Origin of the sequence: Salegentibacter sp. BLCTC (genome assembly GCF_015143665.1) — a bacterium.
In the GTDB taxonomy this organism is placed as follows: domain Bacteria; phylum Bacteroidota; class Bacteroidia; order Flavobacteriales; family Flavobacteriaceae; genus Salegentibacter; species Salegentibacter maritimus.
Map to the genome: position 1 here is coordinate 57,672 of NZ_WYEW01000010.1, position 43,054 is coordinate 100,725.

Here is a 43,054-nt window from a genome sequence, read left to right on the forward strand (position 1 = left end):
TGGGTGAAATGATGACCAACGATAAACGAGTGCCGTTAATTTCGGCTACCGGTTCTATTAGAATGGGAAAAATAGTTGCCCAGGCCGTGGCCGCAAGGTTAGGAAAATCGCTTCTTGAATTAGGTGGAAATAACGCCATAATCGTAACGCCAGATGCCGATATTAAAAATACGGTAATCGGTGCTGTTTTTGGAGCTGTGGGAACTTGTGGGCAGCGTTGTACTTCTACCAGAAGATTAATTATTCACGAATCTATCTATGATAAGGTAAAAGATGCTATTGTAAAAGCTTATAAGCAACTGCGTATTGGAAACCCGCTAGATGAAAATAATCACGTAGGGCCGCTTATTGATAAAGATGCTGTGAAAAATTACCAGAACGCATTGGATAAAGTAGTGGAAGAAGGCGGTAAGATTTTAGTTGAAGGCGGTGTGCTGGAAGGTGAAGGTTATGAAAGCGGTTGCTATGTAAAACCGGCAATTGCCGAAGCTAAAAATGATTTTGAGATTGTGCAGCACGAAACTTTTGCGCCGGTACTCTACATTATGAAATATTCTGGAGATGTTTCTAACGCCCTGGAATTGCAAAATGGGGTAGTGCAGGGGCTTTCTTCAGCAATAATGACCAACAATTTAAGGGAAGCAGAGCGTTTTCTTTCGGTAGAAGGTTCAGATTGCGGGATCGCCAATGTAAATATAGGAACTTCAGGTGCTGAAATTGGGGGGGCTTTTGGCGGTGAAAAAGAAACCGGGGGCGGCAGAGAATCCGGTTCTGATGCCTGGAAAATATATATGAGAAGACAAACCAATACGATTAATTATACTACCGAGCTGCCTTTGGCACAAGGGATTAAATTTGATTTGTAAGGATTTTTAGGAATTTTTTGAGAAGTTATTGCCGTAACCCTGTTTCGATGCTTCGGGACAGAATGACGAAGCAAGCCAGGTTGGAATTATAAACCAAAAAAACCTCACAGCTTTTTAAAGCTGTGAGGTTTTTTTTATCAGATTTTAGCACTTTCATAAATAGGCCTTCCATAATATTTTTATATTTTGGGGTCATCCAAAAAAAAGATGAGCAATGAGTAAAATTGATGATGAAACCATAAAACAGGAACATCAAAAACGGCAGGAGAATTTTGAAGAGGAAGATGTACATGGGGTGCTGGAAGATGAGGAGGAAATAAAATCTAAATTTGAAAGTAAAGGGAAATTGCAGCGATATGTAGATGATGCGCAATTGCTTTTTAACTTATTACGGGATTACGCAAGCGGAAATTACCGGGAAGTCCCTTTTAATGTAGTTGCGGCTATTGGTGGAGCTTTGCTATACGTGCTTTCGCCATTAGATCTAATCCCAGATTTTATTCCAATTGTTGGGTATTTGGACGATGCGGCAGTAATTGCGTTTTGTCTAAATCTCATTGAAAAAGACTTGATTACCTATAAAGTTTGGAAAGCAGAGCGTGCTTAAGCTCTTGATCACTAATTATAGCTCAATAAAAAGAGGCTGTTTGAAAGTTTGTTCTCGTCAAGCTGAACTCGTTTCAGCTTCTAACATGTCATTTAATTATCAACATATTAGATCTCCGAATAAATTTCGGAGCAGGCTCTGAACTAAATTCAGGATGACGATTTTGACTTTTCAGACAGCCTCCTATTTTATAAATTTTTCAAATGATTATAGCCTTCCGTTGGCTTCTACCCATTTAAAGGTGTATTGATCTTCCGGGATAGCCATTCTTCCTGCAATTCTTCGCATTCTATCTGGTAATTTCATCAAATAATCCCTTGCTTTTTCGGCCTCATCGGTTAATGAGCGCATTTTATCTATCTCCCAATAACCGTTTAGTTTTTCAAGGATTTCTATATAATCGTAGGTTGTATAAACGCCAAGTCTTTGTGCTGCGTTCGAGAAATTTTCAAAAGCTTCGGCAATACCCTGACCGCTTTCCCTTAGAAATTGGGCCGGCATTACGATTTTTTTCTTCATCATATCGTGAAAAGCCAACATCATTTCACTGGGGTCATGTTCAAAAATTGTTTTTACGAATTCCCGGTAGGCCATATAGTGCCTCATCTCATCTCCTGCGATGATATTACACATTTTTCCCAGCATTTTATTGCCTTTCTTTTTAGCCAACTGCCCAACTCGCTTGTGTGAAATATTGGTTGCTAGCTCCTGGAAACTGGTATATACAAAGTTTTTGTAAGGATCACGACCGGTGCCAATATCAAAACCATCGTTTATTAAATACTGTGTGGTCTTTTCAATCTCACGCATATTTACCCTTCCCGATAGGTATAGATACTTATTTAGGGTGTCTCCGTGGCGATTTTCTTCACCGGTCCAGTGGCGAACCCATTTAGACCAGGCGTTTTCCTCACCGCGCATTTTCCCATGCTGTTCTACCCCTTCCATATCCATAAGCCAGGACTCATAAGTTGGTAATGCTTCTTCGGTAACCATATCGGCCACTAAAACTACCCAAAAATCGTATTCAAGCTCTTTTGCTTCTTCCCTAATTTGGGTAATTTGATCCATATAATTTTCTCCCTGTAAGTTTGGAAGAAGATCTGTAGGTTGCCAAATATCTTCTACTGGAATAAGATATTTTTCAATGAAATCGTCTACCTGTTTTTCAACGGTATTCATTACTTCTAATCTAATATTGTCGAGGGCCATTTCAGTTTGTTTTGAAGCAGAAATCTAAAAATTCTGCCGGTATTAATCAACTCTTAAGCAAGAATTGGATTTAAAATATGCTGTTTAAAAATTTTTACTTGCAAATAAAGCCTAAAATCCTAGAGTTACAAAGATAAAAAGAGAAAAGGCATTTTGTGGTAAATTCGTCTTAATTTCTGCCTTTTTCACTTGGATAAAATTTATAAACAGGTTCACTTTGCCAAATTTCTTTTGTATTTACTTCCATAGCCGAGAGCTTGCCCTTAAAGGCTGCACCGGTATCTAAATTCCAAACACTGGCCCGTTTTATGGGAGTGGTTTCATTGATTCTGGTTACCGGGGTGTGTCCAATAAAAATTTCATCAAAAATTTGAAATCGTTTTGGATAATTTGTATCGTTTGGGCTAATAGACCCATCCATAGAGAGTGCCATTTCCCACAAAGTTCTATCCCAATAAAATCCTGTTTGGTGATATTCCTGTTCCGGGCCGTGTTGGTTGGTAAACCCGGCATGTACAAAAAGCCTGTTTTCCTCGTCGATATAGTAATTGAGCATCTGATTGTAAAACCTGAGATGTGCTTCTATTTCTTCTGAAGAAAAATCCCTGTATGCATCAATACTGGATTGCCCGCCGTGCTGCAGCCATTTTTCATTGAATTCTCCGGTTTCCAGCCAGCGATGGGTAAGATCATCATGATTGCCGCGCAAAAAAATACAGGTATTTTGTTTTGCGAGATCTATAAGGTAAGAAACCACGTTGGCCGAATCGCTCCAGCCGTCTACATAATCGCCCAGAAATATTAACTTATCGCTTGGGGTTACCTCTATTTTTTCCAGTAGTTGTATTAAAGCTTTTAGCCCTCCGTGAATGTCTCCAATAGCAATATTTCTACCCATTTTAATTGTATTTTACTTTTCTTAAAATTCGCATACTTTCTTTATAGTAATTATAAACCTCCCGACTGTATTCTTTTAAATATGGTTTTGCTTCTTCCATCTTATCTATGGCCTGCTCAAAATTATTTAAATAACAAAGCAAATAGGTGGAAGGTAAATTTTTAAGGTCTTTTTTTTGTTGATTGTTTAGTTTAAGCTTCTTTTTTAGTCTTTCAACCAGGCTATTGTTTGTGTTGTAAATATGATAAAGTGTCTTTTTGTCGAACTTTGGTGGTTCAAACAAAAGCTTACTTTCAATATCGTAACTAACATTATCTTTAAAGTTTATAATAACTTCTTCTAACGGATAAAATTTATACTTATCGTGCAGGCCTAACTGCACATATTCAAGGATTTTAAACTCGTTGTTAGAAAGGCTAATGCTTACCTGGTCCATATCTGAATAGAACAATTTCACCTGTTCGTTAATTAGTTCTATATCTACCCTGGAGTAAAAAGTTTCGTCTTGTGATTTTATCTTTTTTCCGGCCCAACAAACCACAAAATATTCTTTAAAAACTTTATAAGTAGCGTTATAGTCTTTTCTTTTTTGAAGAAAATCGAATACCCCGTCCAGGGTTAACTCAATATTGTTGTGGGAATGTTTTTCTATGGCCGCAACTATTTCCGAGTTCACATTTTTAATTTTTACATCAAAAACCTTAGGCATACTAATGCTTCCTTCCCTAAAAAAGACCGAACCCCCATAATATTTCCAAATGTTCTTTTTAAGCGAACATATTTTTCCATGATTTGGTCTAATACTTACCAGTCCAACAACCAGTTTACCTGGTAGGTGCGGAAAAGGGATATTCTCGTAAGAAATTAAAGGCGGATTGCTTAAATAGGCATTTACGAGATTCTGAATTTTACTGTCATCAAAAAAATCAGTGCCAACAATACTATTGTCTTCATCTCTTACGCCAATAACGATATAAGAATTGTTTTCGGGGTTAGAATTAGAAAGGGCGCAAACGTGTTTTAGGAATTTGGCTTTTCCTTCTTTCTCACCTATATTAAGCTTCAGTTTTTTGTCATAAAAACTGTTCTCATCGTTGTGAGCAAGTAGATTTTTTATTAAAAGCCGTTTGTTGATCATAATTTATTTGTCGTTTCTACTAAAAGTTAGGCTCCCTTCCTTATTAGTTTTTGTAAGTATATATATCATAAATTATATTTTTCAATTGTAATATAGCTATTGTTAGACTGTTATTTTTATTGTGCAAAACCTAAAATCCCCCCCCCCTCTTTTAATGCATCTAGACGCGTTTTTATTTTTTAGCATGCCATTTTGGTAATCAATGCTATCTTAGTAGGTTTTTTTAGTCACTAAAGTAATTATAAGTAAGTAGCCTAACTTTAAACATGTCGTTTAAAGTCGTGTTAAATTTAGTTAATCTCAGGTTTAAGATATAATTTCTTTCAATGTGCTGCGTTTTGCTCACTAAACAATTAATTAACCTAATTAAGATATAAACAATGAAAAACCTTAAGTTAAAAAGTTTATTGCTTGCAGCAGTAGTTGCCTTTGGATTTACAAGTTGTAGCGATGATGATGAAAATGGAGGAGTAGAAGGAAACGCCCAGTTAACCCTTAGAATGACAGATGCTCCCGGTGATTACGACCAGGTTTGGGTAGATGTGCAGGACGTGATGATTAAAACTGAAGCTCCTGTTGGTGAAGAGGAAGCTGAATGGGAAAGCCTTGCCAACGTAGAAGCAGGACGTTATGATCTTTTGCAATTAACCGGAGGGGTCTCTCAGTTATTGGCCGATGTAGAAATTCCGGCTGGTTACCTTGATCAGGTAAGATTGATTTTAGGACCCGATAATGCTGTAGTGGTAGATGGAGTAGAAATTCCTATGGCTACCCCAAGTGCACAGCAGTCTGGTTTAAAATTAAAGGTAGAGCAAGAGCTTGAGCCAGGGGAAAGCTATGAATACCTTTTGGATTTTGATGTAGATGAATCTGTGGTAACCACAGGAAACGGAGGTTATATTCTAAAACCGGTAATTAGAATGATGGCGATGGCCAATACGGGTTCTATTGTGGGCGAAATACATCCTACCGAAACAAAGTCTTTAGTAAAAGCCCAGAATGCAAGCTATACCCTTTCGGCTTATACAGATGAAGCTGGAAACTTTGTATTACACGGCGTTCCCGCGGGAACTTATAAAGTAACCGTTACTCCAGATGCTGAAACTGGCTTGGAGGTGAAAACAATAGATAATGTTAAAGTAGAGGAAGACACTCCTGTAGATCTTGAAACAATTTATTTGGAATAGATAAAATTATTCCTATCTAAAAAAAGAGCGGCTAATAAAGGCCGCTTTTTTGTTTTTTAACCATACATTAACAGCCTATACGCTAATAATTTTCCAATTTGCGACACGAATTTAAGGTCTTTAATACGAATAAAATGATAGATAACAACGCCTCTGTAGATATAGCGAGTTTAAATGAAAAAATTGAGAGGGAGAGCGCTTTTGTAGATTTGCTAAATACCGAAGTAAACAAGGTAATAGTGGGGCAAAAGCACATGATGGAGCGCTTGCTTATTGGTTTGTTAGGGCAGGGCCATATTTTGCTTGAAGGTGTTCCCGGTTTAGCCAAAACACTTGCTATCAATACGCTTTCTAAGGCTGTTCACGGTAGCTTTAGCAGAATTCAGTTTACACCAGATCTTCTGCCGGCAGATGTTGTAGGAACACTAATCTACAACATGAAATTAAATGATTTTAGTATTAAAAAAGGACCCATTTTTGCCAATTTCGTATTGGCTGATGAGATTAACCGGGCTCCAGCCAAGGTACAATCGGCTTTGCTGGAAGCTATGCAGGAAAAACAGGTGACTATTGGGGAAGAAACATTTATCTTAGATAAACCATTTTTAGTAATGGCCACCCAAAACCCGGTAGAGCAGGAAGGTACCTACCCATTGCCTGAAGCGCAAGTAGACCGTTTTATGTTGAAAACCGTTATAGACTATCCTGAAATTAACGACGAACAACTAATTATGCGTGCCAACTTAAAGGGTGAATTTCCAAAGGTGAACCCTGTGGTAAGCATAGAGCAAATTTTGCGTGCGCAGCAAACGGTGCGGGAAGTGTATATGGATGAAAAAATAGAAAAGTATATCCTGGATATTATTTTTGCTACCCGTAATCCCGAAAAATATAATTTAAAAGATCTAAAACCGCTAATAAGCTTTGGTGCCTCCCCGAGGGGAAGTATTAACCTGGCCAGAGCTGCAAAATGCTATGCGTTTATTAAGCGCCGTGGGTATGTAATTCCCGAAGATGTACGAGCTGTTGTTTTAGATGTACTTCGCCATAGAATTGGAATCACATACGAGGCCGAAGCAGAAAATGTTACTTCAGAGGATATTGTAAACAAGATAGTAAACGAGATAGAAGTTCCGTAGAAAAAAGTTAGCAGTATCCAGTTGCGTTGGTAGCTGTACTGTTAAATACTAAATTGTATACTGCATCTACTTATCTATATTGAATACTGCAAACTGAGACAGCATACTGCACACTAAAAAATGGATACCAAAGAGCTCTTAAAAAAAGTAAGAAAGATTGAAATAAAAACCCGGCGTTTGAGCGATCACGTTTTTGGCGGGGAATATCATTCTACTTTTAAAGGTCGTGGAATGACTTTTAGTGAGGTGAGACAATACCAGTTTGGGGACGATGTTAGAAATATAGACTGGAATGTTACCGCTCGTTATAACGAGCCTTTTGTGAAGGTTTTTGAAGAAGAACGTGAACTTACCATGATGCTTATGGTAGATGTTTCAGGTTCTGAATTCTTCGGAACAAAAAATCAGCTAAAAAAAGAGGTTATTACCGAAATTGCAGCCACTTTGGCTTTTTCGGCCACCCAAAACAACGATAAGATTGGGCTGATGCTTTTTTCTGATAAAATAGAGCTTTATATTCCGCCTAAAAAAGGGCGGTATCACGTATTGCGAATTATAAGGGAGTTAATAGAGTTTAAACCACAATCTAAAAAAACCGATATAGCGGCGGCCATAAAATATCTTTCTAACGTCATGAAGAAAAAGGCCATTGTTTTTATGCTTTCTGATTTTATGGACGATGAGTACCAGCAAACCTTAAAGATTGCAGGTAATAAACACGATGTTACCGGGATTAGGGTTTTTGACCCGGCTGAGGAGGAAATCCCTAATTTAGGCCTTGTACAAATGTTGGATGAGGAAACCGGAGAGTTAGTAACGGTAAACACCGGTTCAAAAGCGGTTAGAAGGAATTATGCCGAATATTATCGAGGTCGCGCAGCTTATTTTAATGAAAGTTTTACGCTTAGTGGTGCCGGGGTGATCAATAACCGAGTAGACGAAAGTTATGTGAAGAAATTATTGGGTTATTTTAAAAGAAGAGGCTAGAAAGAATGAAGGAAAAGTCTTTAATAACTACATTTAAGTTTGGGGCGGCAAGTTTGCTGCTTTTCTTGTTGTTTCCTTTTTTGTCTTTTGCACAGCAAGCAAAAGTAAATGCTGGAATAGACTCTACTTCTATAAAAATTGGCGAGCAAATTATCTTTAGTATTGAAGTAGAAACCGATTCTACCAATTTGGTAGTTTTTCCTGAAGGACAAACTTTCAAGCCTATGGAAATGGTGGAATCTTTAGGGGCCGATACTACCACGGTTGAAGATAGGTTTAAACTTTTAAAAAAATATTCGCTTACTCAGTTCGATTCGGGAGCTTACACTATCCCGCAGCAAAAAGTAATTATTCAAAACCGGGAATATTTAACCGATTCTTTTAGGCTTGAGGTAGCCAATGTAAAGGTAGATACCACCCGGCAGAAAATGTACCCTATAAAACCGGCAGTAGATGTGCCGAAAGGCTTTGAGTTTCCAAAGTGGATTTGGTGGCTTCTGGCCGCTCTGGTATTGCTTGGTGTTGCTTTTTATTTCCTCAGAAGAAAAAAGAAAAAGCAGGAAGAAGTGCCTGAATTACCTCCATACGAACAGGCAATGCTTGAGTTAAAACAGCTTGACAACTCTTCTTTATTGCCCGATAGGGAAATAAAGGAGTACTACTCACAGCTTACTTTTAGTGTTAGGAAATACCTGGACAGGAAGATTTACGACAGGGCACTGGAGAGCACTACTTCAGAGCTTATTGCTTATCTGGAATTAAGAAAAAAAGCAGGGGAATTAAGTTTAAAAGATACGTCTATAGGCAATCTTCAGCAGTTATTAAAACGTGCCGATTTGGCCAAATTTGCTAATTCCAGGCCCGATGTGATTACCGCAAAAAGCGATAGGACCAAAGTAGAACATTTTATAAAAGATGTTAGGCAGGTGGTTCCTGAACCAACCGAGGAGGAATTGATGCAGGACGAGAATTACCGAAAGGAAAAACTACAGCGAAAAAGAAGAAATAAGATTATTGCAATACTTGGGGGAGTAATAATTGCAGCACTTGTGGTAATTACGGTGCTTATAAATACTAAAGGTTTTGACTTTGTAAAAGATTCGGTTTTAGGGAATGAAACCAAAGAATTACTGGAAGGCGATTGGATTAGAAGTGAGTACGGTACGCCCCAGGTTAGCATTATCACTCCCGAAGTTTTGGTAAGAAAAACGGTAGATCGTAATGATGAACTCCAGGAAATGTTATTGGGCAGTGAAACCTTTGATGCGGGAACGCTTGAAGGAAATTTATATACTTTACTCATTACCGGCCCTGTAAATCCACAAAGCGATTTCGATTTGCAAAAGGCCGTAGATGGTATTTATACCTCCCTGGAAGCCAGAGGGGCCAGGAATATTATTATAAAGCAGGAAGATTTTTCTACTATAAATAATACCGAAGGAATAAAAGTGTTCGGAACTTTTAATCTTGAAAACCCGGTAACCGGCGGGCCGATTATAAAGGAATATGCCATTTTAAATTTTGGTGCCAATGGCGGTTTTCAACAAATTATGGTAGTCTTTAATGAAGGAGATGAATATGCCGAAGAAATTTCACAACGTATTGAGAATTCGGTTCAATTAAAAAATTAGATTAAGTAATGTTTGCTAATTATACATTCGAAAATCCGGAATTTTTCTGGTTGTTATTGCTGCTTTTGCCGGCAATAGCCTGGTATTTCTGGAAGCGTAAAAAGCAAACTCCAGAGCTTAAAATTTCTAGCGTTAAAGGTTTTAAAGTAAAGCAATCCCTGCTTTCAAAACTAAAACCTGTGCTTTTTGTATTGCGTTTACTGGCTTTGACGCTCTTAATTACTGCTATGGCCAGGCCAAGAACCGTAGATGTTACCACGCAAAGCAGCAATATTCGAGGAATAGATATTGTGATGGCCATAGATGTTTCAGCAAGTATGCTGGCGCGTGATTTTGAGCCTAACCGACTTGAATCTGTAAAAGAAGTTGGAGCCGAATTCATTGAAAACCGCCCAAATGATAGGATTGGTTTAGTGCTTTTTGCCGGTGAGAGTTTTACTAAAACGCCCATTACCAGTGATAAAAGTATTGCTTTAAGGGCTATAGAGGAAATTGAGTATAGCAATGTTTTACAAAATGGTACTGCAATAGGTTCTGGTTTGGCAACTGCCGTAAACAGGTTAAAAGATAGTGACGCCAAAAGCAAGGTGATTATTTTATTGACCGATGGGGTAAACAATTCAGGGTTTATAGATCCTAAAATAGCCAGTGAACTCGCAGTAGAATTTGGGATTAAAACTTATACTATTGGAGTGGGAAGTAACGGCAATGCATTAACACCTGTAGGAACTTTACCTAACGGAAGATTTCAATACGGGATTCAAAGGGTAGAAATTGACGAAGCATTATTACAACAAATTGCTGCAGATACCGGTGGGGAATATTTTAGGGCTACCAATAATGAAAAACTGGAGGAGATTTATGAAGAGATAGATAGCCTGGAGAAATCTGAAATTGAAGAATTCAGGTATTATAATTATACCGAAAAGTTTAGGCCTTATGCTTTGTTGGCATTGGGCTTGCTGCTTTTTGAAATAACCTTGCGATATACCGTATTTAGAGGTTTTATTTAAAACTTGAAGGGAAGTTTAATGATCTTAGAAGAGAAAATATATTTATGGTTTTTACTGCTTATACCGGCGGTTCTTCTGTTGTACCTTATTTTTAGGATATGGCAAAAACGCGCCCGTTCTAAATTTGCCAGGCCAGAACTTTTAAGCTATTTATCGCCTAACAGGTCTTCTTTTAAACCTTTGCTAAAATTATTGCTGGTTTTATTGGCATTGGGTGGCCTTGTAATAGGACTTGTAAATCCTAAAATAGGCTCTCAATTAGAAACCGTAAAGCGTGAAGGGGTAGATATTGTTTTTGCGGTAGATGTTTCTAAAAGTATGGAGGCAGAAGATATTGCTCCAAACCGCTTAGAAAAATCGAAGCAATTAGTTCGGCAAATTATTGGCGATTTAGGGAGTGACCGTGTGGGGATTATTGCTTATGCCGGTAGTGCTTTTCCGCAACTGCCAATCACCACAGATTATGGTGCTGCCGAAATGTTTCTGGAGAGTTTAAATACCGATATGATTTCTTCCCAGGGTACGGCGATTGGAGATGCTATAGACCTTGCCATTGGTTTTTTTGATGATAATCAACAAACCAACCGGGTTATGTTTATTCTTAGTGATGGGGAAGATCATGGAGGAAATATTGAAGATATGGCCAGGCAGGCTTCAGAGGCCGGGATTAGAATTTATACCGTTGGAGTAGGTACAACCAAAGGCGGGCCTATCCCTGTAAAAAGAAATGGTGTAGTTCAAAATTATAAAAAAGACAATCAGGGAGAAACGGTAATAACCAGGTTAGATCCTGGTGTTCTTCAAGAGATTGCAAAAGAGGCCAATGGTCAATATATCGATGGGAGTGTCACTGCAGAAGTTACCGAGAAAGTGCAGGAAGAGTTACTTGGCATTGAAAAAACAGAATTTGAGGCCAAGCAATTTGCCGATTATAAATCGCAGTTTCAGTGGTTTGTTGGTTTGGCAATTTTACTGCTGTTGTTAGATATATTTATGCTGGAAGGTAAAACCGGCTGGATTAGAAAACTTAATTTATTCAACGAAAAAAGAAAAACGGGGGAGTGAGCTAATGAAAGGTTCTTTAAGACACATATTACTCGATAATAGCGGCTTGAAGGTTTTGGGATTTTGCCCTAAACTCAAATTGTCCCTTTTCTCAGTACACCTTATGGCTTCTCTAAGAGCTAGTGTATTTTTAATTCTTGGCTTTTTGTTTTCATTTCAGGTTGTTGCCCAACAACAAAGCGATAAAGATAGAGAACAAGCCCGGAAAGAGGCATTGCAATTTATGAAGGAGGCCGATGAAGCCCTTGGTGAAAACAATTTTCCCGAAGCAGAAGCTGCTTACAGGAAAGCCATCGCAAAAGATCCTGAAAACAGTACTGCCAGGTATAATATGGGAAATATGTATTATACCCGCGAAAATTCACCGCAGGCAGCACAACGATTTAAGCAGGCTGCCGAGGTTGCCGATACAAAAGAAGCAAAACACAAAGCAAACCATAACCTTGGAAATGCTTTTATGAAGCAGAAAAAATATCAGGAAGCTGTTGAGGCTTACAAGGATGCTTTAAGAAATAACCCTACCGATGATGAAACCCGGTATAATCTGGCCTTAGCTAAAAAAATGCTGGAACAGCAGCAACAAGATCAAAACCAGGACGGAGGCGATAACGAAAATCAGGACCAGGAGAACCAGGACGAGGAGAATCAAGATCAAAACCAGGATCAGGAAAATAAAGAAAACCAGGAGAATCAAGATCAGGAGAATCAGGGAGAAGGAGAGAACGAAGGAGATAAGGATCAACAAGATAAAGATCAGGAAGAGCAGGAAGGCGACCAGGATGAAAAAGAACAGCCAGACGACGGGCAGGGAGACCAGGAGGAAGAAGATAAACAACCTCAACAAGCCCAACCTCAGCCGGCGCAAGGACAGTTGTCTCCAGAGCAAATACAGCGTTTGCTACAGGCAATGAACAATGAAGAAAGAAAAGTACAGGATAAAATAAATGCAGAAAAACAAAAAGGTGCCAAAGTGAAATCTGAAAAAGATTGGTAAAATTTTTGATATATTTCTTGCCAAAATCATACTTATCTTAAAGAAAGGGATTTTACAGATGAAGTTGAAATTTTTAATACTCAGTGTTATATTTTTTACCGGCCTTGGTTTGCAGGCCCAGGTGAAATTCGAGGCTAAAGTGAGCAAGAATAAACTAGGGGTAAACGAACGTCTTAGGATAGATTTTGAGATGAATCAGGATGGTGATAACTTTCGTCCACCTTCTTTTGATGGATTTACCGTGGTTGGTGGGCCAAACCAGGCGGTGAGTAACCGTTGGATTAATGGAAACCGCACTTATTCCAAAACTTATTCCTATTACTTACAACCTAACTCAAGGGGTAATAAAACCATTGCCCAGGCCGAAATTACCGTAGATGGCAAGGTTTATAAAACAACACCCATAGATATCCAGGTAACCGCAGCGGTAGATAAGCCTATGGATGGGGATAATTCAGAATTAATAGCTTCAGATAATTTACATTTGGTGGCAGAAGTTTCTGATGCAACACCCTATTTAAATGAAGGGATTACGGTAATTTATAAACTCTATGTGAGTCCGCGAATTAGCGTTAGTAATTTTAGAGAGGTAGATAGTCCTAAGTTTAAAGATTTTTGGAGTCAGAATATCGAAATAAGGGAATTAAGGCCCGAAAATGGAGAATATCAGGGAGAGCCTTATCGTTATGTAGTCCTTAAAAAAGCAGTGCTTTATCCGCAAAAAACCGGAAAATTGGAGCTAGAGCCACTTACCTTGTCGGTTTCGGTAGATGTGCCCAGTGACAGGCGTGATATTTTTGGAAGTAGGATTTATAAAACCATCAATAAAACGGTGGCAGCCGGCACCAGAACCATAGATGTAAAAGCCTTACCGGGGAACAAACCCGCCGGATTTAACGGTGCGGTTGGAAAATTCAGCCTGAATGTAAGTACGAATAAAGACCAACTAAAAGCTTCAGAATCTTTAGAGGCCAAAGTGGAAATTAGAGGAAATGGAAATTTAAATTTATTTGAATTACCGGCGCTGGAAGTACCTTCTTCATTAGAAATGTATAGTCCCGAAAGAATAGAAAACGTAACCACTACGCTTAATGGGAAACAGGGAAGTATAATAGACAACTACACCATTGTGCCAACAAGAAAAGGGCAATATCCTATAAAACCCCTTAATTTCTCTTATTTTGACCCACAAACCGAAACCTATAAGAGCCTGTCTTCCCAGGAGATTATAATAGACGTAGAAGAAGGCCCAGCGTTGGCGGGGGGGAATACTATTGCTGGAAACAATAAGCAAGCTTTAAACCTTCCTTCAGAGCAATTTAGGTTTATAAAAACAGCTACTAATTTAAAACCTTTAGAGCAGCAGGCATTTTTTAGGTCCTGGACCTTTTGGGGGTCTTTAGTTCTGCCTTTTGCTGCAATTCCGCTAGTTGTTTTATTCGGAAAAAGAAGAGAGGCCAAAGCAGCCGATGTTACCGGAAGCAAAAGGAAGAAAGCCGATAAACTGGCTCGAAAATATCTTTCGGAAGCAAAGAAGAACCTTGGTGATCAACAAAGTTTCTATGAGGCTTTAGAGCGGGCTATGCATAATTATTTAAAGGCGAAGTTACATATACAAACCTCTGAAATGAGCAAAGAAAGGATTTTAGAAGTCCTGAATGAAAAAAATGTTGCCAGTGAAACTTCAGCAGAATTTATTGCGGTATTAAAAAGTTGCGAATTTGCCCGTTATACACCTGCCTCCAATACCGCACAACACGAAGATTATGATAAAGCGGTGAAAGTAATTTCCAAACTTGATAAAGATTTGTAGTATGAAAAAACAGGTATTGATATTGCTCCTATTTTTATCTTCTTTGGCGCAGGCCCAAAATACAGCGCTTTTTGAAGAGGCCAATGAAGCCTATGCCAATAACGATTTTGAAACTGCGGTAAGCAAATACGAAAAGATCCTTGAAAACGGAGAGACTTCGGTAGCGGTTTATTATAATTTGGGAAATGCATACTATAAGCTAAATAATGTAGCGCCCAGCATTTATTATTTTGAGAAAGCGCTCCAGTTAGACCCTACTGATGAAGATGTACAAAACAATATAGAGTTTGCACGAAGCATGACTATTGATGATATTCCGGTAATAGAGGAAACCGGTTTTCAAAAGACTATTAATAGCTTTATCTCTACTTTCTCATACAATACCTGGGCCTTTATAGCTATTGCTTTATCGGTGATTTTTGTGGTGTTGTTTCTACTCTATTACTTTAGCAGGACATCTTTGCAGAAACGCATTTTCTTTGGCCTGGCGATGTTTGTTTTCGTATTAGGAGGTATGTCGGTTTTTTTCGCATTTCAGCAACAGGAAATTCAGTTTAATAATCAATTTGCGATTATTTTTGCTGACGAAGCCCCGGTAAGAAACGAACCCTCACAAAGGGGCGATGCGGCATTTAGTCTTCATGCCGGAACCAAAACCAAGGTGCTGGAAGATTATCAGGGGTGGTTTAAAATAGAGCTTTCTAACGGCACCCAGGGCTGGATAGAAGGCGATTATTTGAAGCAACTATAAGTTGTATCAATATTAGTTTAACATTAAAGTATGACTTTTTCTTTTTAGTTAAAAACATTTCTCATTATTTTTGCCGCTATGAAAATGTGGGCCTACATTCTAAGTTTTATTTTTATGGCATTTATTGCTACTCCAACCATTGTGGCCTATATTGATAATTCTGTAGACATATCGTTTGCCTTTAATGTAAATGAAGAAGAGAGTTCTTCTAAAAATCAAATCAATCTGGAATTCAATCTGGAAAAGCATAATTCTAATTATGCCAGCATACAATACCTACAGAGGAATACATTCACCAAAGATTATTATTCACACAGCTATCCCAGCGTTTTTTTGGATGTTATTTGCCCGCCGCCCAAACAGGCCTAATCTAATTTAAACCTTTTCTGAATTTTTATAAAGCTTATGCAATTTTTGCAGAAGGCCTGCTGTGATTTACTTGTACATGCAGGATAAAATTCTATTCAATTATTTTTTAAAATTAGACTAATAGGTCAATTCAGGCATGCCTAAACTTAATTTTGAAGGTGTGATCCTGAAATGTTTTGATCTTCAAAATAAAAAAGCGTTTTATGTTTAAACATTTAAATAAAGATTTTCCGGCGAGTATTGTAGTATTTTTTGTGGCCATTCCATTATGTTTAGGAATAGCCCTTGCCAGTGGAGCCCCATTATTTGCCGGTTTAATTGCCGGTATGGTTGGTGGTATTGTGGTGGGAAGTATTTCTAACTCTCAACTTGGGGTAAGTGGTCCCGCTGCCGGCCTGGCTGTAATTGTACTGGGAGCTATTCAATCTCTTGGTAGCTATGAAATATTTTTAGTGGCTGTTGTAATAGCCGGACTTCTTCAAATTATTATGGGAGCTTTAAAAGCGGGAATAATTGGATATTATTTCCCCTCTTCGGTAATTAAAGGGATGCTTGCCGGTATTGGTATTACCATTGCTATTTCCCAGATTCCAAATGTGCTTGGCTTTTCGGCCGATTTGGAGATTTTTTCTATAGACGGCGGTATTGGTGCTGCCCTGGCGAACATTGCTGATAACCTTCATTATGGCACTTTACTAATAAGTTTTGTTGCCCTGGGGATTCTATTGTTATGGGAAAAAGTACTTACTAAAAAAAGCAAGATTTTTAGTATTGTCCCCGGTCCCTTAGTTGCTGTTGCTATGGGGGTGGTTTATTATCTTGTGGTAGATGGGCCTACTTTTGGAATTAAAGATTTTCAATTGGTTTCTGTACCTGTACCCGATAGTGCAGCTTCTTTTTTTGGACAATTTTCTATACCCAATTTTGCAGAAATTACTAACCCCGAAGTTTGGGTGGTTGCAATAACTATAGCAATAGTTGCCAGTTTAGAGACTCTATTAAGTGTAGAAGCTATAGATAAAATAGATCCGCTAAAAAGGACTACAAATACCAACCGTGAGCTTTATGCACAGGGTGCTGGTAATATGGTATCGGCACTTATTGGAGGTTTACCGGTTACTCAGGTAATTGTAAGAAGCTCAACAAATGCACAGTCTGGAGGAAGAACAAAGATGTCTGCCATTTTACACGGTTTCCTAATTCTGTTCTCTATTATTGCTATTCCAACGGTATTAAATATGATTCCTTTAGCCGTTCTTGCCGCCGTACTTTTACTGGTAGGCTACAAGTTGGCTAAACCGGCTTTATTTAAGCAGATGTTTAAATTAGGGAAAGGTCAGTTCCTTCCTTTTATAATTACAATTCTTGGAGTGGTGTTTTTAGACCTTCTTATGGGAATAGGGCTGGGTCTGGCTGTAGGTATAGGTGTTATTTTAATTAATAGTTACAAGAACTCCCACTTTTTACATAAAGAGGGGTACGATATTAACGATGGTAATTATAAAATTACCCTTGCCGAAGAACTTTCTTTTTTAAATAAAGGAGCCATTTTAAGGGAGTTAAATGAAATACCAAAAGGGGCAAGCGTTTTAATTGATGTTAGGCAAACTAAGGTGCTGGATTATGATGTTCTTGAAATTTTAGATGAATTTGCAATAAAAGCCAAACGTAAAGATATTACTATTAAACTGGTATCTGGTAAAGGGGAAGTTACAAACCCCGATAGTTTCAGGAGGTATTTCGGGTTGGACGTACCGGTATAACCCCGGGAGCTAGAAACAACTTTGTTTGTGGTAAGAGGAGGTTTTCCTGGCTAGGCCTCCTCTTTTTTGTTTTCAAAAAGAACGCTTTCTTTATCTAGTATATTCCTGTCTCTTGCTTCCCGAAGAATAGAAGGGAGCAGCATAGGAGCAATAACTTTAACCGGGTTGTAAAGCTTTGATTCCTCAAGGCTTTCTTTGCTAACCAGATTAACCTCTTCGTTCGTAGCAGCAAAAAACATAATTATTACACTGGCAATAAATGTCATTTTTAGGAGTCCGAAAGCGCCACCCAGTAATTTATTTACAATGCCTAATGCCGCAAAACCGGCTACTTTAGTTAAGATTCTACCGGCTAGTGAGATTAGGAAAACAATAAGGATAAAGGTGATGGCAAATGCAATTAGGTTTACGTATTCTGAATCCCAGTTCATATTTTCAGCAAAGAAATCACTTAAAATATAGGAGAAATGAATAGCCCCGTAAATTCCGGCTACTATACCCAAAAGAGAGGCAATTTCAGCTAAAATCCCTCTAAAAAAACCTCTAACGAGTCCGTAAAGCAGAATCAGGGCCAGGACAATATCTATTGTGTTCATTTTTCAAATATAGTAAAATACCGGTGGTGGTCTTTAGGCATGCAGTGACAAATAGACTAGAGATAGCATGAAGAATAAGGCCAAATATTTTAAGTCCTGGTATGGCTTCATTTCAAAAAGGAAGATATTATCTTTGTGGCATGACACGAGACGAAAATTTGAAAGATAGATGGGAGGGTTTGCAAAAGAAACTTTCTTATCAGTTTGCCGATGGAGAGTTAATGGATTTGGATGCGATAATTTATGTTATTGGTGTGCAGGAATTAGGGCAGCCGCATAGGAGGTTTAAAAAAGACCATAAAATAGACCTAATGCACATTGCCATTTGCCGTTTGTTAGAACCTTATGGCTATTATGAGTTTGATTATTTTGATGAAGATGGATGGCCGCATTATAAAACTTTAGAACAGTTGCCCAGTCTTAAACCGGGAGAACAATCGGTTTTAATGAAAGAGGCCATTGTAAATTATTTTATCAATAATCAATATATAGATTAAAGTGGCTATGTGCTGCCTAAAACTACATTTTTACTAAATTTGCCCTTTTGAAAAGAAAAAGATCTCATGATAGATAAAATTAAGCAACATATAGCTGAAGTAGAAGCTTTTAAAACCGAGTCGGCCAAAGAAGTAGAAGCATTCAGAATTAAATATCTCGGTAAAAAGGGGATTTTAAACGATTTCTTCGCATCTTTTAAGCAAGTGCCAAACGAACAGAAAAAGGAGTTTGGGCAAACTATAAATGCCCTTAAAAAAGCTTCAGAAGCTAAAGTTGCAGCCTTAAAAGAAAACCTGGAAAGCAAGCAGGAAGAAAAAGGAATTTACGGAGATCTTTCAAGGCCCGGCGAGCCTATCGAAATTGGAGCCAGGCATCCTATTTCTATTGTTAAGAATCAAATTATTGAGATTTTTTCCAATATAGGTTTTAATGTTTCTGAAGGACCGGAAATGGAAGACGACTGGCATAACTTTACAGCCCTTAACCTTCCTGAGTACCATCCGGCACGTGATATGCAGGATACGTTCTTTATTCAAACAGACCCCGATATTTTACTGCGCACCCATACTTCTTCTGTGCAGGTGCGATATATGGAAAACAATCAACCGCCAATTAGAACTATTTCTCCGGGACGCGTTTTTAGAAACGAAGCCATCTCGTCACGTTCACATTGTATTTTCCACCAGGTAGAGGGTTTATATATTGATAAAAATGTGAGTTTTGCCGATTTAAAGCAAACTTTGCTCTATTTTACAAAGCAGCTTTTTGGAAAGTCTAAAATTAGATTGAGACCTTCTTACTTCCCATTTACCGAACCAAGTGCCGAGGTTGATATTTACTGGGGCCTTGAAACTGAAACCGATTACCGAATTACAAAAGGAACAGGTTGGTTAGAGATTATGGGTTGTGGAATGGTAGATCCAAATGTGCTTAAAAACTGTAATATAGACCCTACGGAATATTCAGGTTTTGCCTTTGGTATGGGAATAGAGCGTATAGCTATGTTGCTGTATCAAATTGGGGATATTAGAATGTTTTATGAGAACGATATTAGGTTTTTAGAGCAATTTAAATCGTCGTTCTAGCTGCTTTAACCATAGCCTGGGATTATAATAATTGTAACTATGAAAAAGCTTGGGTTAATTCTTTTAGGGGTACTTGCCCTTGCGGTTATCATTATTTTTATAGCAGTAGAAATAATTGAAATTACATTAGGAAATATTTTATAAGCAGTTAGGCTTTCTTCCCAAAAATTGTTGAAAAAAGCCTAAAAATAAGGTTGAATACCAGTGAAAAAAGATATTGACATACCCGTAGTAGAAGAGGTGTACGTAGCCGCTGTAAAGGTTTATAATGAATCCTTTAAAGTAGAAGAGTGGAATGCCTATCTTATAAACAATAGAGACGAGGCCATTGAAATGGCTCTAATTGTAAGCAAAGGTTACGATGATAAAAAACAGACCTCTGTTATACGCCATAAGCTGGAAAAGCTTCCTTCTAAATCTTTTGCAAAAATTGAATTTCTTCAAGAAGAAGTTCTAAAATTGAACAACCAGTTTCAGGTAACTTTTTTCGCTGGTGGTAAAATGTTTGAAAAGAAATATATATTCAGAAAAAATAGCGTAAACGAAAAGGCATTACGTGAAATTCCTATTATTCCCAATAGAGGGATTCTAGCCGAATAAACCGCTTATGTAAGCTTTTCGGCTAGTTTTTTAATTACTTTTTTAGGGTTTTTACCTTCGTAAAGAATTCCGTACACAGCATTAATTATAGGTGTTTTTGCCCCTTTATCTTTGTTTATTTTATAAGCACTCTCGGTAGCGTAATAACCTTCTGCAATCATGCTCATTTCCATTTGGGCACTCTTTACGGTGTAGCCTTTACCAATCATATTTCCAAACATACGGTTTCGGCTAAATACAGAGTATCCCGTTACCAGAAGGTCACCAAGGTATGCAGAATCGTTAATGTTACGCTTCATATTGTGTACTTTCTTGATAAAGCGTTTCATTTCTTTTATCGCGTTACTCATCAACACACTCTGGAAGTTATCTCCATAACCTAATCCATGAGCTATTCCGGCGGCAATTGCATAAATATTTTTCAGCATTGCTGCATATTCGGTTCCCGTAACATCGTCGCTTAGCTTACACTTTATGTATTCACTGCTTAAATTATCTGCAAGTAATTTGGCTTTCTTTTCATCGGTACAGGCAATAGTGATGTAAGAAAGTCTCTCCAGGGCTACTTCCTCGGCGTGGCACGGACCTGTAATAACGCCAATGTTATTGGCGGGAACCTGATGGTATTCTTCAAAGTGTTCACCAACAATAAGGCTGCTCTCGGGTACAATTCCCTTAATTGCCGAAAATATAATTTTATCTTCCAGAGAGATGGTTAAAGCATCTAATTCTCGTTTTACAAATGCTGAAGGGATAGCAAAAATAAGGTAATCTGCCGCGGCAACTGTTTTATTAATATCATTACTAAGCTCTAGTTGGTTAATATCAAATTCAACCGAGCTCAAATAGTTTGGATTATGATCTTGTTTTTTAATATGTTCAATGGCATAATTGCTTCGCATATACCAATATATGGTATCTACATTTTCACTAAGCATTTTTACAATTGCAGTAGCCCAGCTACCGCCGCCAATAACGGCAAACTTTGGGGACTTGTTCATAGATTGATTTTCTGTAATCCAAAAATAAACAATTTTCTAAGTATATCTAAAAGCATAGGGTTTATAAAGCTATTTATTAATTATTAGCTAAAAAATTGTCCTAAAAGTTTAACATATATAAATTTTATAATTCACAATTCTAAAAGATTTAGTGCGTTAGTCTATTAACAAAGAGCTTTCTTTTAATAAAAGGATTTTCTTAGTTTTTGGTTGGTTATTTAGTTTGAAAACCGCAAATGCAAAATTTAACTCTGCTTTGCGGTTTTTGTTTTCTTACAGTAGGCTGGCAAAAATCTAACAAAGTTTTAGGAATTAAAACAAGTGTAGGATTCTATTTCTTTTGTATTTTTCGGTGTAATAAATTAATTATCAGTGTTATGGGGGTGTTTTCATTTATAAAAGATGCCGGAGAGAAAATATTTGGTAAGGTGAAGGAGCAGGAAGAAGAGAATATAGAAGTATCTGAAGCAAAGAATGAGATATTACGAAAAGAGAATGTAAAGGCTGCCAGTAAACTACTGGAGATAATAGAAAAATTTGATCTTTCTGTAGAGAATCCGGTAATTAATATTGAAGCAAATACGGCTACTGTATATGGGTTGGCAGATTCTCAGGAAATTCGTGAGAAAATTGTTCTTTTAATTGGAAATTCTGAAGGGATTGCAAGGGTAGATGATAGGTTGGCCGTGAAAATAGAAGCGCCTGAAGCTAGTTTTCACACAGTAGAACGTGGTGAAAATTTAAGTAAGATTGCTAAAGAATACTATAAAGATGCCAATAAGTATATGGTGGTTTTTGAAGCCAATAGACCAATGCTTAAAGATCCGGATAAAATATATCCCGGCCAGGTTTTAAGAATTCCACAGCAACAATAAGAAATAAAGATTAAAGACTGTTTAAAGTTTTGAGGTTGTTACATTGAGGGCAGTCGACGTCCTAAAGCTTGTAGTTCCACCATGAAAAAAGTAGGTTCAATCAGCTAAGTAGAATGGCCAAAATAAGGTTTTAAACAGTCTTTTGTTATTGAGTACGGTGTTGGATTGAGTTTTAATTGGTTTTTTGAGATTTGGGGAATAATCTCCAGGAAAGAAAGATAAAAATTAAAAGAAGAATAATTTCTCCCACAAAATATCCCCAACCATATTCGGTTAGGTTATTGAGGTCTACCAAAGCAATTTTAAATACCTTCCAGGTTAAAAACAGGGAGATTATAATACAAACGAAGAAAAAAAAATTTTTCAATTGAATAGGATATTTAAAATCCGGTGGGCTATAAAGTGCCCACCGGGTTTTTATATTTCTTATTTTGTTACAGTAGTAGTAGTTGGACTATATAGACCAAAGGTAAGAGCTGATACTAAACCATTCACGAAGGTTTGTCTAGTGTGCACATTGTAGTTTTCTGCCCCTTCAGCCATTTCTTTAGAATCAGAAACTCCTACTGGTGCCAAACCGTATACTACGTAATGGTTCCATTCAGTTTTTTCCTGATTTCCCTGAGCGCCTTCACCTACAACACTTGTGTAAGAATAGCAAGAAGTTAATAAGATAGAAGCCACCGCGGCAACCATACCAAGTTTGGTAGTTTTTTTAATCATAATGGATAAAATTAAATTGTTAAAAAATGATTTTTTGAGTAGGGTGGCGCGAAATTAGTAAAAAATCTATGTTAAAATAGAATTACCTATAAAAATTCATAAGTTTAATATAATCCCAAACAGATTGGGTTAACAAGGGCTTTATAAATTTATCTTCTTTTACCGCTCTTCTTATAAATGTTGAAGAAATTTCAACCACGGGAGCGTCTACCCGTTTAATTTTTGGATGGTTTTTAAACTCATTTTCAACCTCTCCTCCAGAAATTCGGGGGTAAACATAGATTTCATGATTTTCTAAGATTACCTCATAATTCTTCCACTTGTGAAAAGTTTTTAGGTTGTCTTCCCCCATAATTGGGCAAAATGTGTTGGTAGGATATTTTTCCTGAAGGTGCGCCAGGGTAATACAGGTGTAATTTGGTTGGGGCAAGTTAAACTCTACATTAGAGGGTTTTAAATGTTCATAACCTTCACAGGCTTTATAAACCATGTCCAAACGATGGTGATTAGCTAAAAGGGTACTTTTCTTTTTATGTGGATTATGAGGTGTAACCACTAACCAAACTTCGTCTAAATCTGAAAACTCTGCCATGTGGTTGGCGATAATAAGATGCCCGGTATGAATTGGATTGAACGTCCCAAAAAACAAACCTACTTTCCTATTCATTTTTAGCTGGTTTTTTTGCACCAACATAACTAGCCACCAACTCGTAAGCTTCTTTTAGCGCAGTATCCAAATGATGGTTCTCAATAATAAAATCAAATTGCGGAGCCGTGGCCAATTCGATGGAGGCCTTGGCTACACGCATATTAATCTTGTCGTCGGTCTCAGTTTTACGTTTTTTCAGCCTTATTTTTAATTCTTCAATACTTGGGGGCTTCACAAAAACCGCCAGGGTTTTATCTGGATAGATGTTTTTTATATCCAATCCGCCAACTACGTCTATATCAAAAATTACGTTTTTTCCCTCGGCCCAAATACGCTCTACTTCACTTTTTAAAGTTCCGTAAAAATTATCCCGATATACTTCTTCCCATTCCAGGAATTCGTCGTTTTTAATCTTTGTTTTAAAGTCTTCTAAAGATAGAAAATAATAATGCTGTCCATCTTTTTCATCGGCCCTGGGAGCGCGCGAGGTTGCGGAAGTTGAAAATTCCAGATTTAGCTCTTTGTGCTTCAACAAATGTTGAACTATGGTTGTTTTTCCCGATCCAGAGGGGGCCGAAAATACAATAAGTTTACCATTACCCATTTAAAGTACGTTTAAAAGTTGTTCTTTAATTTTTTCAAGCTCGTCCTTCATTTGCACCACTAATTGCTGCATAGGGGCATAATTAGATTTGCTGCCAATGGTGTTGATCTCACGCCCCATTTCCTGAGAAATAAAACCAAGTTTTCGGCCGTTAGAATCGGGTGAATTTATGCTTTCGTTAAAATAAGCTAGGTGGTTTTCCAGTCTTACTTTTTCTTCGGTAATGTCAAATTTTTCAATATAGTAAACCAGTTCCTGTTCAAAGCGGTTTTCATCTACATTTTCTTTAAGATCGGCAATCCCTTTTCGCAAGCGTTCTTTAACGGCATCAATTCGCTCGGGATCAATCCTTAGAACCTCCTGCAATAAAGCCTCAATATTATTTACCCTAAGCTTTAGGTCTTTTTCCAAAGCTTTTCCCTCGTCTTTTCTAAACGTATTGATTTCCTCTAAAGCTTCAATTACGGCGGCTTCAATGGCTTTAAATTCAGATTCATCAATCTCCTCACGCTCGGTGGTAACCGCATCAGGCATTCTAACAGCCATTTTCAGCAATTCGGTTTCGTTACCGTCTACAATATTCTTTAATTGCTGTATATAATTTTTAACTACGCCGGTATTTACAGAGGCTGTAGTTTCTTCACCTGTAATCTCTACATAGAGGGAGAAATCTACTTTTCCGCGATTAAGCGATTTTGAAATTGTATTTCTTAGTTGAAGTTCTTTTTCGCGATATTGCGAAGGAATTCGGGCGTTTACATCAAGATTTTTGCTGTTTAGCGATTTGATTTCAACGGTTATCTTTTTGGTTGGGAGTTGCGTTATGCTTTTCCCAAAACCTGTCATTGACTGGATCATGAGTGATTTTTAAGCTTGTGCAAAGATAATCAATTCTATAGCAGTGCAAAGCCGGCAAAAAGGTATTTTGTAGATTCTAAAACTTTAGCGGAAAGCTGCGCAACTAATCCGTCAGATTTGCATCTAATAAAAACATAAATAACGTAGTATGAATAAAATACTCATTTTACTAATACTGGGAATTGCCTTATTTAGCTGTTCTAGTGATGACACTAATGAAAAACAAAACAACTGTGATCTAAAAACTATAATTAGCACGGAAGATTATATAGAGGCGCCTTCTAATTTTTTAACTATTAATAGTTTAGAGATAAACAATAACTGTCTAAAAGTTAATTTTAGTGCCGGAGGTTGTAATGGAGATACCTGGGAAATAAAACTAATTGATTCAGGAGAAATTTTGGAATCTGGGATACCACAAAGGAATGTAAGATTGTCGTTAAAAAATGAAGAGTTATGCGAAGCCTACATCACAAAAGAACTTACTTTTGATATTTCGAACCTAAAAGTTAATGGAAACAAAGTTCAATTAAATATTGAAAACTCGGGTGAAAGTATTTTGTATGAATATTAAATTGTGGGGCAATCCATATGCTTAACTACGCCTAAGGACTTTTTGGCTTAGTATTTTTAAGCTTGTTTTAATTCTTCTATAAAGGCCAGGGCTCTTTCTTCGTGATAATAGGCTTTATTATGTTGAATATAGCCTACGTGCCCCCCGTGTTTAGGGGTTTCTAAATAAAGAAATTTAGATTTTTTTGCTATTTCTTCAGGATAGGAATGAGCCGAAAGAAAAGAATCGTTTTTTGCGTTTAACAGAAGCGTGGGAGTGGTTATATTTGATAGAAAACCTATACAGCTGCATTTTTTATAATAATCTGCTGCATCTCTAAATCCGTGTGCCTTGCTTGTGTATACTTCGTCTATGGCCAGCAGCGAATTGCATTGTGTGATCTCTTCTTTAGTAATTTTTTGGGGAAAATGGGTTTGCCTTAGTTCTAGCTCTTTTTTCAGGTTTTTTAAAAAACGTTTTGAGTATATAAAATTACGGGTTCTATTAAGCTCTTTCAGGGAAGCGGCAAGGTCGCAAGGGGTAGAAATGGCTACCGCCGATTTGATTTCGGAAGGAATATGAGCCTGTTCGCCCAGATATTTTAACAGTAAATTTCCACCCAGGCTAAAACCAATTAGGCCTATTTTTTTATACTGGTTTTCCTGTTGTATAAATTTTATTACTGCTTGTAGATCTTCGGTAGCGCCGCCGTGGTAACTTCGGTATAGCCGGTTCATTTCTCCGCTACAACTTCTAAAGTTTAGAGAAGCCACATCCCAACCTTGGTCCTGAAACTGTTTTGCCATTCCCAGCATGTAGGGTCTATTAGCGTTTCCGGCAAGCCCATGAAGTAGAATTATAATTTTGTCATTTTTTGGAGAATAAAAACCCCGCTCCAAATCTAAAAAATCTCCATCGCTTAATTCTATACGGTCGGCAGTATGAAAACTATAAGCTACTTTTCTAAGCGTAGCGGCATAAATGCTGGCTATATGAGCGTTTTTGAAAATCCCGGGCGCTTTATATTTAGTTTTAAGTATAGGCATAGCGTGCAAAGTTAAGTAGTATTATGCTAAGGGAAGAATCTTGTTGATAAGTCTATAATCTATATGTGATTTTCCAAAGCTTATTTAGAGAAAATCAGGTTGAAATAAACTTCCTTCATTTTAAACTGTAGTATACTGTACAGTAGAAATTTTTAAAATACTTATGCATGCATACTAATTATGCTTAGTTTTATTGAAAAAAGTAGAAGAGAACATGTACACAAAAGAATTTGAAATACGCTGGAGCGATATAGACGCCAATAGGCATTTGGCCAATACGGCTTATGTGAATTTTATGAGCCATACCCGAATGGCTTTTTTAATGGAAAATGGTTTTGGCCAGGAAGACTTGGCTAGAGAAAACATTGGCCCGGTGGTATTTTATGAGCATATTTATTATTTTAAAGAAGTGTTTGCCGGGAAACCTATTAAAGTTACTTTACAATTAAAAGGTCTTGCCGAGGATGGCATGTACTTTGAATTTTTGCATAATTTTTATGATGAAAATGGTCAAAATTTTGCCAGCTGTGAGATGATGGGAGCCTGGATAGATTTAAAAGAAAGAAAGCTTACAAAACTCCCCAAAGCCCTGCGTGATAACCTGGACAGTTTGGGCCATACCGATGACTTTAAAGTTTTAACCAAAGAAGATACCAGGAAATTTGGAAAACGTCCACAACACGTGGAACCAGAGAAAATAGGACTCTAAAAATCCCTTTTTTACACTTAATGACATTTTCTTATCAAAAAGCATAATTTCTATATAAAATCAGACAAAGAACAAACCCGGGAGATTCTTAAGTTTTCCGGGCTTGCTTTTTTTATTTTTTTACTATTCGGCCTAATAGCTATATTTTTTGAATGGTATTATTTGCCCTTGTTTATAGCCCCGCTTATACTTACTTTGCTCGCGCCATTTATAGATACGCCCCAGGGTAAAAAACAAGGTAAATTAATCTATTATACTCCGCTTTTCATTGCCGAAAAAGAGAAAAACGAAAAAATTATAATACACGGCGGAACCCTATTTGATTACTATTATATGATTGATAGAAATTGGAAGGGAAAGCAACGTATACGATTTATCCTTAATCAATATATTTTAGGTTTAATAGAACTTGGCGATTCATACAGCGAAAAAGAAGCAGAAAAAATAAGCCTGGAGGGTACAAGTTATATTCTTAACGACCGAACTGCCGAAAAACTGGGTTTCCAAAAACAAAGAACCAATCTGCTGCAAAAAATCATTCTTTTTTACAATTATGTGCAGATACTTCTGGCAAATTCAATCGCAAAAGGCAAGCTTAGTTTTCCTGCAATTGGTAGGGTAAGTACTTTTACCGCACCCCTTTCAGCAATTAAGGCCAATAAGGCTTATTTAAAAAAATTGGCTAAAAAACTAGAGGATTAAAATTAAGTCCGAACTTCGGTTTTCTTTTTAGTTACCATATAAACTCCTATAAAAACTAATATGGCCGCAACTGCTTTTACCAGGTTAAGCTCATCGGCGCCAATTAAAATGGCATATACAATCGCAATAAGCGGTTGTAAGTAAATAAAAACACTTATGGTAGATGCCGAAAGTTGTTTTAAAGCATAGATATTGAGTAAATAGGTAGAAAAGGTAGTTCCGGCTACCACAAATGCCATTTTCCAAATAGCATCAAACGGTAAACTGCTCCAGTTTACTTCGGTAAATTCGCCAATGGTGATGGGGAAATTGATAACAACCCCAATAAGAAATAACCATTTCATTAAAGTAAGTGCGTGATATTTTGTGGTAAGTGGTTTTACCAAAATAAGATATAGCCCATAGCTAAATGCGTTTACTATAAAAAGTACATTTCCGAGGGGAATATTGGGCGCATTTTCGGTACTATCGGTACTAAAAAGCACCAAAACCAATGCGCCGGCCAGGCCTACAATAATTCCGAGTGTTTTTAATAAAGTGATACGTTCCCTTATTAGAATAGATGCTAGGATAAGCACCATAACCGGGGAAAGTGTTACAATTACCGAACTGTTTATTGGAGTAGATAAGCTTAGCCCTTTAAAGAAAAATAGCATATTAATGACCATTCCAAAAACGGCACAACCTAAAATCCTGGGCCAGTCTGAAGTAGCAATTTTTTCTTTAGGTCCCAGCCAGCTAATGCTCCAAAAAAGGATTGCCGCGCCAAAAACCCTTAAAAATATAAATCCAAAAGGTTCAATATAGGTAGGCATCACACCTTTGGCAATAGTATGGTTAAGGCCATAAATTGTGCCGGCGCCAATGGCCGCAAGTATGGCCAGAAAGCGTTTCTTATCCATGAATAGCAGCTTTAGCCGCCGCGACGGTTTTTTTAGAATTGCCTATAAAAATTTCGTCATTATAAATAATCACGGGTCTTTTAAGAAAAGTATAATGATCTAAAATAAGGTCTTTATAATCCTGTTCAGAGAGCTCTTTTTTATTGAGTTCCCTTTCACGATATAGGCGTGCCCTACGGCTAAATAATGCCTCATAACTTTTGGCCAGCGCGTGCATCTCTTCTACCTGTTCTTTGGTAATTTCTTCTGCTTTGATGTCCTGAAGCTCAAAAGAGTTTGGAAATTCCAATTCTTTTATAATCTTTTGGCAGGTGTTGCAACTGGAGAGGTGATATACTTTTTTCATAGCTAGTTTAATTAGTAGTTAAGCCATTCGCTTACTTTATTCTTCGGAAAAGACAACTTTAATTCCCCTTCGGCATAACTGGCGGCTTCGTAGCGATTATAGACCAGGATAACCCTATTTTTGGTGACAGCTATATTTTCCGGAAGCGCAAATGTATCATTTTCAAAGAAAAATCCTTTGGCATTAATGTTTTCTCCTTCCGGAATTTTGTATTTTTTCCTGAATTCTTTTTCAGCATAATTTCGGAAAGCATCCAGGTTCGAAAACAAATCTTCATGATCTAATAATTCGCCTGAGGCAACATCAAAATTAGCAAAACGTTTAGCGCCATAACCGTGGGCACCCCCGGTAAAAATGTAGAAATCTGTTTCCAGAACCAATAAATCTTTAGTTTGGCTCAAAATCGATTGAGAAATTTCAACTTCGTAACCAATAGCAGAATTTGGAAAATCCTTTTTAAAATTCTGATAATCTTTAATAAATTCTTCTACGGCTGCTTTAACACTTTTGTTCTCCGTAGTTTCTTCAGCATTATCAAATATCTTAATAAGGTTTTTTTCATTATAACGATTCATTGCCAGGGCAGCTTCGCGATCTTCCCTAAACTTTAAATAGTTTACCCTTATTTTTGGGCATTTGGCATTTTTACAATCTTCAAAATCCTTAGGTAATAGGCCTTCATCATAAAAGCTTAAGGCTTCCATATCACCTTTTACCTGATTTACACCCGCATCAGATTTTTCATCGCGACAGGCACTTAGAAAGACAAAAATAACAAGGAGGGAAAGAAATTTTCGGCACATAAAAAAAAGCTGTTAAATAAAGTGAATAAAGATAAACCTATTTTGCGTAAAGACAATGAGCCTGTTACTTTTGCTATAAACCTGAAAATTATGAAATTTAATACCAAGACAATACACGGGGGGCAGGAAAATATAGATCCTGCATACGGTGCTGTGATGCCACCAATTTATCAAACCAGTACTTATTCACAAAGTACTCCAGGAGGTCATAAAGGCTATGAATACTCCCGAAGCGCAAACCCTACAAGAACAGCCCTGGAAAAGTCTATTGCCAGTATTGAAAACGGAAATTTTGGTTTTGCATTTGGCTCTGGTCTTGCTGCTATAGATGCTGTTTTAAAGCTTTTTAAGCCCGGGGATGAAATTATTACAACCAAAGATCTTTACGGTGGATCTTACCGCTTGTTTACCGGTATTTTTGAAGATTTTGGTGTTAAATTTCATTTTATTGAAATGAATCAAGCCGAAAATATTAAAGGCTATCTAAATGAAAATACCAAATTAATTTGGATAGAGACACCTACCAACCCAATGATGAATATTATTGATATTAAAGCGGTGGCTAAAATCGCGAAAGCCAACAATTTACTGTTAGCGGTAGATAATACTTTTGCCACGCCTTATTTACAACAGCCTTTGGAGCTTGGTGCCGATATTGTAATGCATAGCGCTACAAAATACTTAGGTGGTCATAGCGATGTGGTTATGGGGAGTCTGGTTGTTAACGATAAACAATTAGCGGATAGAATTTATTTTATCCAAAAGGCCAGTGGTGCTATTTGCGGACCACAGGATAGTTTTTTAGTACTGAGAGGAATTAAAACCCTGCACCTTAGAATTCAACGGCATTGCGAAAATGGAGCTGCAATCGCAAAATTTCTAAAAACACACCCAAACGTGGGAAAAGTATACTGGCCGGGTTTTGAAGATCATCCAAACCACGAGATCGCGAAAAAACAAATGAAAGATTTTGGAGGAATGATCTCTTTTACCACAAAAGAAAATACACTGGAAAGTGCTACCAAAATCGTAGAAAAACTAAAGGTATTTACCCTGGCCGAATCACTGGGAGGTGTGGAATCTTTAGCCGGGCACCCTGCAAGTATGACCCACGCATCTATACCCAAAGAAGAAAGGGAAAAAACAGGAGTGGTAGATTCTCTTATCAGGTTAAGTGTAGGGATTGAAGATGAAGAAGATTTAATACAAGACCTGAAGCAAGCTTTAGGCTAGTTGGTTTTTAGAGGGAGAAGTAATCTTTTCATTTGCAGTAAAGGATATATAGGTTACTTCATTCTGTTCATAATGAATTTTATATTAGTAAATTAGGTCAACAAAATAAACCGTCAAGCTGAATTTATTTCAGAATCAAATAAGTTAGAAGCTGAAACAAATTCAGCTTGACGAACTCAAAATTGAGTTTTTTAATTATAATCAATTAGAAATAAGTTACCGCGAATTGACTAAATTACCTTCTTTAAAACCCAAATCAATCTTTTTACTTCATCTAAAGAGTTATAATGAACCAAACTAACTCTCACAACCCCATTCTTTTCTTTTAAACCTGCGTCTTCAATTAACTTTTTGGCATAAAAATCCCCAAACCTAATCCCTACACGATAATCATCTACACGTTCAACAATTTCATCGCTTTTCATCGTGCTATGAACAAATGAAATGGTGGGGACCCTTTTTTTCCTATCGGCAGTGGCTTTGCCAATAATTTGAATATCTGGATGTTCAGATAAATAATTAATTAGGGGTTTACTAATTCGCTCTTCATGCTTGCTAATATGCTCAAAGACCTTATTCATCTTGTCCTGGAAACCTACTTTTTTCGCTTTGGGAAATTCGTTTTTGAATAATTGTTCAAAATATTCTGTAATTCCTAATAGGCTGTAAGTGAGTTCAAAATTGAAGTTTCCTGGTTGAAATTTATAGGGCACATCTTTTTTCTTAAAAAAATAATGGTTTATACCGTCCATTTGATGTAACAGATTATATCTGCCATACATAACGGCCAGGTGGGGCCCAAAGGTTTTATACCAACTAAACACATAAAAATCTACATCCAGCTTTCTAACATCTATACGCCTGTGCGGAGCGTAAGCTACTCCATCTACACAAATAAGCGCACCGGCTTTGTGTACGGTTTTTGCGATTTCTTTTATAGGGTTTATACTTCCTAAAATATTGGATGCGTGCGTTACAGCTACGAGCTTAGTGCGTTTGGTGAGTAGTTTGTTGAGGTCGCTTAGTTCAAGCTCCAGGCTTTCGGGATTTGCTTTCCAAAGCTTTACGTTTATTCCTTTATTCTTTAAATCGGTCCAGGGAGAAACATTGGCTTCGTGGTCTGTATTGGTAACAATTACTTCGTCGCCTTCCTTCCATTGCTTGCTAATACAAGTGCTTAAAATTCGTAGTAGCATACTGGAAGAAGGTCCCATAACCACCTCTTCAGGTCTTGCTGCATTTATATATTCGCATACTTTTTTGGTGGCATAATTGAGTTTTTCTCCTGCTTCCCTTGAAACTTTGTAGGAAGCACCTAACTGCACATTATGATGTAACAAATAACCGCTAATGCGTTCAGCTACTTTTCTTAAAGTTTGCGAACCCCCGGCATTATCCATAAAAGTGAATTCTCTTTCCAATGCCGGAAACTGGCTTCTTACATATTCAATATCCATTACTCTAAAAGGCTTTCGTTGAATAATTTTAGAATTCTTCTATATTCATCTGTCCAACTGCTGGGTTCTACAAAACCATGATCTTCTACCGGGTAAACTGCCATTTCCCAGTTTTCTTTCCCTAATTCAATTAAACGTTGGGAAAGCCTTACCACATCCTGAAAATGAACATTTACATCTACCATTCCGTGGGCAATTAATAAATCGCCTTCCAGGCCTTCAGCAAAATAAATGGGCGAAGATCTTTTATAAGCAATAGGATCGGCGGCGGGTTCGTTTAAAATATTGGAAGTATAACCGTGATTATAATGCGCCCAATCGGTTACCGATCTTAAGGCGGCACCGGCTTTAAAGGTTTCGGGTTCTGTAAACATTCCCATTAAAGTGATGAAGCCACCATAACTTCCACCATAAATCCCCACTTTTTCGGGATTTATTCCGTGATTCTTAACTAAATATTCCACGCCATCTACCTGGTCAGAAAGGTCTTTTCCACCCATATGTCGGTAAATTCCTGTTCTCCAGTCGCGACCATAACCTGCGCTTCCGCGGTAATCTATATCTATAACAGTATACCCAAGGTCTGTTAAAAGGTTATGGAACATATATTCCCTAAAATAGCTGCTCCACCATTTGTGTGTATTTTGCAGGTAGCCCGCACCGTGCACAAAAACCACGGCAGCGTTATTTTTTACATCGGCTTCAGGGATATATAGCCTGGCCGGAACCATAGCACCGTCCCTGGCTTTAAACTCTATCAACTCAGGAGTTCTCCAGGGGTAACTGCTAAATGCTTCAGATTGCCCTTCTGTTAGTTGTTTGGCTTCAGCATTTGCTTTTGTCTTCTTTAGGTATAATTCCCAGGGCTTATTGCTATAGGAATATAAAATGGCCATGTGTTTTTCATCTGGAGAAAGATAAACATCATTATTGCCCTCCATTTTAGTTAGTTTTTCCATCTTACCGCCCATCACCGGCATCTTATAGAAATGACGTTCACCGGGTCCAACTTCTGAAGTGGTTAAAAACCAATGCTTTTTGTTATTAGAAAGCTCGGGGTCAAAAACTTCAAAATCTCCCTGGGTAAGTGCTTTTTTGTTTCCGGTGGTAACATCCAACAGGTAAAGATGAGAGTATCCCGTTTCTTCACTTTGAAAATAAATATGTTTATTATCTGGTAACCACCCCATTTCTTCCCCTCCGTAAAAGGTGTAGCCAATTCCGGGACCTGCAATCCAGGCTTCGTCACGCTGGCGATCTAGTGTATTTAAGGCGCCTGTTTCAAGGTTGATTTTTGCTATCCAGCGGTCTTTATTGTCTTTAGACCTAATATTAACTACAGCGTGCTCGCCGTTTTCTGAAAAATAAACCGTAGTTGGAACTACTTCCCTCTCGGTCTCTTCCCAGTCTTTATCGGGGTAATCTTTAACGTAATCCGGTAAATCAGTAATTCCGGGAAGTTCACTTGTGTTTAAGGTGTAAACCGTGTCTTTTTCGAAATTGTAAATAGCAAGCTCAACTTTAGTATTATTCTCACCAACCTTGCTTCGTGCGGGCAGGTTTACGGTATATCCAGATTCATCTACATAATTTGGAACTGCAGTATTTTCGCCGCGTTCACGGGTAATAAGTTTAAAAGTTGCAAATTTTGCATCAGGCGAAACCTGAAGGTTACTTAGGTTTTTATCTTCAAGGTAGAAGCTAAATTGTTCCTTTTTAGCCGTGGCTTCCCTGTATGCTTCTTTATTTTCTTTGTTGGTTTTTCGCTGATTTACCACTTGTAATAGTTCCAGGTTTTCGTCTCTTATCCAGGCATTTTTTTCTGAAACTTCTTTTTCTTTCCCGTCTTTTGCTGTACCGGTTTTAATATTGGTAAGTTGCTTAATACTACCTTCTTTTCTATTATAAACAAAAGCATTCTTATCTAAAGTAAAGCTGACTTTGTCCTCGTTAGCAAGGAATTTTGGGCTTTCAATTGCTTTTGAAAGATCAAGGAGTTCGGTGGTTTTTCCGGTTTTTATATTATAAAGCTTAAGGCTTCCATTCTCCCCAAAAATCTTTTTAGTTCTATCTTTATTGAAATCGCCATATCGCGGAATTAAATTTTGCTCTTCCTTTAGATCTACCTTTTTTATTTTTGAAGGATTTCGCAATTCAATTTTATAAAGTGAATCAGCAACATTCTGTTCGGGATTGTAATCAAAATAAATGGTTTCACTATCGGCACTCCACTTTATATTAGAGGGAAAATTCCCCATCCAATTAGGGTCTTGCATTACTTTTTCTACCGAAAGTTCACTGGTTTGGGAAACTCCTGTATAACCAAAACTTAAGAGTGTTAAAAAGAGAACATGAAATTTAAACTTGAAGGAATAGGCTAAAATCTTTTTCATCAATTTAAGGAGTTGTGGGTTTATTTTTTAATAGCAGGCGGCAATATAGTTAAAATGCTAAAAATGATAAAGCTTAAGCCTTAAGATAGATTAGATATAATTGATATCTTTAGCCTTTATTTTTAAAAATTGATTAAAACAGTATGAAGAAAAATTTACGTACACTTTTTAGTTTATTTCTTGTGGCCGGCACATTACAGGTACAGGCTCAGCAAGAAATGGTAGACAAGATTGTAACCGAGGTCAATGAAAATTCAAGATTAGAGGAGCTGGGTCACGAGATGATAGATGTGATTGGTCCTAGATTGGTTGGGACTCCACAAATGAAAAATGCACATGACTGGGCGGTAAAAAAATATGAAAGCTGGGGAATTTCTGCCGAAAATGAGGAATATGGAACCTGGCGTGGCTGGGAACGTGGAATTACCCATATAGACCTTGTAGAACCAAGATTAAGAACCTTGCACGGAAGACAATTGGCCTGGAGCCCTTCTACAGGAAAAAAAGGCGTAACTGCCGAGGTAGTGATTTTACCGGAAGCAAGTAGCCCTGATGCCTTTGCCGATATGCTTTCTTCAGTTAAAGGAAAATTTGTGATGATTTCGGTAAATGAACCTACCGGAAGGCCACCATATAACTGGGAAGAGTGGGCCACAGAAAAATCGTGGAAGAACATGCAACAAAGCATAAAAGAAACCGATTCTCTATGGAGAAGCCGAGTTCAAAATACCGGTTATAGCTATCGCGAACTCCCAAAAGTTTTGGAAGAAGCCGGTGCAGTGGGTATTGTGACTTCTAACTGGTCTCACGGTTTTGGTGCTAACAAAGTGTTTGGTGCATATACCAATGATATTCCTACTATAGATCTTTCTTTAGAAGATTATGGATTGCTTTACCGTTTAGCAGAAAACAATAATGCGCCCGAAATAAAGGTAGTTGCCCAATCTAAAGATCTTGGAGAAATGCCAACATTTAATACCATTGCAAGGATTGAAGGAACCGAAAAGCCTGAAGAGTATGTTGTTCTTTCGGCACATTTTGATTCCTGGGATGGCGGTACCGGAGCAACCGATAATGGTACCGGCACCATGGTGATGATGGAAACAATGCGAATCTTAAAGAAATTATATCCAAACCCAAAGCGAACTATTATAGCCGGACACTGGGGTGGAGAAGAGCAGGGGCTTAACGGTTCTCGTGCTTTTGTAAAAGATAACCCCGAAATTGTGGCTAATGTACAGGCTTTGTTTAACCAGGATAACGGAACCGGAAGGGTAAAAACTATTAACGGACAAGGATTTTTGCATGCTTACGATTATATAAGCAGTTGGTTAGAGCCGGTGCCTCAGGAGATAAAATCTGAGATTGAGACTTCCTTCCCTGGAACCCCTTCCAGTGGTGGAACAGATCACGCTTCTTTTGTGGCTGCAGGAGCACCTGCTTTTATGCTGAATTCTTTAAACTGGTCTTATTGGGATTATACTTGGCATACCAATTTAGATACGTACGATAAAATTGTTTTTGATGATGTACGCAGCAATGTGATTTTGACTGCTATTATGACTTATATGGCGAGTGAAGATCCTGAAACTACCTCACGAGAAAAGGCCGTTTTGCCAATTAACCGAAGAACCGGTGAGCAAATGACCTGGCCTGAGCCAAGAGATGGAGAAAGAAGAGGAGGATTAGATTAGGCTTTTATTAATAAGAAGCTTGACGAACTAAAAAAACGTCATTACGAGGGACGAATAATCTGTAATTTAATGGCAGATTACTTTACTCCATTCGTAATGACGTTTTAATTTATAGAATCTTCTAGATTTAACCTTTCAAATCAGCACCTACGGGAATGCTACAATCGTGATAGGGCTCCCCGTGTGCAGGGTTTTTAGTTGGTTTGTCTTCCCTAAGCCTTATGGGAGATGAGGTCATTTCCTGTTGTTGGCTTGAGCTGTTTGACTCGGTTAAAGATGCTCCTACCGGCATATCACAACGATGTCCGGGTTGGCCATGTGGAGGGTTGACATCTGGGGTTTCTGCATTTTCAGATGTGTTTCCACTCATTTGGGTATTTTGGATAGTTTGGGTTTCTTCAGCAGTTTTCTTTTCTGCGTCTTTACAAGACGTAAAAGCCGTAAGTGATACAACGGCAATTCCCAATAGAATTTTATTAAAGGTAATTTTCATAACAGCATTATTTTAAGTGATAAAGATACTAAATATGTGTAGATTACTCAGTAAGCATCTCTAATTCCCCCTTACTAAGATTTATGAGGCCGGCTTTGGGCAAACGCTTTAGCATAATTTTCCAGTTTTTATCTTTATCAAAGATTCTTTGAAAAATTTGTTTTGCTTCTTCCAGTCTATCGCTATTGGCAAGGGCTACTGCTTTCCAGAATCGCATTTCCAGGTTGTTTGGAAACATGTTTTCGGCTGTGCTGTATTGTTTCAGTGCTTCTTCCACATTCCCCGTTTCCATAGCGAGATCGCCACGATTCATAAACTGGTAAGCCCGGGCTGTTCTTAGCAACCGGTCCAGTTCTTCTATCGGATTTTCGTGATCGTCTACTCTTAGGTCTATTTTTTTATCCTTCCAGACTTCTTCAACTTTATCTGGTCCAACCACAATTAATGCGGCCGATTGTTTTCCGCGGATATCCCCACCGGCTTTTTGAGCAGCTTTTAAAACCCTAAGTACCCTTTCGGCCAGGGGTAGGTTCATATTTTCGGTAAAAGCTTTAGCCATTTCAGGCACAACCTTGTTGTTTAACATCATATTGGCCTGAACTGCAAAATTTTCACCCGTAATATGGCTCGCTTCAGCTACGCAATTCTTCCCGGTATAGGCTGCATTTTGCCCAAATTTATTTAGAATGGCCAATTGCCTATAATCACGGGCTTCATCGTTATTAATAAGGCTCTCTAAAGCTTCTTCGGGAGTATAAGCTTTGTTTAAAAGTTTAAGACCTTCCGGGCCAAAAGCCGGGTTTACAAACGACTGCGTAGCAACTACACCCACTCCCGATTTTCCCCAGGCGACTAGTGGTCCTACCGAAAACCAATGACTTTGAACACCAACAGCCATTTCTCCGGTTTTTGCATCCCTGGCAACAATAGAATAGGTATGTGCAAATGGATCTCCGCTAATCTCCGGATTTTGGGCCTGGCCATTCAAAAAAGATATGAAAGTGATAACCGTAAAGAGTAAAAAATTTTTCATAATACCTGATTTCTGTTTAAAACCAAGATAACGAAACTTTACTCGATAATCTAGATTAAATGTTTCGAGGCTTGCCTCTAAATTCAAAAAATTCTCATTTAATACCTCGTTGGCTTCCCGGGAAATACTTCACTAAATTCTCTTTTTGTGTTTTAAGACACCACTTGATATAGAAATGATTTATAATTGTTTTGCATTAGTGACCAGAATATAGAGAGGCCCGCCATCTACTGGATAACCATCTATCCTTGAGCCGGAAACCGTAACTTCTTTTCCGATAAATTTATCCAGATCTATTTTGTCGCTTCTTAACGCATAGAATTCATTTTCCGTTTTTAGAACATGTGTGCCATATTGATAAGAAGTAATTCCCTGGCTTTCTATTTTACCGGTAAGTTCCATTTGGCCTTCTGTTTCCTGGCGGTTACAGGTATTGGCAAAAAAGATGAGTGCTGTAAAAAAGCTTAGGACAAAAAATTTCATAGAGGTTGATTTTAAAAATATGTCTTTAAGATTAAAGTTAAAAAAAGCCGGGAAACTACCGGAAGTTTTAAGTTTTAATATGATGAATTTCTGAAAACATTATTATTTTTGTGGCACCTATAGGGCCTCGTAGTTCAACGGATAGAATAGAAGTTTCCTAAACTTTAGATCCAGGTTCGATTCCTGGCGAGGCTACTTTTTTGGTATCTTAAACCGTTAGATGCACTAAACTCTTTTTCGTAATAGAAGAATAAAAGTTTGCCTTGAAGCTAGATGTGGCTTCATATCCAGGTTAAGCTTGCCCCAGGTTATTTGAATCTTATGAAGATGTAATAATAGAGGTAACTTTGTTAGCTGAATATTATTTCTTGTTGTTTTTATTTTAGGTATTATAAATAACCTTATATTCTTTTTCGGTTTAAATAGTTTATTATCAATTTATTAACTACAATTTTTTTTCTATACCTCTTGTGCTTGTAATGTGTTAATTGTTCTATCAACCCCCCTGGTTTTTAAAAGAGTTGGTTTATATTTGTAATCTTTTCTTTACAAACTTTTAATACTATTCAAAGTAAAACCTACTTATTTTGAGGGGTATTAAACAATAAAAATTCTGGTTATCAGGTCGTTATATTTCTTTTTTCTTTTAAATCTTATTTTTTTGGGCACTAACTTATGTGCAGCCAATAGTTTGCAACAGGATAAAGGTTTGCCTGAAATAAGTGTTATTACAGATAAAAGTGCACTAAAATATATAAATGAGGCGCAGGTACTTATTGATATTGCCGAATATGAGAAAAGTTTAAGCCTTTTAAAACTTATTTCTAAACAATATAAGGGAGATAGTAAGGAAGTAAAGGCTCGAATATTAGGTGGGTTAGCAAGAAACTATTTAAATATTGGCCTTTTTAAGGAAGCCGTAAAAACCTGGAGCAAGGCTGTAGAACTTTGTAAGGGGCTTGAGAACGGAGAATATCTTTCTGCTATTTTTTATAATAATATCGCAAGTGCCTTTTTAAAATTAGGTGAGTCGGAGAAAGCAATTATCTATTATAAGAAATCTTTGTCTATATACCCATTTTCTTCAACATATCGGGGCTTATCGAAATTAGCAATAGATACAGAGAGTGATTTTGATTTATCAAAGTCATATTTAGAGGCTGGCGCCGAATTTATAAGGGATAACAGGAACCTTAATGGCTATGCAGACGCTTTGGATAGTAGTTATCTTTTTAAGTTTGATCAAGCTACTATTTTAAAAGGTTTTGCCTATCATTATTTTAAAATGGGAGATGTTGAGACCTCTATAGATAAATACCAACAAGCATTAGATATCTCGAAAAGATTAAAGAGAATAAGCCTAAGTGTTGAAATTTTAAAAGAAATGGGTTATGTGTATAGAACACAAAGTGACCTAAAAAATTCGAATAAATACTTTGCAGAATATATTCACCTCAATGATAGCCTAAGCATGGCAAAAATGAAATCTTTAAGTATTCCTCTTAGAAATTTTATCGTAGAGGAAAATAACTCTAAAGAAATTGATGTCGACTCTGATTATTCTTTCGTATTTGGGGTATCTGCTTTAGTTGGAACTTCGTTTGTTTTACTTTTTATAGTTCGGCATAACAGCAGGCAAAAGAAGAAAATAGAAATTTCCAGAAAAGAAAAAGAGCGTTTAAAACAGAGTTTGAATGAAAGCTTTGATGAGGTTATAGATTTAGCAAGAAATAATGATCCCGCTTTTCTAGGAAAATTTAAACAGGTATACCCAAGCCTTTATGGAAAGTTAAGCGCTACAGAAATAAATTTAACCGATTCAGAAATCGCATTATGTGCTATGATTTGGTTGAAATTCTCTACAAAAGAGATTGCTCAATTCACATTTGTTCAACACAAAACCGTACAAATTAAGAAATACAGGTTGCGCAAAAAACTTTCTTTACCTAAAGGAACAGATTTGTACAAATGGATGGCTTCTTTGTAATTGTCTGCTCGTAAGCTGTTTGAGTGTTGTTTTATAGATGTAGTATCTATGTAATACCCGTGAAACGGGCTTTATCTAGTTATATTTTGCAATTTCGCGAAAAATTTAAGCCTAGAATTATTTTACCGTTTAATCCAAAAAAAATCTTGGTGTAAACCATTTCTAAAAGTACTTTCTATGAAGAAACTATTACCTCTGCTATTTATTTTTATTGGCTTTTCTGTTAGTGCCCAGGTGGGTATTGGAACCGATATGCCAAATCCTTCAAGCCAATTGGAGATAGTAGCAAACGATAAAGGTCTATTAATACCTCAGGTTGCACTTTTAAATTTAACAGATGAATCTACAATTACCAATGGGAATGTAGAAAGTCTTTTGGTGTTTAATACCTCTGCTAACCAAAGTATGTCACCGGGGTATTATTACTGGTATAACGGTAGCTGGAAAAGAATAGCTACTTCTAATGATCCTTCTTCTAATATCCCCGATAATATAGTTATTTGGAATGCCGAGAATCAGGAGTTTGTTTATTTAGATCAGGAGGGAGATCGTATAAGTATAAATTTAGATGAGATTGTAAACGAAAGTATTACTAAGCTTGTTGATAATTTAGATGGAACTTACACTTACACCAGTGAAGATGATACAATTACTACCATAAATGTTCCTGCCGATGTTATAAGTAATATTGATAATAACGGAGATATCTATGAAAGAATTATTGAGCTTATAACCAGTAATTCTTATATCTCGAATATAACCGATAATGGCGACGGGACCTTTAATTTTACCGATTCTCAGGGAAATACAACCGAATTCGATGCTAATACTACCAATCTTGTAGATAACGCCGATGGGACTTATGATTTGACTAATGCTAATGGCAGTACAATTAATATCAATACCAATGCAGATAGTAATAGCTACGACAATACCAATTCAGGTTTAACATCTACTAATGTACAGGATGCTTTAGATGAGATTCAGCAGAACCTTGAAGATACCAATGCCGATTTAGGTAATATTGACCTGACCGATAATGGGGACGGTACTTTCACCTATACCGATGCAGAGGGTAATATTATAGACTTTGATGCCAATACTACTAGTTATACCGAAAATGGGGGAGGTAGTTATACCTTCACCAACGATAATGGAGAGAGTATCACGGTAACTGTAGTTGATGATGTGGTTTCTAATATTCAAAACCAGGGAGCGATCTATGATGAAATTTTAAGCATTATTGGAAACGAATCTGATATATTAGTAGACAACAATAATGGTACTTATACCCACACCGCTGTAGACGGTACGGAGGTGATTATTGATGCCAACACTACTTCAGTAAGTGTAACCGATGGGGTGTATACTTTTACAAATGGTAATGGTGATGTAATTACGACTATCGATACCAATGCAAGTGCTTCCGGTTATGACAATACCAATTCAGGTTTAACTTCTACCAATGTACAGGATGCTTTAGATGAAATTCAGCAGAACCTTGAAGATACCAATGCCGATTTAGGTAATATTGACCTGACTGATAACGGGGACGGTACTTTCACCTATACCGATGCAGAGGGTAATATTATAGACTTTGATGCCAATACTACTAGTTATACCGAAAATGGGGGAGGTAGTTATACCTTCACCAACGATAACGGAGAGAGTATCACGGTAACTGTAGTTGATGATGTGGTTTCTAATATTCAAAACCAGGGAGCGATCTATGATGAAATTTTAAGCATTATTGGGAGCGAGTCTGATATATTAGTAGACAACAATAATGGCACCTATACGCATACCGCTGTAGACGGTACGGAGGTGATTATTGATGCCAACACTACTTCAGTAAGTGTAACCGATGGAGTGTATACTTTTACAAATGGTAATGGAGACGTAATTACGACCATCGATACCAATGCAAGTGCTTCCGGTTACGACAATACCAATTCAGGTTTAACATCTACTAATGTACAGGATGCTTTAGATGAAATTCAGTCTAACCTGGATAATACTACCGATGTTTTAGTTGCTAATGGCAACGGCACCTATACGCATACCGCTGTAGACGGTACGGAGGTGATTATTGATGCCAACACTACTTCAGTAAGTGTAACCGATGGGGTATATACTTTTACAAATGGTAATGGAGACGTAATTACGACCATCGATACTAATGCAAGTGCTTCCGGTTATGACAATACCAATTCAGGTTTAACCTCTACTAATGTACAGGATGCTTTAGATGAAATTCAGTCTAACCTGGATAATACTACCGATGTTTTAGTTGATAAT

At 37.4% G+C, this 43,054-nt stretch carries 43 protein-coding genes and 1 tRNA gene (1 of these 44 running past the window's edge); 25 read left to right on the plus strand and 19 right to left on the minus strand.

The window, feature by feature from the left end; genetic code table 11:
• Nucleotides 1–866: the 3' portion of an aldehyde dehydrogenase family protein gene (locus GUB10_RS13235; RefSeq protein WP_193711937.1), read on the plus strand. Its footprint begins 688 nt before the window's first position; only the last 866 of its 1,554 coding nucleotides appear in the window; the start codon falls outside the window, past its left edge; the stop codon is at nucleotides 864–866.
• Between the two features lie 214 nt (nucleotides 867–1,080).
• The gene (locus GUB10_RS13240) at nucleotides 1,081–1,473 is read left to right on the plus strand and encodes a YkvA family protein (protein ID WP_193711938.1); all 393 of its coding nucleotides are present in this window, start codon (nucleotides 1,081–1,083) and stop codon (nucleotides 1,471–1,473) included.
• A 207-nt stretch (nucleotides 1,474–1,680) separates the two neighbouring features.
• On the opposite strand, the gene GUB10_RS13245 is transcribed toward GUB10_RS13240, so the two are convergent.
• From GUB10_RS13245 to GUB10_RS13255, 3 genes are all read right to left on the minus strand, one after another.
• Nucleotides 1,681–2,685 carry an acyl-ACP desaturase gene (locus tag GUB10_RS13245; protein WP_193711939.1) on the minus strand — a complete coding sequence of 335 codons (1,005 nt, stop codon included), beginning with the start codon at nucleotides 2,683–2,685 and terminating at the stop codon, nucleotides 1,681–1,683.
• Nucleotides 2,686–2,854: 169 nt separating this feature from the next.
• A complete protein-coding gene (locus tag GUB10_RS13250) occupies nucleotides 2,855–3,583 on the minus strand; it encodes a metallophosphoesterase family protein (protein WP_193711940.1) in 729 nt (242 codons plus the stop codon).
• Between the two features lies 1 nt (nucleotide 3,584).
• The gene (locus GUB10_RS13255) at nucleotides 3,585–4,721 is read right to left on the minus strand and encodes an ATP-binding protein (protein ID WP_193711941.1); all 1,137 of its coding nucleotides are present in this window, start codon (nucleotides 4,719–4,721) and stop codon (nucleotides 3,585–3,587) included.
• Between the two features lie 380 nt (nucleotides 4,722–5,101).
• On the opposite strand from GUB10_RS13255, the gene GUB10_RS13260 reads away from it, so the two are divergent.
• From GUB10_RS13260 to GUB10_RS13310, 11 genes are all read left to right on the plus strand, one after another.
• On the plus strand, nucleotides 5,102–5,908 hold the full coding sequence (locus GUB10_RS13260) for a DUF4382 domain-containing protein (RefSeq protein ID WP_193711942.1): 807 nt from the start codon (nucleotides 5,102–5,104) through the stop codon (nucleotides 5,906–5,908).
• Nucleotides 5,909–6,042: 134 nt separating this feature from the next.
• Nucleotides 6,043–7,047: a MoxR family ATPase gene (locus tag GUB10_RS13265; RefSeq protein WP_193711943.1), complete on the plus strand. Its 1,005-nt coding sequence runs from the start codon at nucleotides 6,043–6,045 to the stop codon at nucleotides 7,045–7,047.
• 120 nt (nucleotides 7,048–7,167) lie between these two features.
• Nucleotides 7,168–8,034 (plus strand): DUF58 domain-containing protein, encoded by an 867-nt coding sequence (locus GUB10_RS13270; protein ID WP_193711944.1) that lies wholly within the window; start codon nucleotides 7,168–7,170, stop codon nucleotides 8,032–8,034.
• 5 nt (nucleotides 8,035–8,039) lie between these two features.
• Nucleotides 8,040–9,665 carry a DUF4381 domain-containing protein gene (locus GUB10_RS13275; protein WP_193711945.1) on the plus strand — a complete coding sequence of 542 codons (1,626 nt, stop codon included), beginning with the start codon at nucleotides 8,040–8,042 and terminating at the stop codon, nucleotides 9,663–9,665.
• 8 nt (nucleotides 9,666–9,673) lie between these two features.
• Complete coding sequence (locus GUB10_RS13280; protein WP_193711946.1) at nucleotides 9,674–10,678, plus strand: VWA domain-containing protein; 1,005 nt, start codon at nucleotides 9,674–9,676, stop codon at nucleotides 10,676–10,678.
• 18 nt (nucleotides 10,679–10,696) lie between these two features.
• A complete protein-coding gene (locus GUB10_RS13285; protein WP_193711947.1) occupies nucleotides 10,697–11,743 on the plus strand; it encodes a VWA domain-containing protein in 1,047 nt (348 codons plus the stop codon).
• 103 nt (nucleotides 11,744–11,846) lie between these two features.
• Nucleotides 11,847–12,737 carry a tetratricopeptide repeat protein gene (locus GUB10_RS13290; protein WP_193711948.1) on the plus strand — a complete coding sequence of 297 codons (891 nt, stop codon included), beginning with the start codon at nucleotides 11,847–11,849 and terminating at the stop codon, nucleotides 12,735–12,737.
• Between the two features lie 58 nt (nucleotides 12,738–12,795).
• Entirely contained in the window at nucleotides 12,796–14,550 is a 1,755-nt protein-coding gene (locus tag GUB10_RS13295; RefSeq protein WP_193711949.1) for a BatD family protein, read from the plus strand.
• Nucleotide 14,551: 1 nt separating this feature from the next.
• Nucleotides 14,552–15,301, plus strand: coding sequence for an SH3 domain-containing protein (locus tag GUB10_RS13300; RefSeq protein ID WP_193711950.1), 750 nt, complete (start codon nucleotides 14,552–14,554; stop codon nucleotides 15,299–15,301).
• Nucleotides 15,302–15,415: 114 nt separating this feature from the next.
• Nucleotides 15,416–15,670 (plus strand): hypothetical protein, encoded by a 255-nt coding sequence (locus GUB10_RS13305; protein WP_193711951.1) that lies wholly within the window; start codon nucleotides 15,416–15,418, stop codon nucleotides 15,668–15,670.
• Nucleotides 15,671–15,873: 203 nt separating this feature from the next.
• Nucleotides 15,874–17,433: a SulP family inorganic anion transporter gene (locus tag GUB10_RS13310; RefSeq protein ID WP_193711952.1), complete on the plus strand. Its 1,560-nt coding sequence runs from the start codon at nucleotides 15,874–15,876 to the stop codon at nucleotides 17,431–17,433.
• Between the two features lie 50 nt (nucleotides 17,434–17,483).
• Here GUB10_RS13310 and GUB10_RS13315 read toward each other — a convergent pair whose 3' ends face one another.
• A complete protein-coding gene (locus GUB10_RS13315) occupies nucleotides 17,484–18,029 on the minus strand; it encodes a CvpA family protein (RefSeq protein ID WP_193711953.1) in 546 nt (181 codons plus the stop codon).
• 140 nt (nucleotides 18,030–18,169) lie between these two features.
• Here GUB10_RS13315 and GUB10_RS13320 point away from each other — a divergent pair, with 140 nt between their 5' ends.
• From GUB10_RS13320 to GUB10_RS13330, 3 genes are all read left to right on the plus strand, one after another.
• On the plus strand, nucleotides 18,170–18,526 hold the full coding sequence (locus GUB10_RS13320; protein WP_193711980.1) for a hypothetical protein: 357 nt from the start codon (nucleotides 18,170–18,172) through the stop codon (nucleotides 18,524–18,526).
• A gap of 66 nt (nucleotides 18,527–18,592) precedes the next feature.
• The gene (gene pheS / locus GUB10_RS13325) at nucleotides 18,593–19,612 is read left to right on the plus strand and encodes a phenylalanine--tRNA ligase subunit alpha (RefSeq protein WP_193711954.1); all 1,020 of its coding nucleotides are present in this window, start codon (nucleotides 18,593–18,595) and stop codon (nucleotides 19,610–19,612) included.
• Between the two features lie 204 nt (nucleotides 19,613–19,816).
• Complete coding sequence (locus GUB10_RS13330) at nucleotides 19,817–20,212, plus strand: hypothetical protein (protein ID WP_193711955.1); 396 nt, start codon at nucleotides 19,817–19,819, stop codon at nucleotides 20,210–20,212.
• 5 nt (nucleotides 20,213–20,217) lie between these two features.
• Here the strand turns inward: GUB10_RS13330 and GUB10_RS13335 are convergent, their stop codons facing one another.
• Nucleotides 20,218–21,213: an NAD(P)H-dependent glycerol-3-phosphate dehydrogenase gene (locus GUB10_RS13335; RefSeq protein WP_193711956.1), complete on the minus strand. Its 996-nt coding sequence runs from the start codon at nucleotides 21,211–21,213 to the stop codon at nucleotides 20,218–20,220.
• Between the two features lie 377 nt (nucleotides 21,214–21,590).
• On the opposite strand from GUB10_RS13335, the gene lysM reads away from it, so the two are divergent.
• Nucleotides 21,591–22,088, plus strand: a complete 498-nt coding sequence (gene lysM, locus GUB10_RS13340) for a peptidoglycan-binding protein LysM (protein ID WP_193711957.1) — start codon at nucleotides 21,591–21,593, stop codon at nucleotides 22,086–22,088.
• Nucleotides 22,089–22,260: 172 nt separating this feature from the next.
• Here the strand turns inward: lysM and GUB10_RS13345 are convergent, their stop codons facing one another.
• The 5 genes from GUB10_RS13345 to GUB10_RS13365 form a co-directional block, all read right to left on the minus strand.
• Complete coding sequence (locus GUB10_RS13345; protein WP_193711958.1) at nucleotides 22,261–22,455, minus strand: hypothetical protein; 195 nt, start codon at nucleotides 22,453–22,455, stop codon at nucleotides 22,261–22,263.
• A gap of 59 nt (nucleotides 22,456–22,514) precedes the next feature.
• On the minus strand, nucleotides 22,515–22,784 hold the full coding sequence (locus tag GUB10_RS13350; protein WP_198628798.1) for a Bor family protein: 270 nt from the start codon (nucleotides 22,782–22,784) through the stop codon (nucleotides 22,515–22,517).
• Nucleotides 22,785–22,893: 109 nt separating this feature from the next.
• On the minus strand, nucleotides 22,894–23,478 hold the full coding sequence (nadD, locus tag GUB10_RS13355; RefSeq protein WP_193711960.1) for a nicotinate (nicotinamide) nucleotide adenylyltransferase: 585 nt from the start codon (nucleotides 23,476–23,478) through the stop codon (nucleotides 22,894–22,896).
• Nucleotides 23,471–24,064, minus strand: a complete 594-nt coding sequence (gmk, locus tag GUB10_RS13360) for a guanylate kinase (protein ID WP_193711961.1) — start codon at nucleotides 24,062–24,064, stop codon at nucleotides 23,471–23,473. Before gmk ends, nadD begins: the two co-directional genes overlap by 8 nt.
• Nucleotides 24,065–24,922 carry a YicC/YloC family endoribonuclease gene (locus tag GUB10_RS13365; RefSeq protein ID WP_193711962.1) on the minus strand — a complete coding sequence of 286 codons (858 nt, stop codon included), beginning with the start codon at nucleotides 24,920–24,922 and terminating at the stop codon, nucleotides 24,065–24,067.
• Nucleotides 24,923–25,070: 148 nt separating this feature from the next.
• Here GUB10_RS13365 and GUB10_RS13370 point away from each other — a divergent pair, with 148 nt between their 5' ends.
• Nucleotides 25,071–25,496 (plus strand): hypothetical protein, encoded by a 426-nt coding sequence (locus GUB10_RS13370; RefSeq protein ID WP_193711963.1) that lies wholly within the window; start codon nucleotides 25,071–25,073, stop codon nucleotides 25,494–25,496.
• 56 nt (nucleotides 25,497–25,552) lie between these two features.
• Here the strand turns inward: GUB10_RS13370 and GUB10_RS13375 are convergent, their stop codons facing one another.
• Complete coding sequence (locus tag GUB10_RS13375) at nucleotides 25,553–26,521, minus strand: YheT family hydrolase (protein ID WP_193711964.1); 969 nt, start codon at nucleotides 26,519–26,521, stop codon at nucleotides 25,553–25,555.
• A gap of 214 nt (nucleotides 26,522–26,735) precedes the next feature.
• On the opposite strand from GUB10_RS13375, the gene GUB10_RS13380 reads away from it, so the two are divergent.
• Together GUB10_RS13380 and GUB10_RS13385 are read left to right on the plus strand one after the other, a co-directional pair.
• Entirely contained in the window at nucleotides 26,736–27,230 is a 495-nt protein-coding gene (locus tag GUB10_RS13380) for a thioesterase family protein (RefSeq protein WP_193711965.1), read from the plus strand.
• 195 nt (nucleotides 27,231–27,425) lie between these two features.
• Nucleotides 27,426–27,932, plus strand: coding sequence for a hypothetical protein (locus GUB10_RS13385; RefSeq protein WP_193711966.1), 507 nt, complete (start codon nucleotides 27,426–27,428; stop codon nucleotides 27,930–27,932).
• A 2-nt stretch (nucleotides 27,933–27,934) separates the two neighbouring features.
• On the opposite strand, the gene GUB10_RS13390 is transcribed toward GUB10_RS13385, so the two are convergent.
• From GUB10_RS13390 to GUB10_RS13400, 3 genes are read right to left on the minus strand one after another with little or no spacing between them, the layout of a single operon-like run.
• Nucleotides 27,935–28,834 carry a DMT family transporter gene (locus GUB10_RS13390; RefSeq protein ID WP_193711967.1) on the minus strand — a complete coding sequence of 300 codons (900 nt, stop codon included), beginning with the start codon at nucleotides 28,832–28,834 and terminating at the stop codon, nucleotides 27,935–27,937.
• A complete protein-coding gene (locus GUB10_RS13395) occupies nucleotides 28,827–29,180 on the minus strand; it encodes an arsenate reductase family protein (RefSeq protein ID WP_193711968.1) in 354 nt (117 codons plus the stop codon). Before GUB10_RS13395 ends, GUB10_RS13390 begins: the two co-directional genes overlap by 8 nt.
• Nucleotides 29,181–29,191: 11 nt before the next feature.
• Nucleotides 29,192–29,983 (minus strand): DUF3298 and DUF4163 domain-containing protein, encoded by a 792-nt coding sequence (locus tag GUB10_RS13400; RefSeq protein ID WP_193711969.1) that lies wholly within the window; start codon nucleotides 29,981–29,983, stop codon nucleotides 29,192–29,194.
• A gap of 90 nt (nucleotides 29,984–30,073) precedes the next feature.
• Between GUB10_RS13400 and GUB10_RS13405 the strand changes: the two genes are divergently transcribed.
• Entirely contained in the window at nucleotides 30,074–31,216 is a 1,143-nt protein-coding gene (locus tag GUB10_RS13405; RefSeq protein WP_193711981.1) for a cystathionine gamma-synthase, read from the plus strand.
• Between the two features lie 230 nt (nucleotides 31,217–31,446).
• Here the strand turns inward: GUB10_RS13405 and GUB10_RS13410 are convergent, their stop codons facing one another.
• Both GUB10_RS13410 and GUB10_RS13415 read right to left on the minus strand, forming a co-directional pair.
• Complete coding sequence (locus tag GUB10_RS13410) at nucleotides 31,447–32,673, minus strand: cysteine desulfurase-like protein (protein WP_193711970.1); 1,227 nt, start codon at nucleotides 32,671–32,673, stop codon at nucleotides 31,447–31,449.
• Nucleotides 32,673–35,066, minus strand: coding sequence for a S9 family peptidase (locus GUB10_RS13415; RefSeq protein ID WP_193711971.1), 2,394 nt, complete (start codon nucleotides 35,064–35,066; stop codon nucleotides 32,673–32,675). Before GUB10_RS13415 ends, GUB10_RS13410 begins: the two co-directional genes overlap by 1 nt.
• A 143-nt stretch (nucleotides 35,067–35,209) precedes the next feature.
• On the opposite strand from GUB10_RS13415, the gene GUB10_RS13420 reads away from it, so the two are divergent.
• A complete protein-coding gene (locus GUB10_RS13420; protein WP_193711972.1) occupies nucleotides 35,210–36,760 on the plus strand; it encodes a M20/M25/M40 family metallo-hydrolase in 1,551 nt (516 codons plus the stop codon).
• A gap of 127 nt (nucleotides 36,761–36,887) precedes the next feature.
• Here GUB10_RS13420 and GUB10_RS13425 read toward each other — a convergent pair whose 3' ends face one another.
• The 3 genes from GUB10_RS13425 to GUB10_RS13435 all read right to left on the minus strand — a co-directional run bounded on the left by GUB10_RS13425 (nucleotide 36,888) and on the right by GUB10_RS13435 (nucleotide 38,769).
• Nucleotides 36,888–37,253: a hypothetical protein gene (locus GUB10_RS13425; RefSeq protein WP_193711973.1), complete on the minus strand. Its 366-nt coding sequence runs from the start codon at nucleotides 37,251–37,253 to the stop codon at nucleotides 36,888–36,890.
• A gap of 43 nt (nucleotides 37,254–37,296) precedes the next feature.
• On the minus strand, nucleotides 37,297–38,286 hold the full coding sequence (locus GUB10_RS13430; RefSeq protein WP_193711974.1) for a DUF1028 domain-containing protein: 990 nt from the start codon (nucleotides 38,284–38,286) through the stop codon (nucleotides 37,297–37,299).
• A gap of 180 nt (nucleotides 38,287–38,466) precedes the next feature.
• Nucleotides 38,467–38,769 carry a hypothetical protein gene (locus GUB10_RS13435; protein WP_193711975.1) on the minus strand — a complete coding sequence of 101 codons (303 nt, stop codon included), beginning with the start codon at nucleotides 38,767–38,769 and terminating at the stop codon, nucleotides 38,467–38,469.
• 123 nt (nucleotides 38,770–38,892) lie between these two features.
• Between GUB10_RS13435 and GUB10_RS13440 the strand changes: the two genes are divergently transcribed.
• From GUB10_RS13440 to GUB10_RS13450, 3 genes are all read left to right on the plus strand, one after another.
• Nucleotides 38,893–38,964, plus strand: a tRNA-Arg gene (locus tag GUB10_RS13440).
• A 466-nt stretch (nucleotides 38,965–39,430) separates the two neighbouring features.
• Entirely contained in the window at nucleotides 39,431–40,756 is a 1,326-nt protein-coding gene (locus GUB10_RS13445) for a tetratricopeptide repeat protein (RefSeq protein ID WP_193711976.1), read from the plus strand.
• Nucleotides 40,757–40,933: 177 nt separating this feature from the next.
• The coding region (locus GUB10_RS13450) for a hypothetical protein (protein WP_193711977.1) at nucleotides 40,934–43,054 on the plus strand (2,121 nt) is incomplete at its 3' end.

Excerpts from the sequence above, each read along its gene's own strand:
- gmk (WP_193711961.1), bottom strand. The coding sequence starts at position 24,064 with ATGGGTAATGGTAAACTTATTGTATTTTCGGCCCCCTCTGGATCGGGA.
- GUB10_RS13365 (WP_193711962.1), bottom strand. The coding sequence starts at position 24,922 with ATGATCCAGTCAATGACAGGTTTTGGGAAAAGCATAACGCAACTCCCA.
- GUB10_RS13280 (WP_193711946.1), top strand. The coding sequence starts at position 9,674 with ATGTTTGCTAATTATACATTCGAAAATCCGGAATTTTTCTGGTTGTTA.
- GUB10_RS13380 (WP_193711965.1), top strand. The coding sequence starts at position 26,736 with ATGTACACAAAAGAATTTGAAATACGCTGGAGCGATATAGACGCCAAT.
- GUB10_RS13335 (WP_193711956.1), bottom strand. The coding sequence starts at position 21,213 with ATGAACAAGTCCCCAAAGTTTGCCGTTATTGGCGGCGGTAGCTGGGCT.
- GUB10_RS13310 (WP_193711952.1), top strand. The coding sequence starts at position 15,874 with ATGTTTAAACATTTAAATAAAGATTTTCCGGCGAGTATTGTAGTATTT.
- GUB10_RS13435 (WP_193711975.1), bottom strand. The coding sequence starts at position 38,769 with ATGAAATTTTTTGTCCTAAGCTTTTTTACAGCACTCATCTTTTTTGCC.
- GUB10_RS13390 (WP_193711967.1), bottom strand. The coding sequence starts at position 28,834 with ATGGATAAGAAACGCTTTCTGGCCATACTTGCGGCCATTGGCGCCGGC.
- GUB10_RS13370 (WP_193711963.1), top strand. The coding sequence starts at position 25,071 with ATGAATAAAATACTCATTTTACTAATACTGGGAATTGCCTTATTTAGC.
- GUB10_RS13245 (WP_193711939.1), bottom strand. The coding sequence starts at position 2,685 with ATGGCCCTCGACAATATTAGATTAGAAGTAATGAATACCGTTGAAAAA.
- pheS (WP_193711954.1), top strand. The coding sequence starts at position 18,593 with ATGATAGATAAAATTAAGCAACATATAGCTGAAGTAGAAGCTTTTAAA.
- GUB10_RS13290 (WP_193711948.1), top strand. The coding sequence starts at position 11,847 with ATGGCTTCTCTAAGAGCTAGTGTATTTTTAATTCTTGGCTTTTTGTTT.
- GUB10_RS13405 (WP_193711981.1), top strand. The coding sequence starts at position 30,074 with ATGAAATTTAATACCAAGACAATACACGGGGGGCAGGAAAATATAGAT.
- GUB10_RS13430 (WP_193711974.1), bottom strand. The coding sequence starts at position 38,286 with ATGAAAAATTTTTTACTCTTTACGGTTATCACTTTCATATCTTTTTTG.
- GUB10_RS13395 (WP_193711968.1), bottom strand. The coding sequence starts at position 29,180 with ATGAAAAAAGTATATCACCTCTCCAGTTGCAACACCTGCCAAAAGATT.
- GUB10_RS13315 (WP_193711953.1), bottom strand. The coding sequence starts at position 18,029 with ATGAACACAATAGATATTGTCCTGGCCCTGATTCTGCTTTACGGACTC.
- GUB10_RS13275 (WP_193711945.1), top strand. The coding sequence starts at position 8,040 with ATGAAGGAAAAGTCTTTAATAACTACATTTAAGTTTGGGGCGGCAAGT.
- GUB10_RS13375 (WP_193711964.1), bottom strand. The coding sequence starts at position 26,521 with ATGCCTATACTTAAAACTAAATATAAAGCGCCCGGGATTTTCAAAAAC.
- GUB10_RS13300 (WP_193711950.1), top strand. The coding sequence starts at position 14,552 with ATGAAAAAACAGGTATTGATATTGCTCCTATTTTTATCTTCTTTGGCG.
- nadD (WP_193711960.1), bottom strand. The coding sequence starts at position 23,478 with ATGAATAGGAAAGTAGGTTTGTTTTTTGGGACGTTCAATCCAATTCAT.
- GUB10_RS13420 (WP_193711972.1), top strand. The coding sequence starts at position 35,210 with ATGAAGAAAAATTTACGTACACTTTTTAGTTTATTTCTTGTGGCCGGC.
- GUB10_RS13250 (WP_193711940.1), bottom strand. The coding sequence starts at position 3,583 with ATGGGTAGAAATATTGCTATTGGAGACATTCACGGAGGGCTAAAAGCT.
- GUB10_RS13270 (WP_193711944.1), top strand. The coding sequence starts at position 7,168 with ATGGATACCAAAGAGCTCTTAAAAAAAGTAAGAAAGATTGAAATAAAA.
- GUB10_RS13400 (WP_193711969.1), bottom strand. The coding sequence starts at position 29,983 with ATGTGCCGAAAATTTCTTTCCCTCCTTGTTATTTTTGTCTTTCTAAGT.
- GUB10_RS13260 (WP_193711942.1), top strand. The coding sequence starts at position 5,102 with ATGAAAAACCTTAAGTTAAAAAGTTTATTGCTTGCAGCAGTAGTTGCC.
- GUB10_RS13410 (WP_193711970.1), bottom strand. The coding sequence starts at position 32,673 with ATGGATATTGAATATGTAAGAAGCCAGTTTCCGGCATTGGAAAGAGAA.
- GUB10_RS13265 (WP_193711943.1), top strand. The coding sequence starts at position 6,043 with ATGATAGATAACAACGCCTCTGTAGATATAGCGAGTTTAAATGAAAAA.
- GUB10_RS13320 (WP_193711980.1), top strand. The coding sequence starts at position 18,170 with ATGACACGAGACGAAAATTTGAAAGATAGATGGGAGGGTTTGCAAAAG.
- GUB10_RS13415 (WP_193711971.1), bottom strand. The coding sequence starts at position 35,066 with ATGAAAAAGATTTTAGCCTATTCCTTCAAGTTTAAATTTCATGTTCTC.
- GUB10_RS13425 (WP_193711973.1), bottom strand. The coding sequence starts at position 37,253 with ATGAAAATTACCTTTAATAAAATTCTATTGGGAATTGCCGTTGTATCA.
- GUB10_RS13285 (WP_193711947.1), top strand. The coding sequence starts at position 10,697 with ATGATCTTAGAAGAGAAAATATATTTATGGTTTTTACTGCTTATACCG.
- GUB10_RS13255 (WP_193711941.1), bottom strand. The coding sequence starts at position 4,721 with ATGATCAACAAACGGCTTTTAATAAAAAATCTACTTGCTCACAACGAT.
- lysM (WP_193711957.1), top strand. The coding sequence starts at position 21,591 with ATGGGGGTGTTTTCATTTATAAAAGATGCCGGAGAGAAAATATTTGGT.
- GUB10_RS13295 (WP_193711949.1), top strand. The coding sequence starts at position 12,796 with ATGAAGTTGAAATTTTTAATACTCAGTGTTATATTTTTTACCGGCCTT.
- GUB10_RS13240 (WP_193711938.1), top strand. The coding sequence starts at position 1,081 with ATGAGTAAAATTGATGATGAAACCATAAAACAGGAACATCAAAAACGG.
- GUB10_RS13350 (WP_198628798.1), bottom strand. The coding sequence starts at position 22,784 with ATGGTTGCCGCGGTGGCTTCTATCTTATTAACTTCTTGCTATTCTTAC.
- GUB10_RS13305 (WP_193711951.1), top strand. The coding sequence starts at position 15,416 with ATGGCATTTATTGCTACTCCAACCATTGTGGCCTATATTGATAATTCT.